This is a genomic window from Bhargavaea ginsengi, assembly GCF_900109165.1.
GTDB classification, from domain to species: domain Bacteria; phylum Bacillota; class Bacilli; order Bacillales_A; family Planococcaceae; genus Bhargavaea; species Bhargavaea ginsengi.
Genome location: NZ_FNZF01000005.1, coordinates 115,343 through 173,013, shown reverse-complemented (window position 1 = coordinate 173,013; position 57,671 = coordinate 115,343). Strand labels below are relative to the sequence as shown.

The window sequence follows — 57,671 nt, the reverse complement described above, 5'->3', positions numbered from 1 at the left end:
TCTTTTATTAAACTGTCCGCTTTATAGGGTTCGGTTCAGTTAACGCCGGAAGCTTTTTTTATTTTCAGAAGTGGTTTCGTCATTCACTCCTATAATCTCGTCATTCGACCGCCCGGTTTCGTCATTCAACAGGATAATCTCGTCATTCGACCGTCTCGCCTGGGCGAATGACGAAATTAAGGCCACGAATGACGAAATTGGAGCCCGGAATGACGAAATCAGGGCCATGAATGACGAAACCGGCCAAATCTCAATTTCCTTCCCCTGTCTAATAACAGCGTCCCCGGGTATAGGATGGAAGAACAGGAGGCGGTAGAATGGAAAACCTGCAAGGCAAAACAGCGATCGTGACAGGCGCGAGCAGTGGCATCGGAAAGGCCATAGCCCGGCGGCTCGCCAAAGAGGGGATGAATGTAGTCCTTGCGGCAAGGAGCACAGAAAAGCTGACGGACGTGGAAGAGGTGATCAACAGCAGCGGGAGCGGCGAGTCCATCGCAGTACCGACCGACATGGCGGACAAGACGAGTGTCGGAGAACTTGTCCGAAAGGCGCAAGAGGCATACGGTTCCGTCGATATCCTTGTCAACAATGCCGGGCAGATGCTCGCCGGAACGGTGCGCTCGGGAAAGACAGAGGAATGGGACAGCATGATCGATGTGAACATCAAGGGTGTGCTATATGGCGCAAACGCAGTTTTGCCGGGAATGATCAGCCGGGGAGCCGGCCACATTCTGAACATCGACTCCGTCTCGGGCCACGAAGTGACCAAGACAAGCACCGTCTATAGTGCGACGAAGTTCGCCGTACGGGCGGTTTCGATGGGTCTTGAGAAGGAACTGGCCCGCACCGGTGTCCGTGTGACCAATATTTCACCGGGGATGGTCGACACTCCGCTGATGGGCTCTAGAAGCGTCGACAGAAAAATTCTTGATCCGGAAAACATTGCGGATGCCATCGTCTACGCCCTCACCCAACCTGCCCATGTCAATGTAAACGAAATCACGATCAGGCCGGTCTGACCAGTATATCCGGTACCCGTATGGTTCTCTTTAAGCTGATGCCAAGCGGGTCCTTTCTTTTCATAGAAAAGAAGGTTCAGAATTATTGAACTGTTGGAAGACTTTACGTAAGATTGATGATAAAAGGAGGCGGCCTGAATGTCAGACCCTACAATTTTTGAAAACCTCAAGGTCGCGTTTGAAAATCACCTATATAACTTGGACAACCTGGAAAAAAGGATTCTGATTACGGGTCGTTCTGATGTTATGAATCTGGCCGATCTGTCCCGCACGCTCATCATCCGTTTTGTGCGCACGGACCGTCCGGATATTCTGGTCGAAGTGGAGCTGTCGGCATCCGCCAGGGATCTGGCAGGCGAGATACTGGAAGTTTCGGGAGAAGAGCCCGGTGTGACACTAAGTGTCCGGTTCTATAAACCGATCACGGACGCCGCTAAACAGTGCGAAAGCATCGGAGCCTTGCTTGCGGATCTGTGGGAGCGTGACATCCGGCTTACGCAGACTCTGAGCTTCGACTATCCCAAGGGGGATGCGGGATGGACGAACCGGGTGGAGGCTGTGTTCAATACCCGCCTGGATGAGGATCACATGGGGGCCATCGGCGGATTTGCCGAATCGGTGATCGAGGCGGCGGGAAGGATCGCCGCTATTTAGTGAGAGGGGAAGGAAGTGGGGATATGGCAGAAGCCATCAGACAACAGACATATACCATTTATCCGGTTATTCAGCCGGCGGACTATCCGACGCTGAAGACCATAAATTTCTTCCTTATCCGAAGGGAAGACGGGCTTGTCCTGATTGATGCGGGTGTGGATACAGATGACTGCATGGACAGGCTTCGGGACACTCTAAAACAGGCGGGCGCAGAAATCGGTGACCTGGATGCCATTCTCCTGACGCACCACCATGAGGACCATTCCGGGCTCGTGCCGAGAATCCTTGAGGAAAAAGATATCCCGGTCTATGCGCATCGTGACGCGGTTCCGAGGCTGAGGCTCGATAAGGAGTTCCTTGAAATGCGCCTTGCTTTTTTCCGGCGGCTCTACCGTGAGATGGGCGGCGGTGAGATGGGGACAGGGCGCTTCGCCCGTCTTGAGCAAACGATACGGGAAGCTCCGAAGTATGCACTTAAGGCTGAAATCGTTGAAATCGGAGAAGGGGATCGTGTTTTCGGTTTTGAGGTGATTGAGACGCCGGGCCACTCTCCTGACAGCATCACATTCCTGGATGCGGAGGGCCGGGCGGCATTTACGGGGGATGTGCTGATTGACGGCTCTTCCGTCAATGCCATCATCGACCCGGCAGCGAACGGAAGCCGGCTCCCGTCGGTCAGCCAGCAGCGCCGTTCTCTCGAAAGACTGGCCCGGCTGGATGCCGATGTCCTTTATACAGGACATCACGGTTCTATCCGCAATCACAGGGAACTTGTACGGGACCGCATTTCCAGAATGGACAAGAAGTGTGAGAAGCTGATCAGTCTCATCGGAAGCGGCATCTCGGTCCCTGCGCAAATCACAGAAGCCTATTACGGCAAGCTGTACAACACACAGTTCCCGCTTGTCATGTCTGAGATTATCGGGCATCTCGACTATCTCGAAGAACAGGGGAAAGTGGAGAAGGCGATGGAAGACGGAGTGTGGCACTATCGTCCTGCTTGACAAATATGGAAAAATCACTCTCATTTAGATTGGATGATTCTCATTCTTGAATTCGAGATTGAACTTCATTATTAAATAGGAGATGAGGTGAATAAGACTGTCCTCATAGGGGAAAATAAAAAATTGATACTCAAATCATTTGCAAGTCGGCTGCGGCTTGATTATACTTGATTTGAAGTTGTTTAGAATAATTCTATTTAGAAAGTGATTCTAAACAAACCAGCCCTTCCTACTTCAAAAACATTCTGAAAACAGGTAGTATAAGGGTATAGACGATCTCAAGGAGGTTTTCATGTTGGCGGAAGACAAAAAGATGAATGGTTCAAACGAGCAGGTCGATCGCGAGGCGCTGACGACTCGCCAAGGACATCCCGTAATCGACAACCAGAACATCAAAACACTCGGCAACCGCGGTCCTGCGATGATGGAGAACTATCACTTCATCGAGAAGATGTCGCACTTTGACCGGGAAGAGGTACCGGAGCGTGTCGTGCACGCACGCGGTACGGGTGCATTCGGTTACTTTGAGACATACGGCAAAGTCGGTGACGAGCCGGCCGAGAAGTACACACGCGCAAAGGTATTCCAGGATGCCGGCAAGAAGACACCGGTACTTGTCCGCTTCTCCACGGTTGCCGGATCGAAGGATGCTCCTGAAACTGACCGTGACCCGCGCGGCTTCGCGGTGAAGTTCTACACAGAAGACGGCAACTGGGACCTCGTCGGTAACAACCTGAAAATCTTCTTTATCCGTGACGCGATGAAATTCCCTGACATGATCCACGCCTTCAAGGCGGACCCTGCGTCGAACGTTCCGGACCCGCGCCGCATGTTCGACTTTGTCTCCCGTTCGCCTGAAGCGACACATATGATCACATTCCTGTTCTCCCCATGGGGCCGTCCTGCAACCTACCGCCACATGCAGGGATCGGGCGTCAACACATACAAGTGGGTCAACGACAAGGGCGAAGCGGTCCTCGTCAAATACCACTGGGAGCCGAAACAGGGCATCCGCAACCTGACGACAAAAGACGCAATGGAGATCCAGGGCAAGAACGTCGCCCACATGACTCAGGATCTCTACGAAGCGATCGAGCGCGGCGAGTATCCGGAGTGGGAACTCTATGTCCAAATCATGGAAGACGGCTATCATCCGGAACTCGATTTCGATCCGCTGGATGATACGAAACTGTGGCCGGAGGATAAGTTCCCTTGGCTGCCGGTCGGCAAGATGGTCCTCAATGAGAACCCGACGGACTTCCATTCACAGATTGAGCAGGCGGCATTCGGTACGGGAGTGCTCGTCGACGGAATGGACTTCTCCGACGACAAGATGCTCCAGGGCCGTACATTCTCCTACTCCGATACACAGCGCTACCGTGTTGGCGCGAACTACCTCCAGCTCCCGGTCAACGCGCCGAAAGCGAAAGTCCGCACGAACCAGCACCGCGGCCAGATGAGCATGCGCACACCGGAAGAAGCAGGCGGCAATCCGCACATCAACTACGAGCCGTCCATGGTCGGCGGCCTGCAGGAAGCGGACAAGTCCGAGCGCACGCCTCATAACCCTGAATACAGCGGCAAAGTCATGAGTGAGCAGATCGACCGTCCGAACAACTACGGACAGGCCGGCGAAACTTACCGCGCATTCGAAGAGTGGGAGCGCGAAGAACTCATCTCCAACCTGTCTGATGTGTTATCGATCTGTGACAAGCGCATCCAAGATGCAATGGTCCATCACTTCACACAGGCTGATGAAGATTACGGTCGCCGCGTGAAGGAAGGCATTGAGGCGAAGATGAAAGAAATTGAAGCAAAAGGCGATGATGACCGCCTTCCTGGCCAGGAAGCCGGCGTCAAGTCGAAATACGGTGAAGGCGGCACAAACGCCCAAAACGAAGCTGTTGACGAAGCGGTTGAAAAAGGCCGTGAAACAGACGGTTACTAATCACTAAAACTCCGGTCATCATAGGCTGTCCAACTTCTGATGACTCTGATAGGAACGATACATGCCAATCCGCATGCATCGTTCTTTTTTACCATTTTGAGTATTCCGTGTTGACTGACTTATCCGATATCTATATTATGGAGTCAACCTTACTAACTGAATAGGAGTTTTCCTTATCTAGAGACGGGGGAGGAATCTGGTCCTACGATCCCGCAGCAACCGTTACGATGTAACAAGGTGCTCATTCCAGCAAGCGTATGCTTGAAAGATGAGGGTGGAATAGATGAATTTTCCTCTTCCCCCTCCGGGAAGAGGTTTTTTGCTTGTCTGGGATGCACTTTGAGGCGTGCGGTATAAGAGCTAAGGCAACCCTGCAATCATTATTCCGACTTTTTATATGGAGATAGTTAGTCAAGGACCTGAAAGGGGAGACGATTCATGGGGAAGAAAAAGCAGATTCATCTGAATGGTTTTGTACAAAATTCACCGTCACCGCACTCGACCGGCCTTTGGAAGCATGAAAAAAATGAAGGGATCAACCATAACGGGCTGGATTTCTGGACAGAAACCGCAAAAGTATTGGAGCGGGGGAAATTCGATGCTGTCTTTATCGCGGATGTGCTTGGAACCTATTCGGTTTACGGCAGCAGCCATGAAGCGGCCGTCCGCCATGCTGTACAGTTGCCTGCGCACGACCCGTTATTGATCATCTCCGCCATGGCACAGGTGACAGAACATATCGGATTTGCACCGACTGTCTCTACGACTTATGCCCAGCCTTATGCATTGGCGCGCCAGCTCTCGACATTGGATCATGTGACAGAAGGCCGGCTCGGATGGAATGTAGTCACTTCCTATCTGGAAAGTGAAGCGGTCAATCTCGGGTTGTCCGGACGACTCCCGAAAAGTCAGCGCTACGACCGTGCGGACGAATTCCTCGAAGTGGTGTATAAGCTTTGGGAACACAGCTGGGAAGACGACGCAGTAGTTTATGACAAAGAAGGGGATACATTTGCAGACCCGTCAAAAGTCCATCCAATCCGGCACCATGGGGAATTCTTTGATGTTCCGGGTATCCATTTGACCGAGCCGTCTCCTCAGCGGACACCGGTTCTGTTCCAGGCAGGGGCCTCACCGCGGGGACGCGATTTTGCGGCCAAGCATGCGGAAGCAGTATTCACAAAGGGCCATTCCCTGCAGGCGCAGCAGGCCTATTCCGCTGATTTGCGTAAACGCGCCGCTGCACACGGCAGAAGTCCCGAAGACATCCGGATCTTCCCGATGATCCTTCCGATTGTAGGCTCCACGGAGGAAGAGGCGCTCTCCAAATACGAGGACCTGAAAAATCATGTGAGCTATGAAGGGACAGCGGCACTTCTTTCCGGACATACGGGAATCGATTTTTCGAAATATGATCCCGATCAGTACATCGAGGACATCGAAACGGATGCCGTGCAGGGAAATCTGGACATGTATACGAAAGACCCGAAAAAGAAATGGACTTTGCGGGAAGCCGTGCTCAACCATGGACTTGGCAACGGGACAGCGAAATTCATTGGGACCCCAGAGCAGATAGCGGACCATATCGAGGAATGGGCAACAGTAGGTGATGTGGACGGCTTCAATATCGCACAAAGTTATTCACTCGAGACATTCCGTGAGTTTGTGGATCATGTCGTTCCGGAGCTGCAGAAGCGGGGAATCTACCGGACTGAATATGAGGGAAAGACATTGCGGGAAAACCTATTCGGCACAGGCTCTGCGCGTCTGCCTGAAAGCCACCCGGCAAAACAACTTTCGTCATTGGTGAAGTAAAACGGAAAAGAAGGGAATGCCATGAACACTGTCACACTATTTACCTGGATCGGGTTTGCCGCTTTTCTGGCAATCATGCTCGTTCTTGGCTATATCGGCACAAAGAAAACAAAGAACATCCGGGACTTCGCAATAGGCGGGGGACGCCTGGGGCCCGTTGTGCTGGGTCTCTCTTTCGCTGCCACTTACCTCAGCGCTGCGACTTTCCTCGGTTATCCGGGCTGGTCACATGAGTGGGGGCTCACGAATCTCTGGCTCATGCTTGCGATGATTGGAGGGGGAGCTATAGGAGTTCTGATGGTCGCGAAGAAAATCCGTAAACTGAATGAAGAGCAGAAGTCTCTCTCATTGCCGGATTGGCTTGGGGACTATTATAATAGCGACCTTTTGCGTGTGGGAACCGGCCTCATTCTGCTTTTTAACATCTTTTATATTGCCGCCCAGTTTGTAGCCGGAGCAAGGATTTTTGAGTATTTATTGGGGATGGACTATCGTACCGGCCTGATCCTCATCACCGTCATCGTGGTGGTGTATGTTTTCGGCGGCGGAGCGTTTGCGGATATCTATACAGATGCCGTTCAAGTGATTCTGATGGCGATTGCAGGAATTGTGATCTTCATATCCGGAATTGTAATCTTCTGGAGGGACGGCATCGCGGCCACATTTTCCGGGATCACCGACAACCTGGCGGCACAGGATCCCAATCTCGTGACTGTTTTTAACCCTGATTCGGCTCACTTCTATTCGATCGGTGCAGTGATCGGCGCAATCTGCATCCAGTGGGCCTTTGCGTCCGCACCTCACTTATTCAATAAAGTTTTGGGCATCAAGAGCGAAAAAGACCTGGGTAAAATGATTCTGACCTATGTCATCGTGGCTTCGCTTAGCGTATTGGTTCTCTTTGGAGGACTCTATAGCAGGGTGGCGCTGGGATCCGGGGACGTCGTTGCGGATCTGGCTTTGATGGAATATGTGGCCTGGGCATTTCCTGCTGCTGTTGTTGCATTATTCGGTGTCGTGATTCTGGCTGCGGCCATGTCAACAACGGACGGGCTGTTCGTCTCGATTTCCACTGTTTTTGCCAATGACATTTTCCTGAAATTCCTGGTCAGAAAAGGCTATGTCAGAGTCGACGAAGAAAAGGCGGAGAAAATCGCGCTTCGGATCAGCAGGCTGACCGTTCCTGTTGTGGGAATCATCGCCCTTCTGATTGTGATGAAACCGCCTGCTTACATGGGAGATATTATGTGGATCGGCATTTCCGGAGTCGCAGCCGGAACATTGGGTCCCATTTTATATGCAGTGTATGGGAGAAAGAAGGCTTCCGCCAGAGCAGCAGAGGCATCAATGATCATCGGACTCCTTGCCTACCTGATCCTCTACTTCAGCGGCATCATCCCAAGCACGATGACGGCCGGTGCAGTGGCGACCGGGATCGGTATATTGACCATGTTTGTATTGGCAAATGTTCTGGAATCGAATAAGGAAGAAGTCCTGATTCCAGAGGCAGAACAGGGGAGCTAAGGGGGCTTGACCATGTTTGTGAATGAGATGCTGACTGTCTGGCTTTACGGATTTGTCGTTATTTATGCCATTGTCGGATTTGCATTGTGGAAGTGGTACTTCAGCAAATAGAGAAGTCGCGGTATTCATAAATGATTGAAGATTTCATGTTGACAGACGATATGGGGTCCGATATGCTTAGGATAATCTTACTAATTGAATAGACTTTGACCTTATCAAGAGCCGGGGGAGGAAACTGGTCCGCAGATCCCGCAGCAACCGTTACGTTGTAACAAGGTGCTCACTCCAGCAAGCGCAAGCTTGAAAGATGAGGAAGGCCGAATACATACTGCCTCTTCCTCATCGGGAAGGGGCTTTTTAAATGACTGGACTTTCTTCGGCTCTAACAAGACAAGCTATTCCGACTCAACCGATCAGTAAGAAAAAGACGAAAAGGGGAGTTTTGAGATGACTACTACTACTAAAACAGACAGCCTGTACAAAAAGGAATACTTCGGAAGAATTTTCGAACTGAAAAAATACGCGCCTGAAGCGTTTGAAACGTTCTTCAAGTTCAACGACCAGGCATTGGCCGAAGGAAAACTGTCCGTAAAATTGAAGGAACTGATCGCCGTGGCCGTTGCCCATATCACAGGCTGCCCTTACTGCATCGATCTGCATATCGGGAATGCCAAGAAAAACGACTCTTCCAAAGAGGAAGTCGCTGAAGCGATCTTTGTCGCGACTGCGCTCAAAGCCGGATCGGCACTTGCTCATGGGGTGAACGGATTGAACGCATACGACGGCAAAGGTGACGGGGAGTTTTACAAAGCGTCTTACTTTAACCGTCTGCCGGAGTTCGCAGAACTGGATGAAGAGGCATTCAAAACGTTCGTGAAGTTCGATGGCGCAGCTCTCAAGGCCGGAAAACTGAGCGTAAAGGAAAAGGAACTGATCGCTGTGGCTTCGGCACACACGACAGGATGCGCTTACTGCATCGATCTCCACACGAAAAACGCCAAGAAAGCCGGCGCCAGCCTGGAAGAGCTATCGGAAGCGATTTTCGTGGCGGTTGCGCTTAAGGCTGGTTCTGCAATCGCGCATAGCGTGAACGCTCTCAATGCATACGACAACTGATTCCTTGGATCTGAAAGACGGTTCCGTACCTTTTAAAGGTATGGAACCGTCTCTTTTTATTTCCGCGTCTAGTAAATAATAGCGGATTTACTTTTTGGAATAGTACGGATTCTGCGTTTTCTATTGCAAAAAATTAGCGTGACTGATTATACTTTAAAACAGTGCATCGCTAAAGAAGCGTTCATTTAACAATTACGAAAGCGATTCCATGAATTTCCGTGGGTTTTGTTTTCGCGATGGGTTGAGTCAGCAAGCAAGGGGTAAAGCATCAATAGATGAAAATGCGTTCAGCCATATTTGAAAACGCTATTACAAACGGTTTTTCGGACCGTGCAGGGCCTGTTGGGGGGATCCGACACTGATCGGGTGCAGGCCGGGTCCGGAAACCGTATAATTTTTTGCGAAAGGTGACAAAGTTATGATTGAGATCAACCAGATTTCTACACTGTTCCTGGCAGTGGCCCTCTACCTGTTGGGAATGGCCCTCGTCAACCGGATCGGCATTCTTGACCGGTTCCTGATTCCGGCACCTGTTGTCGGCGGCCTAATTTTCGCCATCCTCGCCTTTATTCTCCAAACGACGGGCGTCGTTGAAATTGCATTGGATACTTCCCTGCAGTCGCTCTTCATGGTCGCATTCTTTACGACGGTCGGGCTTGGAGCCAGCATGAAGCTTATTAAACTGGGCGGGAAGCTCCTGATCATCTATCTGATTTTCTGTGGAATCCTCATCTTCATGCAGAATGTCATCGGTGTCTCGCTATCCAAAGTGTTCGGCATTGATCCGCTCCTTGGAGTCATGAGCGGGGCGGTATCAATGAGCGGCGGCCACGGTGGCGCAGCTGCTTACGGGCAGACGATCCAAGAACTTGGCATTGATTCGGCTGTCACGATCGGGATGGCAGCAGCCACGCTCGGCCTGATTTCCGGGAGCCTGTCCGGTGGGCCGGTCGCCAGATTCCTCATCAGAAAGCACGATCTGAAACCAACTGAAGGAAAAGTTGAAGCGTTCGTTGAAGAGGCAGAAAAGCCGGTCACTGAACGTTCGTTCATGATTCAGATTGCGCTGATCACCCTATCGATGGCAGGCGGAACGTACATCGGGGAAATTTTCTCGGAGGCAACCGGCTTTGTCCTGCCGGCCTATATCGGCGCGATGTTCGTTGCCGTTATCGTCCGGAACCTGGTGGACCGTACGCTGCCTGGCACGGTCAATATGAAAGAGATCAACCTCATCGGCGAAATTTCCCTGGCGATCTTCCTGTCGATGGCTCTGATGAGCATTAAGATATGGGAAGTTGTCGGACTGGCACTTCCGCTGATCGGTATTGTACTTGTTCAGGTTGCTTTTGTAGCGCTGTTTGCCATCTTCGTAGTGTTCCGTTTCCTCGGCAAAGACTACGATGCAGCCGTCATGATTTCCGGTATGCTCGGCCACGGTCTCGGGGCTACGCCAAACGCAATGGCGAATATGGGCGCGACGGTCAACAAGTTTGGCCCATCCCGTACGGCGTTCCTTGTCGTACCGATCGTCGGCGGTTTCCTGCAGGATGTTCTGTTCGGTGCGCCGATCATCATCACGACGATCAATATGTTCGCGCCGTGATAAGATCTCTATAGATAAAAACGAAAGCCTTCCGTTCGTACAGACGAACCGGAAGGCTTTCGTTTTTCAATTGTTGTCTGCTTTCGTGTACTTTTTTACTGCCGGCATGATCTCGGTTGCGATCAGCTCGATGTTTTTCGCAATCTTGTCAAACGGCACCCCGCCAAAATCAATTTGCGCGATAAAGCGCTGATGGCCGAAAAGTTCGTACTGATAGAGGATTTTCTCAATGATCTGCTGCGGGCTTCCGATCATTAGGGCATCGCGGTGGCCGACGGCCTGCTCGAACTGCTGCTTCGGATAGCCGCCGCCGCGGATCGCCATGAAGCCATAGTGCAGGTGAGGGTAGTACTCGCGGAGTGCATCCTGGGTGGTTTCGGCGGTGTAGAAAAGGCTGGTCGTGCCGATCGGGAGCCGGTTTGGATCATGTCCGCTCCGCTGGGCCGCCTCCCGGTAGGCATCGACTGAAGCGGTGAAATTCATCGCCGGCCCGCCGAGTGTCGCCAGAATCATCGGGACGCCCGCATAGCCGGCCTTGATTGCACTCGCCGGGGGTCCTCCGACTGCGCGCCAGATCGGAAGCTGTCCGTCCTTTGGTTGCGGATAGATTTCTGCGTTCCTGAGGGGCGGGCGGAATTCACCTTCCCAGCTGATGGGATCCTCCGCCGCGTTCAGCTTTAGGAGAAGGTCCAGCTTTTCTTCGAACAGCGCTTCGTAGTCGTTCAGATCATAGCCGAGCAGGTCGAACGCGCCGGTCCTGGAACCGCGGCCCGCAACGATTTCTGCCCGTCCGCCGGAAATCAGATCGATTGTCGCGAAGTCTTCGAACGCACGTACCGGCTCCCAGACGCTCAGTACCGTTGAAGAGCTGGCAATTTTGATTTGCCTGGTCGCTTGTGCAATCGCGCCGAGGATGACGGTGTGCGCCTGTGTGGCAAAGTGCCGCTGGTGGCTTTCGCCGACAGAGAACACGTCCAGGCCGGCTTCGTCAGCCAGTTTGGCGGCGTCAATGATTTCACGGACACGCTGTTCCGCACTGATCTTCTCGCCGTTATGGGGGTTCATCATGTGGTCGCCAAGTGAATAGAGGCCGATCTCCATTCCCTTGGACCGGTCAATTCTAAATTGTTCCATAAGAGTGGCTCCTTTCCTGATTACTGCCAGACTAAATGAAAAGCGCACTGACGCACCAAATGGAGGCTCTTGTCCCCGACAAAGGAAGCCGGATATGTCTACAACAGGTGCATGGCCGCTTCCGCTTCATGCCATGGAACGGAATAACCTTTGCCCTTGGCGCAGAAGATTGAAGACGAGGAATAGTCGGGGTCGGCATCTTTGTCATAGCCGATCCGTTCCGTCACCTCTTCTGGGTTGTGGCATTCTTCGTAGCCGCCGGGGCGCAGGGAAATGGAGCCTTTGCCGCTGGTGAAGGAAGAGAATTCAGCAGGATAGCCCATGAATGTGGAGACGGGTACACGTGCGCTGATGCGTATGGCGTCTCCTTCCGTCTCGGGTTCTCCGAACTGTCCGTGCGCTTTCTGGATGTCGTTCAGCACACGTCCCATCAGTCCGGTCGCCACTTTGATCTTCACGTCGTATACGGGCTCCAGCAAGACATTGTCCGCCTTTTCCAGGCCCTGACGGAGGGCCCGGAGCGACGCTTCCCTGAAGTCCCCGCCGGATGTGTGCTCGTTATGCGCCCTGCCGGTGCTCAGTGCGATCTGCAAATCGGTCAGCGGGGATCCGGTGAGCAGGCCGCGATGCGGCTTTTCGGTCAGCACCTGGCCGACGAGGTTCTGGAAGCCGGGGGCGAGTTCGTTCGGGTGGCAGTTGCTCTTGAATGTTATGCCCGCACCCCGTTCGGACGGAGCGATATCCAGATGCACTTCCGCATAATGGCGGAGCGGTTCGAAGTGTCCGTAGCCGGTGACGGCTGTGCGAACCGTTTCCTTATAGAGGATCGACGGATCTCCGAATGTGACGAGCTGGCCGAACCGGTCAGACATGATTTCCTTCAGCACATCCAGCTGAATCAGGCCCATGACATGTACGCGGATCTCACTGGCATGTTCGTCCCAGGTGACGGAGAGAGAAGGGTCTTCTGTATCCAGTTGCATGAAATGGGCGAGCATATCCTTCGGATGAATGGAGTCACCAAAACGGACGGCAGCAGACAGGGAAGGGGTGAGTGAAAAGGCTGTCTGTCCTGTTTCCGCCCCGAGCGGCTCACCGGCCACGATGCCCGAAAGCCCCATGACCGCCACAAGTTCGCCAGGGCCGGCCGTGTCCTGGACAGTGTACTTGTGACCGCTGTATTTCCGGATCTGTGTGACTTTTTGGGGTTCACCCGCAATCCGGATTTCATCCCGGACCGATAGCCGTCCGCCGGTCAGTTTCAGGAAAGTGACGCGTTGTCCGCCTTCGTCATGGCGGATCTTGTAGACGCGGGCTGCAAAAGGGCCATCCGCATCAGGCAGTGTCCCGCCTGAAAGCCGGTCCAGCCATTCGAAAAATTCGGTGACGCCGATGTCTTTCAGTGCCGAGCCGCTGCCTGCTGGGTAAATCCGCCCTGAATCCGTCATGCGGCGCATGTCTCGGATCCACACTTCCTCATCAAAGCCTTCCTCGAGATAATGCTCCAGAAGTGTTTCATCCCGTTCCGCCATCCACTCGATGACATCAGGGGTCAGCCCGTCATCAAGGAGCACCACATTTTCCGACAGGGACTTCCGGATCTCGGTCAGGGCTGTTTCCCGGTCGGCGCCTTCCCGGTCTGTCTTGTTGATGAAGATGTATGTCGGGACGCGGTGCTTCCGGAGCAGGTCCCAGACCGTTTCGGTGTGGCCCTCCACGCCGTCGGCCGCGCTGACCACAAGAATCGCCGCATCCATCACCCGGATCGCCCGTTCCATCTCTGGTGAGAAGTCGACGTGTCCGGGGGTGTCGATCAGCGTGTATTCGGTCCCGTTGTGCCGGAACACGGCCTGGTCGGCAAACACAGTAATGCCCCGGTTTTTCTCGATGGCATGGCTGTCGAGAAAAGCATCCTTGTGGTCGACCCGCCCGCGGCTCCGGATCGCTTCCGTATGATAAAGCAATTGTTCGGAGAATGTTGTTTTTCCGGCATCCACATGAGCGAGGATCCCGATTGTCTTGAACATATCCATTCCTTCTTCCTGGCCGGATTCTGCTCAATAGTATAGCAGAATCGCCTCAGGCCTGTGGTCCGCCTTCCATGCGGATGCGGAATGCATCTCCGCCTTTGATGTGCCGGAGCACAGGCCTGTCGTCTTCGGTGATCCGGCCGATGACATTCACTTTTTCATCCTCAGGCAAGTCCCGCTTGGTAATCTGCAGTTCTCCCTGATAGCGGCCGTACAGGGAATTGTCGATGGTCACTGAGCCGAAGGGGCGCTCCGACGTATTGGCGGGGTCGACCGGCCGGTCTCCGGCATTGCCGTACAGCCGGGACTCCGCGGAGCGGATCACGTCACGCGCCGCATCCTGCCGGTTCGTATGGTCGGATCCGGGCAGCGCGGCCTGTGCATCGGGAAAAGCCGGCACGGCACTGAGGAGGAAGGTGCCACCGGCATGACAGCTGAACTGTTCAAGCGAGCGTTCACTCATTGATGGATCCCCGATATAGATATGGTCCACACATCCGCTGTCTAGAAGGTCGAGATAGGAGGAGAAGGAAGTGCGGTCCCTATGGTCTTCAAGTGTCGGAAGCCCCTTGTATAGAGGACCGCGGCGGTCGCCGTCTCCGGGAACGAAAGCCATGACTTTCAGGCCTTCGCTCTGCAGCCAGCGGTTCCGCTCGGTGAAATCATTCACTCCCAGACCGGTTTCGGGCCTCGGATAAAAATTATGCCACGCTTCAGCCGCAGAAAGCCGGAGGCCGCATTTCTTCAGTCTTTGGATGGTTTCCCCGGTGAGCGTACTGGCGTTTAGGGCGACCGTCATCCGGTGGGACAGGGCTGCTGTTTCTTCCTCGCTGATTCCATAATCCACACGGAGTCCGGTGACTCCCCAGTCAAGCAGGCGGTCGGCCGTCTTGAAGGTGAGTCCGAGATGCCCGAGTGAGGCCGGGGAGATGTCCGCAGTCAGCTCCATCTCGTTAGTTGCGGCGAGCGTGCCGAGCGCCCGCAGCCGGTCGGCGTATTGTCCCGGGTCATCCTCGGGGATATGAAGAGAGGTGAAGATGCCGCGGAAACCGGCGGCCCTCATCTTTCGGATATAGGCTTCCAATCTTTCGTCAGACGCCTGATTCAGGTATACAGAAATTCCAAGCATGGTCAGCTTCCTTTCTTAGATGGATACTAATGCAGAAAAGCAGGGGAGAAGCCCGCGGTACAACCAGCGGTTTTCTCCTCTGCTCAATTTCAGAAGCCTTCGTCCATTTCCTTCTTGAAGCCGAAGAAATACGTAAAGATGAATCCGGCTGTATAGGTGATGACGAGTCCGATGAAATACATCAGGTATTTGTTTTCCACAATCAGTGGAATGAGAGACAGGCCAGATACCCCGATACCGCTAGCTGCTGTATGCATGATTGCCTGGTAGGCACCGCCGACGGCAGCCCCCATGCAGGCGGTGATGAATGGCCGGCCGAGGGGGAGCGTCACCCCGTACAACAGCGGTTCCCCGATGCCGAGGAGGCCCGCCGGGAGGCCGCCCTTGATGACGTTCTTCAGGCGCTGGTTCCGGGATTTCACGAAGATGGCGATCGATGCGCCGACCTGTCCGGCCCCGGCCATTGCCAGGATCGGGAGGAGGGACGTCGCGCCCACGGAGTTGATCAGTTCCATATGGATTGGTGTCAGCCCATGGTGAAGCCCTACCATGACGAGCGGCAGGAAAAATCCTGCCAGGAGACCGCCGGCAACCGGGCCGCCGACTTCCAGTACGGCATGGATGCCGGTTGTGATGCCGTCAGACAAGACGCCCGCGGCCGGCATGACTGCAACGATCGTCAGGATTCCGACCGTCAGGACAGTGAGCAGTGGAGTGACAATGATGTCGACCGCATTCGGAATGAATCTTCTATAAAAGCGTTCAAACACGACCATCAGCCAGGCTGCAAACATGGCACCGAACAGCCCGCCGCGTCCCGGAAGCAAGTTTTCGCCGAACAGAACGATATCTGCCAAGCCCGGATGAATCGTGATGATTCCGGCAATGGCCCCAAGGACCGGAGTTCCCCCGAACTCTTTCGCGGTGTTCCAGCCGACGACGATTGCCAGGTAGCCGAAGATGCTTCCCCCGAGGAGAGTAAGGATCTGAATCCATGTCTCCGTTTCATCCACTCCGGCGTTCTTGGCAAATCCGGCGATTCCGTTGATGATCCCGGAAGCGACAAGACCCGGAATGAGCGGGATGAAGATGCTTCCGATCTTCCTCAGCAGATTTTTGACCGGTGTGTTGTTTTTCTTCTTGAGCTCGGACTTTTTCAGGCTCACGGCGTCATCTTCGTTGGCATCCACTGTTTCACCCATCCGCTTGCCGGTCATTTTTGTGATCTGGTCGGACACCTTGTTCACCGTGCCCGGGCCGACGACGATCTGAAGTGTTTCGTCCTCGATGACTCCCATGACCCCGTCCGTATTTTTCAGTGCCTGAATATCGGCTTTGCTTTCGTCTTTCAGGTCCAGACGGACACGGGTCATACAGTGGGTGAAGGAACGGATGTTGTCCCCGCCTCCGATATGGTCCAGAATCCCCCTTGCGAGCTTTTCTTCTTTTTTCATCATTTCCCCTCCAGATTATCTCTGAGTTTCCCTGATAAACCCCTTTGCTTCTTTCAAGTGCGCCTCTGCTTCTTCGAGAGAGCAGCCGAGGAGCAGCATGACGATGGCCGGCTTGACCTGTTCACCGGCTTTTTCGTAGGCCTCCTCTGCCGTTTCAAAGTCAACGCCGGCTGCTTCCATGATGATGTGCTTTGCGCGTTTGACCAGCTTCTCATTGGTAGGCTGCACATCGACCATGAGGTTGCCGTACACTTTTCCGATCCCCGTCATCGCAATGGTGGAAATCATGTTCAGCACCAGTTTCTGGGCGGTGCCGGCTTTTAGACGTGTCGAACCGGTGATGACTTCCGGCCCGGTCACGACTTCGATGGCCACATCGGCGACGCGCCCGATTTCAGAACCCTCGTTGTTGCTGAGGGAGACAGTTTTGGCACCCATTTCCTTTGCCCGGTTCAATACCCCGATGACATACGGCGTCCTTCCGCTGGCGGCGATTCCGACGACGACATCATCCGGTCCGGCAGAGAGATCGGCGATGTCTTTCGCACCTTGGTCCGCGTCATCTTCAGCACCTTCGATCGCGTTCGTGATCGCCTGTTCACCACCGGCAATCATTCCCCGGACCATGCCCGGATCGACGCCGAAAGTCGGCGGGCATTCGGACGCATCGAGAATGCCGAGCCGCCCGCTCGTACCGGCGCCGGCGTATATCAGCCGTCCGCCTTTCTGGAAGGCCTGAATCACAAGGCTGACAGCGTTTTCAATCGGATCGATCTGTTTCCGGATGGCTTCGGGAATCCCGGCATCCTCTTCAACCATGAGCAGCAGGCGTTCCCTGATCGGAAGCGTATCGATGTTCATGCTCTTCGGATTTCTTTTTTCGGTCGTGAGTTTTTCCAGCATGTCTTCACCTACTGTTATGAAATTATGTTTCATGAATTCATTCTATTAAAAAGAAATTAAATGTCAATATGAAGAATATTTTTTCATCATCTGTCGAAAAAAATTCCCGGCAGAAAGGGCCGATTGGCCTTTTCCTTGCCGGGATTATCTTCGGAGACGGATGACTTCGTTCCGTGCCTCATGGTATTGATCGATGACGGATTCACCTGTTGCGTGGAAAACACTAAGGTAGAGGGCGTCGATGATGGTCAGCTGGGTCATCCTGGACGGGATGCTGCCGATCCGGTGATCCTGTTCGACCACCGGTGTGCAGAGCCGGATATCCGCTTCCCTGTATAGCGGTGACTTGTCGAGGTTGGTGATCGCGATGATGGTCGCCCCTTTGGACTTAGCAAATCGCGCAAGCTCCAGCACATCTTTTGTTTTTCCGGAGTTGCTGATTGCGAAAAATACGGATCGCGCGTCCAGATACGGGATCGAGGACAGCATGAAGTGGAAGTCATGGTGGCTTTGGCATGCATAACCGAGTTTCGTGAACTTATAGTAAGCATCTGTTGCGGCTGTGGCCGAACCGCCCACACCGTAGAACAGGAGCCGGCCTGCGTCTTTAAGGATGCCGACTGCCTTTTCGAACTCTTTGCGGTCGAGGGAGGAGGGGATCGCTTCGATGGCCGACTTATTGACTTGGGTGACCTTTTGGAACAGGTCGTACGGCTCGTCCTGCTGATGGAGGATATCAAAATCCGTCAGGTTCATGCCGGTAAGCGTCAGGTCTTTCACCAATTCCAGCTTGAACGATTTAAAACTGCCGATGCCGATCGACTTGCAAAAGCGGACGACACTGGATTCGCTGACGCCACTGTTTTTGGAGAGGTCCCGGGTCGTCATGTTCGGAATCAGTTCCGGGTGCTGCAGGATGTATTCACCGATGGCGCGTTCGGCACCCGAGAGGCTCGGGAGACTTTGTTCGATGCGGTTAAGTAATGAACTCATGGACGGTACCTTCCTTGATTTGAGGTGGTCCGCCAGCCGCACGGGCGGGATGGCGTGAACTGCGTCCAGTATAACAGACAGCATGGACCACGCCTCTGTTAAAATAAATTGTGAAGCGGAGAAACTCAAAGGTTTACGTGCGAATCCAAGAGGTTTACGTGCGAATCCAAGAGGTTTGCGTGCGAAAAGAGGAGGTCTCCCCATGTTTGCGTACGAATCCAAGAAGTTTGCGTACGAATGCTGAAAAGGACTGATCCTCCTGACAAACCCCTTAAGATCAAGTAAAAAGGAGCAGACAAACAATGAATATCCCGATACTTTTTGAAGACAACCATCTCCTGTTTGTCGAGAAGCCGGTGAATATGCCCGTCCAGGAGGACCGGACAGGTGACAAGGACTTGCTGACGGCATTAAAGGAGATGATCAAAGACCGCGACAACAAGCCGGGAAATGTCTACCTCGGACTGGTTCACCGGCTGGACCGTCCGGTCGGAGGCGCGATCGTATTCGCGAAAACATCGAAGGCGGCATCCCGCCTGTCCGATGCGCTCCGCCGCCGTGACATGGACCGTGAATATGTGGCAGTCGTGCGCGGCATCCCCCCTGAGGAGAAGGGGCGACTGGAGCATCATCTCCTTAAAGACAAAAAAGAAAACAAGGTCAGCGTCGTGAAACCGGGCGTGAAGGATGCGAAAAAGGCGGTCCTGAACTATGAAGTCCTCGGCAGGAAAGGGGACCTGACGCTTGTCTCCGTCCGCCTGGAGACCGGACGGCCTCATCAGATCCGGGTTCAGCTATCGACGATCGGCTGCCCGCTATACGGTGATCAGAAATACGGCGCTTCCGTGAACCGCCCCGGCCAGCAGATCGCGCTTTGGGCACGGGCGCTCGCTTTCACGCATCCGGTAAAGAAGGAACCGATGTTCTTCACGAGCCATCCCCCGGATGTTGAGCCGTGGAGCCATTGGGAACTTTCCTGACTGTCACCCGTTTCGGAAATCTTAACTCTCAAAACATCAACCGCCAAAGTGGCGGAAACCGGTGATGTCCGGCTATGATAGGAGCAATCGGGTCCAAAGGGGAAAACTATCATGAAGAAAAACATCATGCTCACGACGGTGCTCATCAACTTGTTCATCGCCTTTATGGGCATTGGCTTGGTCATTCCGGTGCTTCCGGCGCTGATCAACGAATTGGGCCTGAGCGGGTCGGCTGCCGCGAACCTTGTCGCTGCATTTGCACTTACCCAGCTGATCGCATCACCGATAGCAGGTAAATGGACCGACAAATACGGCCGCAAGCGGATGATCGTGATCGGGCTCATTCTGTTCAGCTTGTCTGAATTGCTTTTCGGGCTTGCCCAATCCATCTCTCTGCTGTTTGCCTCACGGCTCCTCGGCGGCATCAGTGCGGCATTCATCATGCCGGCCGTCACTGCTTTCATCGCCGACATCACGACGATCGAAGAACGGCCGAAGGCTCTCGGTTACATGTCCGCTGCCATTTCGACCGGGTTTATCGTCGGACCAGGATTCGGCGGATTTCTGGCTGAAATCGGCACGCGTGTCCCGTTTTTCGCCGCATTCGGGTTAGCTTTTATCGCTGCGATATTTTCCATGGTGGCGCTGCGTGAACCGCAGCGGCAAAAGACAGACGTGGAGGAGATGGTGCCAGGCACCACCGGTTTCCGGAAAATCTTTTCACCGGTGTTTTTTATTGCGTTCGTGATCATCTTTATCCTGTCATTCGGGCTGGCGGCGTTCGAGTCGCTGTTCGCACTGTTTACGGATCATAAATATGGCTTTACGCCGAAGGACATCGCAATCATGGTCACAGGCGGAGGCGTCGTCGGAGCGGTGGCGCAGATTTTCCTGTTTGACCGGCTGAACAAATGGCTCGGCGAAATCAGGCTGATCCGGTGGTGTCTGATCGTCTCCGCAGTACTTGTTTACTGTGTGACTCTCGTGAACTCGTACTTCATGATTTTGCTCGTGACGATGACGGTGTTTGTCGGTTTCGACCTGGTGCGTCCGGCGGTTACGACTTATCTGTCGAAGGTGGCGGGCAATGAGCAGGGCTTTGCAGGCGGGATGAACTCGATGTTCACGAGCCTGGGAAATGTGTTCGGGCCGGTCATTGGCGGGATCCTGTTCGATATCCACCTGGATTATCCGTTTTACTTCGCCACTGCCACCCTGGCGGCGGGTGTGATCTTATCTTATTTCTGGAAGAAACCTAAACTGAATGTTGCAGGCCCGTCTTGAGCGGGTCTGTTTTTGTTTTAATCAGCAAAGATTGACAATATCAGAACTTAAAGATAATATTTAAGAAAGCGCTTTCATCTTTAGTCAGCTTGGCGAATAAAGTAGAACAAGGGGGGATCAATCATGAAGCTGGCCCGAAACATCATCATTGCCCTTATTGCCGGTGTCATCGTCGGTCTTGCGCTGAATCTGTTCGCTCCAAGTGTATTTGGTCCGGTAGATACGTACTTGTTCAGTCCGCTCGGTACCATCTTCCTGAATCTGATGAAGATGCTCGTCGTTCCGGTCGTGTTCGTAGCGATCGCGCTCGGTACCGCGGGTATCGGAGATCCGAAGAAACTGGGTCGGATCGGAGGAAAGACACTCGGGTTCTTTCTGATTACGACTGCCGTGGCGATTGTCATCGCATTGTCTCTGGCACTTGTTCTGAAGCCAGGAGCCGCGGGTGAATTCGACACGGCGGGCATCAGTTATGAGGCCCAGGAAGCACCACCTGTCATGGATACGCTTCTCGGCATCATCCCGACCAACCCGATAGCGGCGATGGCGGAGGGGAATATGCTCCAGCTTATCTTCTTCTCTGCGCTGGTCGGTTTCGGCATCGCCATGCTCGGCAAAAAGGTGGAGCGGGTCAGGGAAGTCCTTGAACAGGCCAATGACCTGATCATGTACCTCATCACCTTTATCATGAAGTTTGCTCCATACGGGGCATTCGGTCTGATTGCGTCTGCAGTCGGAAGCCAGGGCTTTGATGCGATCAGCGCGATGGGTATGTACATGGGGGTCGTTCTCGGGGCACTCCTGATTCATACCCTGGTCGTCTATGGCGGCGCGGTTTCCCTGCTCGGCAAGCGGAATCCGATCTGGTTCTTCAAGAACTTTATCCCTGCGCAGGTCGTGGCATTCAGTACGGCAAGTTCCGCCGCCACGCTGCCGGTTTCCATGAAGACGGCGCAGGAGCGGTTGAAGGTGCCTGAGTCGATCAGTTCCTTTACACAGTCTCTCGGCGCCACGATCAACATGGACGGTACGGCAATCATGCAGGGGGCGGCGGTCGTCTTCATCGCCCAGGCTTACGGCATCGACCTGTCGATGGGTGCGCTTCTGACAGTTGTTCTGACCGCGGTATTGGCGAGCATCGGCACTGCCGCGGTGCCGGGGGCCGGTCTCATCATGCTGGCCATGGTACTGACGTCTGTCGGCCTGCCGGTTGAGGGGATCGCGCTCGTCCTCGGTGTCGACCGCCTCCTCGATATGGTGCGGACTGCCGTTAATATCACCGGAGATGCAGCCTGCGCGGTTGTCGTCTCCCAATCGGAAGGCGTACTTGGCGAGCCGGATGCGGATGGCGTGCCGGCAGAAACAGAAGCTGTATGATTATAGAAAAAACCGCAGTTGCCTGATTCATAGGCCGCTGCGGTTTTCTTATGGAGTTTCCTGACGCTGGCGGTACAGCTCATCTACGGGGACAAACAGACCGACCGTGCCTTCTTCTTCATGATTCAGTGTCGCAAACACAATGCCGACAACGAGGCCGTCCTTGTCCAGCACGGGGCTGCCGCTGTTGCCGCGGTACACGGGTGCTTCCATCATGATGACGGGCTGTGCAAGGCCGTTCACGCGGATCGGACCGATTACGTTGCCTTTGTTTGCCACGCCCCGGAAGCTGAGCGGGTTGCCGATGAAGGTGACCGGGTCCCCTTCATCCAGTGTGTAGGAGTTTGCCAGCTCAAGAAAAGGAAGACCGGATTCGTCTTCGGCTTCGAGTACGGCCATGTCGGATTCCGGATAAGATTCCGTCACATCGGCCATGAACCGCCGGTCATCGGACAGGACGACCGATACGCGGTCGTACCCTTCGATCACGTGATGGTTCGTCAGGATGGTCCCGTCTGCCGATAGGATGAAGCCGGTACCGGAGCCGTCAGGCGTGACGACGGAGACGACCGATTCTTTCTGCGCCTGAACGGTCTCCTGCTCGGATAGCTGTGAGGAGGTGCGCAGGAAGTCGACCGCCGAAAGCGGGAACAGTTCCAGGACGAACGCAAACGTGCTGACGACCATCATGAGCGAAATGATCCAGATCATCGCCTTCGTGCCGAATGATGGCCCGCGGCGCGGCGGTTCCTCCGTCCGTTCCTTTAGCCATGCTTCCCGCTGGGCTTCGAGGACGAGCCGGCGGATCTCCTCGTCTTCCGGGTCTTCCGGTTCTTCTGAGTCGGGCTGTCGGTCAGCCGGCTCATTGTAGTCGTAAAAGTCGTCTTCGCCGAACTCCTCTTCATCGAGGACATCGCCTTCCGCGATGGCATCCCAGACGCCCCATTCGTCGGGTTCCCAGATGTCTTCTCCATCATCGAAATCTTCGTATTCTTGTCCTTCGTCGTAGACCCTGTCCCGTGCCTCTACTTCTCCGGAGAGGCGGGGGTCTTTCTTTTCTTCCGGCTCCTGTTCACCGCGCCGGCCATCCATTCGGTCCAATCCGTCCACACCCTCGTCTTTCAGTTAGCCTCATTATACAGGAGAGAGGGGGTGTTTGCTGAGCGTCCGAAACTGCCCGCAATGAAAAAAGACGGCTGCAAAAAGCAGCCGCCTGTCGTCAGGACAAGAACCTCAAAGATCTGAGAAGTCGGAGCAATGCACTCAAAACCACCGCCAGTGCCAGAATGACGACCAGCACGACCACGATGATCAGGAGTACTGTCCAGATGCCTGTTACCGCGGGGAGAGCCAGAAGGAACGGCACGAGGAAGAACAGCCCGAGCAGAACCACACCAGCCAGCACACCCGCCAGGTATACCCAGACGTTTGAGCAGTGGGATTTCGTTGTCATGATTTTCACCTCCTCATCAACCACAGTCTATTCCGGTAAGATGCCGGCATCGGGGCGATTGAAGGAGGAGAGGAGGGGCGAGGCGAATGAAATTGGGAGACTGGAATCTGATGGGGGAGGAGGAATGGGAGATGGGGCCTGATAGAGAAACAGAGAAAATCATTCGGGAATTTGGGGCATATTCCGACTGGCTGTTTGAGCTGAAATCTGTTGATCCGCATGTCTTGAAGAAACCGCTGGCGGAAGGGAAGTGGTCGGCAAGTGAGATCATTGCCCATATATTGAAGTGGGATGAGCATTTGTCCGACCGGGTAATTCCTGCAGTGCTTGAGGGAGAAGGGATGGCCTTTCCTGAATTCGGTCCTTTCAACAACAGAGCTGCGGCATACGCGGAAAAAGTCACTCCGGGCAGGCTGATCACGGAAGCAGGGGCTGCGCGGAATCAGCTTGTTTCCCGTCTGTTTGAACTGCCGGAATCAGTGCTTGTCAGGCCTGCAGCGTCAAACGGGGACAGCCATTGTCCGTATACGGGCTCGCCTTACACGCTGATTTATATCATTGGAGACTTTATCTATCACGATCAACATCATCGGCAGCAGATTGATGACTTCCTTGGAAATGCACAAAAACACCCCATCCGCTAAATCTGCGGACGGGGTGTCATTCGTAAAAATGGGTTCTTATCAAACCATGCCCTTTCCCTGATCCATAGAAAAATCCTCATGTGTATCTTTTTATGAGAGGAAGAAATGAATTGATTCCTAGATTCATTTTTTTGGTGAAGGCTCATCGTGACGCTGGCCCAGCGCCTGGTCTGCGAGTGCTCGGACTGCCATATCATCCGCCGGCGGGTTATGGAGGCCGGCGCGGACATTCCGGTAGTAGCGCTGGAGCGGATTGTTCCGCTGAAGGCTTTTCGCGCCCGCGACCCGCATCGCCTTGTCGACAATCGAGATGGCGGCGTTCGTGACGGTCGTCTTGGCGACCGGCACCTCGTGTCCAAGGAAAGGCCGTCGTACCGGATCGTCGTGCGCATCGGCCACGCTATACAGCACATGGCGCGCCTGAGACAGTTCCAAGTCCATCTCGCCGATCAGCTGGCGGACGTTCGGCAGCTGGCTGATCGGGCCCCTGATGCTGTTAGGGGCGTGCCTTCCGGCAAAGTCCACAGCATAGTCCCTTGCGGCCTGGGCGATACCGAGGTAGGCGGCCGGCATATGCAGAAGCCAGCCGTCAAAAGATGGCCCGCCCGGTTTTCGTACGGGCAGTTCGACGAGTGCCCCTTCGTCAACGCGGACCTGTTCGAGGACGAGGTCGTGACTGCCCGTGCCGCGCATGGAGACGACATCCCATGTTTCATCGATTGACAGTCCATCCAGATCCCGGTGGAGGAGGAAAAAGCCGACCTGTTCCTTATCTTCCACCCAGGCAGAGGTGAGGAAATAGGTGAGGGCGGGGGAGCCGGTCGTGAACGACTTCCGGCCGCTGATCACATAGGAATCCCCGTCGCGTACCGCAACCGTTCCCGGCTTTCCGCCTCGGGAAGGGCTGCCGGTTGCCGCCTCGCTTACCGCACGGTTGACCAGTGCGCCATCCTGCAGTTCTTTCGCGAAGAACTCCAGCATCTCCGGATCCCAGCTCCGCTGTTCGAAAATGCCGCCGGGAACGCCGAGGTTCCAGCCGACCGAGAGTGCAATGTTTTCATCGAAGCGGGCGATTGTTTCCTGATAGAGGACCATATCATGCACACCCGCTCCGGCGCCTCCAAATTCCTCAGGGACGGCCAGTGCCGTATAGCCGGACTCGGCCAGCTTCCGGATTTGCTCAGCAGGATACGTTCCGGCTTCATCGCGTTCCTGTGCATCCTTGGCAAACTCCCTGCCGAGCCCGGTCAGCTTGCCGACCCATTCTCTTTGCTGTTCTGTCCTGATGAATAACTCCATCGTTCGCCCTCCTGTTGAATACAGATATTACTTAAAGTGTACAGGACTAGTCGGGGATGAGTGAAATAAAACCTCCGGGCGCCGGAAGAATCCGGTGTCCGGAGGTAATCTGAATATAGGTCTATACCATCATGCGACTTAAGGTGCCTGAGAGCTTTCGGCTCCGGACGCTTTGGTCACGCCGCCGAAGGAACTGCTTTGCGGCTTTTTGCCGTCACTGCGATTGCACACAGGAAGGCCGCTGCCATCAGGGTGCCGTCCAATAGAAGCGGCACCCCCCAGTTCCCGGATGCGTCACGGAGAGCTCCCGAAACTACAGGAGAAAGGATTGCGCCGATTTCGGCAACGAGGTTCAGCATGCCGAACATGGAGCCGCGCTGAGCTTCCGGTGCATGTTCAGATGCAAGGGCGTGAGCCACCGGCTGGAGAGCAAAGAAGAAGAGCCCCGAACTGAACAGCAGCAAGGATAGGACAACCGGGTTGCTGTAACCCGCCATCACATAACCGGCAAAGGCAAATGTCAGGACAGCGACAATACCGGTCTGGAGTGCAAGCACATTCCGGCGGCCATTCGGCCGTGAAGCTGCCCGATCCGAGATCATGCCTCCCAGCGGGAATCCGATAATACCGGCCAGTCCGTTAAATGATGCGATCAGCGCAGCTGTGACCAGGGCGTTCCCGCCGAAGTCCCGGACGATTGACACCGCCCAGAACCCGTAGAACCAGAGATGCCACATGACGGGGATAAAGAACACATACATGAGGAGAAGATTCCGGTTTTTCAGGATCGGTCCGATTTCTTCCTTTCTTCGCCGGTAAACGTAAACAATCAGGATCGGGCAGAGTGCAGTCAGGAGAACGGCGATGCCGACATCGGATACCCCGAAATTGGTGGCAAGCAGGTAGATGCCCATCACAATTGCAAGGAACACCGCGCTGTAGCCGAAAAGGGGAGGAAGCGCTTTGCGATATTCCGCCTTGACGGCTGGGGAGTGTGGATCCAGGTTGTCGGGCAGCTGCTTCGGTTTGAGATAGATGGTAATCAGCACTGCTGATAATAGCGTGATGCCCCCGAGGACGAAAAACGGGACCCGCCATGCATGTTCGCCAAAGTGAGGTTCTGCCCAGCTGAGCAGAAGCGGGACCCCGAGTGTCGCAACGGTCAATCCTACCGAGACCCCGGTGAGTGCAACTCCCATTCCCAGCCCGATTTTGTTTGGCGGGGAGTGGAAGGAGATGTAGGAACGGTCATTGGAATAAAAGACTCCTTCCCCAAGCCCGAGCAGCACACGCAGGAGGATGAAGGTGATGAGCCCACCCGCGATGCCTGTGAGGAGTGTTGCGATACCGGCCCAGAAAATACTCAGTACGATGATGGCGCGGTAGCCGAACCGGTCACCAAGGTATCCGCCCGGGAACTGCATCAGCATGAATCCAGCAAAGAACAGGCTGCCGATCAGGCCGCCGATCGCATGAGGGTTGTCCACGCCGGCAAAAAAGGCGACCTCGTGCTCGATCATGTAGGTGATGAGCGGGCCGGTGGCCGTTCGGTCAATATACGAAACGAACCATCCGAGAAACAGCATGCTCCAGATGATATGGTATTGCTTCCAGCTTCCTAGCTTGATCATATCGGTCACACTCCATCCATTTAATGGGGTTGGAGCAAATGGCAAAAGCCCCGCAAAGCGCGGGGCTCCTCATTCCCATCGCTCTCATGTTCAGGCGAAATCCCGCCTCCGGAATTGGCACCTTGCCCGGAGTGGTTTCTCCGGACGGTTGCCGGGCTTCAACGGGCCGGTCCCTCAGCCGCTCTTCATAAGAGTGTCATCTATTGGTGATGATGCCTATGTTCGGCAAACGATCAGTTGTTGTCTTTGCCCCAGACATCTTCTGCGATTTTCACGACGTGGCGGATCTTCGCCCATTGTTCGTCTTCCGTCAGGTTATTGCCTTCTTCTGTAGAGGCAAATCCGCATTGCGGGCTGAGTGCCAGCTGTTCAAGCGGCAGATATTCGGAAGCTTCCCGGATTCGGGCCTTCACCGCTTCTTCGTTTTCCAGTTCAGGATGCTTCGAGGTGACCAGTCCAAGAACAACAGTGAGATCCGGGCGATTGACATGGCGAAGCGGTTCGAATCCTCCGGAACGCTCATCGTCAAACTCGAGGAACAGACCATCGACATCCAGGCCTCCAAAGATGATCTTGCCCGCATCCTCGTAGCTTCCGCTAGTGAAGAAGGTCGAACGGAAGTTGCCGCGGCAGATATGCATCGTTACCAGCAGGTCGTCCGGGCGATCCGCGATGGCCCCATTGATGGCATCGGCGAACTGATGGATCAGCTGATCAGGATCGGAACCTTCTTTACGGAGCTTGTCGCGTTCTTCTTCCGTGAAGAAAGATGTCCAGGCGGTGTCATCGATCTGCAAGTAGCGGCATCCGGCATCGTACAGGTCGCGGATCAGCGCGTGGTATGCCGGGATCACGTCACGGTAGAAATCTTCTTTCTTATCATAGAAATCCGTTTCCAGCGCTGCACGGCCAAAAACAAGGTTCGGGCTAGGGATTGTAAACTTCACGGTTGTATCATCACCGGCAATTTCCTTCAGTTTCTTGAAGTGGTCGATGAACGGATGGTAGCCGCTGTAGCCGATTTTCCCCGTGACTTTGATGCCGACGGGCCGCACCTCAACGCCTGTGAACTTGCGCGTGCCGTTTTCTCCTTCACGGAACTCAATGCCGTCAAGCCCCGCAAGAAAGTCAAGGTGCCACCAGCTTCGGCGGAATTCCCCGTCCGTGACGCCGCGGAGCCCGTTCGTCTTCTGGGCTTCGACGAGCCGGCGGATCTCTTCGTCTTCGATACGCGTCAGCTCATCTCGGGAAATCTCTCCCTGCTGGAACTTGACGCGGGCCTCCTTCAGAGCCTCGGGGCGTAGAAAGCTGCCGACGTGATCAGCGCGAAATGGTGCACGTGTTTTATTAACGGATGTAGTCATCATGATTCCTTCTTTCTGTGGTTGATAGTCTGTGATTCAGGGAAGCGATGTTCAGGCCTCAGGACCCCATACGTCCTTGGCGATCTTGGCAACATGCCGGACCTTCGCCCATTGCTCTTCCTCGGTGAGGATGTTTCCTTCCTCGGTAGATGCAAACCCGCACTGCGGGCTGAGGGCGAGCTGGCTGAGCGGCACAAAAGTGGCGGCCTCGCGGATTCTTGCCTTGATCTGTTCTTCGTCTTCGAGCTCAGGGAACTTTGAAGTGACGAGGCCGAGTACGATGGTCAGGTCCGGACGGTTGACGAAGCGGAGTGGTTCAAAACCTCCGGAGCGCTCGTCATCGAACTCGAGGAAGAGGCCATCGACGTTCAGTTTGCTGAAGATCACTTCGGACGCGCCTTCGTAGCTTCCGCTTGAAGCATAGGAAGAGCGGAAATTGCCCCGGCAGATATGCATCGTCACCAGCAGGTTATCCGGCCATCCTTCGATGGCTCCATTGATCGCCTCTGCAAACTTGTGGACAAGCTGATCCGGGTCGGAACCGAAGGCGCGTGCAAGGTCGCGGCTTTCTTCGGAGAAGAACAGCGACCATGCCGTGTCATCCAGCTGAAGGTAGCGGCATCCGGCATCATACAGATCTTTGATGAACGCGCGGTAAGCCGGAATAAGGTCTTTGTAGAAGTCCTCGCCGTTCTGATAAAGGTCGGTTTCGATTCCGCTGTGGAAAAAGAGCATGTTCGGGCTTGGAATCGTATATTTCACTTTGACGCCATCGCCGGTGATTTTCTGGAGCTTGCGGAAGTGGTCCAGGAATGGATGGTTTCCGGAATAGCCGATCTTGCCGGTCACCTTATAGCCGTGGGCTTTCGTTTTGACCCCGTTGAACGGAATGCCTTCGCCGGTTTCAGTGTACTCGATGCCGTCCAGGCCAAGAAGGAAGTCCATATGCCACCATGTCCGGCGGAACTCTCCGTCTGTGACGGCAGTCAGGCCATTTTCAAGCTGTGCTTTGACGAGCTTATTGATTTCTTCATCTTCCACAAGGGTCAGTTCCTCGCGGGTGATCGAGCCGTCCTTGAACTGTTCACGAACTTTTTTCAGGCGTTCTGGTCGGAGAAAGCTGCCGACATGGTCGGCTTTGAATGGGGTGCGGACGGTTTTTGTTTCTGGAAGGTTGGCAGTCATAGAGATTCCTCTTTTCTTTTGATTGTTTTTTATTCAGACGGACGGCTGTCCGGTTTTTGCAAGAGCGACCCTAAAGGCCTGCTTCAGGTCATCGATGAGATCTTCTGCGTCCTCGATGCCGACCGACAACCGTAGGAGGGTGTTATCGATACCGCGTCGCGTCCGCTCTTCAAGCGGGATATCCGCGTGGGTCTGTGTCGATGGGTAAGTGATAAAGCTTTCGACGCCTCCGAGGCTTTCCGCAAATACGACCAGCTGCAACTCTTCCAGCAGCGGAGCAACAATGTCGGGATCCGATGTGCGGAACGAAAGCATCCCGCCTTTGCCGGGGTAGAGCACCTGCGACACCGCAGGCTCCGATTTAAGATAGGCGGCAATTTTCCGCGCGTTCTCTCCGTGCTGTTTCATTCGGAGAGGGAGTGTCTTCAGACCCCGGATGACCAGCCACGAGTCGAACGGGGAGAGAACTGCGCCTCCGGCATTGTGTTGGGCGGCAAGTTGCTCGCAAATCGCTTTGCCTTTTGCCACGACGAGCCCGGCAAGCACATCATTGTGTCCTCCGATGTACTTGGTTGCGCTGTGGATGACGATGTCCGCACCAAGCGTGATCGGCTTTTGGAGAATCGGCGTGTAGAACGTGTTGTCGACAATCAGCAGGATGCTGTGCTTTTTCGCGATACTGGCGAATGCCCCGATATCGATCTCCTGCATAAGCGGATTGGTCGGGGATTCAATGAAGAGTGCTTTCGTCGTATCGGTGATCGTACGTTCGACCTCATCCGGATCGCTAAACGTCAAATAATCGACCGGGATGCCGTACTGCTTCCGGTAATGCTCCAGCAGCCGGTAGGTCCCGCCATACAGGTCTTCCGGCGCGAGAATGCCCTCGCCAGGACGAAAGAGGGAGAGAACCAGGCCGATCGCCGCCATGCCGGAACTGCAGGCAAATGCCGCGTCGCCCCCTTCCAGTTCCGCAAAGCCCTCTTCGAGAAGGTCACGGGTCGGGTTCTTTGTTCGGGAGTAATCATAGCCGGTCGACTGGCCAAGTCCCGGATGACCATAGGCGGTGGACAGATGAATCGGCGGGCTCACGGCGCCCGTGCGCGGGTCGGTCCGGTTTCCGAGCTGCGCCAGGAGAGTCGCTGTTTTTCTGGTGGACATGAGGCAGGCATCCTTTCTCTTATTGGGATGGGAGGGAATAAGAAAGAGCCCTCCAAATAAGAAGAGGGCTCTGTGGATGCACAGAAGAGTCTTCTTATCTTCCGGAACCTTTCGGAATCCGCTGGAAGTAGCACCTTTGCCTTAAGGCAGGTTGCTGAGACATCAAAGGGCCAGTCCCTCCGTCTCTCTGGATAAGAATTGCTGATTCAATTATTAGAAAAATCGGTTGCTCTCACTGTATCACCGTTCCGGTCAACCGGCAAGCCTTTTTTTAATAAATGAAGATTGAAAGAGTTTCCAGTGTCCCGGTGAGCAAGAAGAGGGATGAAACATGTCGAATCGTGTAACATAACTGTGGATAAGCTGGAAAACGCACTTCCGGCAATACAGATATTCTGAAGGAGTGTTTCATCCATGACCATTAAAGTCAAAGCGATCATCGGGAGCACCAGCTCCACTTCCTATAACCTGAAAGTCGTCGAAGCCATGCGCAGCCGCTATGCGGACCGCATGGAAATCACACCTGTCTTCATCAATGCCCTTGAACCGTTTTCGATAGATGCCGAAAACAATCCGTCTGAAGACGTTCTCGATTTCAAGAAAGACGTGGCTGATTCCGATGCGGTCCTCTTTGCCGTACCGGAATACAACTTCTCCATCCCCGGCCAGCTGAAAAACGCCATCGACTGGATGAGCCGCGGAGAACTTGTGCTTAACAATAAGCCGACATTCATCGTCGGTGCTTCGATGGGCGCGCTCGGCTCTGTCCGTGCCCAGCAGCATCTGCGTGAGATCCTGTCGAACCCGAACCTCGCTCCGGCAATCCTGCCGCAAAACGAAGTGTACATCGGCTCCGTCCACGAGAAAATCGACGAAGCAGGCAACCTCACCGACGAAGGGACCCTCGCGTTCCTCGACATCGTCGTCGACAACTTCATTAAGTTCTACGAGAAGGAAAAGGCAGCTGCAGCTGTTAACTGATCGTAACCGCCCGTCCGGCATTGCCGGATGGGCTTTTTTGTGGCGTTGATTGCATGCATGCGCTTGCGGGTAAACTCCATAAAGAGAGAATGAAAAGGAGAGATTGCCATGAACGATAAAAAGGATCGCGCAGACAAGGCGAGCGAGCAGGCACTCGGGCCGGACGACAAAAATGATTTCACCGGCATGCCGGAAAAACAGAGTCCTGATTTCGAACCGGACCAAAGTCCGGAGGGGCAGGTCGAGCAGGCTGAACAGAGCACAAAGCGGGACAAGGGAGGGGAATAACCCCATTCCGGATCCCGAAATAGGGGGTAAACTCCCATGGGCCGCACGGGCGATTGACGCCGTGCGGCTTTTTGAATGCGCAAAACGGGCGATAACACCGCAGGGCGCCGGTAGATTCGCCCGAGCTGATGCTTGGCCCCCGAATACATTGGTAGAGCAAGGTAAAAGACCTTGTGAGAAAAAAAGTGGAGGAGGTGAGAAAAATGAACCAAACAGAAATGCAAAACATCCTTAAGCAGGAAATGCCGAATGTCCTTCGCGGCCTTGATGCGGAAATCGCTGAAGCGAAGAATGCCGGAGACGTACAAAGCTTGAACAACCTTCAAGGGCTTCGGGCACAAATGACCCAGACGAATGGTTTCAACTTCAACCGTCTGGTCTTTGACTTTGCGACGCTCGAATTGCCGGCGAATTCTGTCAACACTGACCAAATTCCACCGTTTAAGCTGTTGAGGAACGATCCGTACCTGATCTGCTGCGGAGATTCGGTGGCCGGTGAGGCGCCTATGGCAGACGCAACATCAGTTTACGACCCTTGCGGATGCGGAGGTCCGGTGTTGATTGGTCCGCGCACGGTGGCCGGTTATATCAACTGGTACCTGAAAATCTGTCTGGACACGACTTTCGGGTTCTTCTGGGAGTCTTGCCCGGCTGATAATGAACTGCCGTTCACTGCGACCGGAACAACGTGCGTCATCCAAGAACTCTGTGAGGGCGGTTACGGCACAGACCTTTGTCCGACAGACTTCTGCGGTACAATTTCGTTCGCTATCCGCTGCAAAGGCTGTCCGATTGCAGAGGCGCTTGGACTTGCGGACAATAAGATTGTAGTCACGTACCTGATCGTCCACATTCTGCCAGATTGCGAAGACCCTTATGTCCCTGTTAATGGTGCACAGTAACATTGCTGATGCATGAGAGGAGCCTTCCCGAAAGCGGGGGCTCCTTTTTTGTATTAACAATCGACAGCGTCTCCCGGTAACCGTCACAACCCGCCCTTGATTGCTACCGGGTGTGGCAGGGTATATTCATGTTAATGTATAGTTAGTGTAAATTCTGAACTTGGAAGAAGGGATTCTTGTGTCGACGAATTATGCAGACGACAGTCTGATGCTCCATACAGACCTTTATCAGATCAACATGGCCGAGACGTACTGGGCGGATGGCGTCCATGAGCGGCGCGCGGTGTTCGATCTGTATTTCCGAAAGCTGCCGTTCGGCAACGGCTATGCGGTGTTTGCCGGGCTCGAGCGGGTATTGGAATACTTGAAGGGATTCCGCTTCTCGGAAAGCGATCTGGCTTATCTCCGTGACAATGCCGGCTACAAGGATGATTTCCTGTCGTATCTGGCCGATCTGCGGTTTACCGGGGATGTCTACTCGATGGTCGAGGGGGAGCTCGTCTTCGGCAACGAGCCGATCATCCGTGTTGAGGCGCCGCTGATCCAGGCCCAGCTGATCGAGACTGCGCTTCTCAATATCGTGAACTATCAGACGCTGATCGCGACGAAGGCCAGCCGAATCAAGCAGGTCGTGAAAAATGATGTCGTCATGGAGTTCGGCTCGCGCCGTGCCCAGGAGATGGACGCGGCAATCTGGGGTGCACGTGCCGCGGTGATCGGCGGGGTTGAGGCAACGAGCAATGTCCGGGCGGGCAAACTGTTCGGCATTCCTGTCGCCGGTACGCATGCCCACTCGATGGTGCAGGCGTACGAGAGCGAGTATGATGCATTCCACGCTTATGCGCGCCGTCACAAGGATTGCGTGTTCCTCGTTGATACGTACGACACGCTTAAGATCGGGGTCCCGACGGCCATCCGCGTGGCAAAAGAGCTCGGTGACAAGATCAACTTTATCGGTATCCGTCTCGACAGCGGCGACATCGCCTACCTGTCGAAGGAGTCCCGCCGCATGCTGGACGAGGCCGGATTCAAGGATGCGAAAATCATCGTCTCGAACGACCTCGATGAGTACACCATCATGAACCTGCAGCTCCAGGGGGCGAAGGTGGATCAGTGGGGGATCGGCACGAAGCTGATCACCGCCTATGACCAGCCTGCGCTCGGAGCAGTGTACAAGCTTGTCGCGATCGAAAACGAAGAAGGCGTCCTGGAAGACCGCATCAAGATTTCTTCCACTGCCGAAAAGGTGACGACGCCGGGCCTCAAGAAAGTCTACCGGATCATCGACCGTGAAAACGGCAAGGCGGAGGGCGATTACATCACGATGTGGGACGAGAAGCCGGAAGAGGAGTCCCGCCTCAAGATGTTCCACCCGGTCCATACGTTCATCTCGAAATTCGTAACGAATTTTGAAGCGGTGAATCTGCACCAGGAGGTTGTCCGTGAAGGGCATATTGTCTATGACCTCCCGGAACTACCGCAAATCACAGAGTTCGCCCACGGACAGCTTAACCTGCTTTGGGACGAGTACAAGCGCTCGCTCAATCCGGAGGAGTATCCGGTCGACCTAAGCCAGAAGTGCTGGGACAATAAAATGCGAAATATCCATGAGGTCCAGGACCGCATCCATGAGTTTGAGACAGACGGAGCGGAAAACTGACCCCTGTCTGAAAAGAAGGAGGAAGTGATTATGACACTGCAGGAAGAGATTATCCGGGAACTGAAAGTGAAGCCGGAAATCGATCCGCGCGAAGAAATCCGCGTGTCGGTCGATTTCATGAAGGACTATGCCCGCGCCCATCCGTTCCTGGAAGGGTTCGTGCTCGGCATCTCGGGCGGTCAGGATTCTACCCTCGCAGGGAAGCTGGCCCAGATGGCGGTGGACGAGCTGAATGAGGAGGAAAGCACGGATCGGTACAAGTTCCATGCGGTCCGTCTCCCGTACGGCAAGCAGTTCGACGAGAAAGACGTCGATGATGCGATGGCATTCATTTCGCCGTCCGAGTCTTATGAGGTCAACATCAAGCCGGCAGTCGATGCCAGCGCGGCGGCCTTGGCCGGAGCGGGCGTGCCCCTGACCGATTACGTAAAGGGCAACGAGAAAGCGCGCGAGCGGATGAAGGCCCAGTTCGCCATTGCCGCGATGAAGAAGTCGGTCGTCATCGGCACTGACCACGGGGCGGAGGCGATCACCGGCTTTTATACGAAGTTCGGCGACGGCGCAGCTGACATCGTGCCGCTTTTCCGGCTGAACAAGCGCCAGGGACGGGCCATGCTCAAGGAGCTCGGCTGTCCGGAGCATCTTTACAATAAGGTTCCGACCGCCGATCTTGAAGAGGACCGTCCGGCCATTCCTGATGAGGTCGCCCTTGGCCTGACGTACGATGACATCGACAATTACCTGGAAGGCAAAAAGATCTCTCCGGAAGCACAGGAGAAACTTGAAGCCTATTACACGAATTCCCGCCACAAGCGCCATCTGCCAATCACGGTATACGATGATTTCTGGAGAAACTGAATCTTGAGAGGAACCCGCCGGTCCGGATGCTGGCGGGTTTTTAATTGTGGGAAGACTTTCTCTCGACAGAGCAGTTTCGTCATTCGGGCTCTTAATCTCGTCATTCGCCCAGCCGGTTTCGTCATTGGGGCTCCCAGTCTCGTCATTCGACAGCTCAGTTTCGTCATTGACGCCCGCTATTCACGCCATTCGTCCCGGGCAGACCACTCATTTCAATGAATCCACCAGTCTAACCGCCCCCTCAGATTGACCCATGCCCTGCCTTCCTCTAAACTGAAATCAGTATAAATAATTTCCAGTAGACCGGCCGGGAAACCGGATAGAGACAGGGGGAACCCGATAGTGGAAGAACACCGAAAGCTGCTTAAAGTCATTGAAAATATCGAGGAAGTGATGATCGGAAAACGTGATGTGGCGGAGCTGAGCGTGGTCGCCCTTCTTGCCGGCGGGCACGTGCTGCTCGAGGACGTCCCCGGCGTCGGGAAAACGATGATGGTGCGTGCGTTGGCGCGGTCGGTCGGGGCAGAATTTAAGCGCATTCAGTTTACCCCGGATCTGCTGCCGTCCGATGTGATCGGCGTCTCGATCTACAGCCCGAAAGAGATGGAGTTTCAGTTCCGTCCCGGCCCGATCATGGGGAACATTGTTCTGGCCGATGAAATCAACCGGACGTCGCCGAAAACACAGTCTGCCCTTCTGGAAGGGATGGAAGAAGCTTCCGTTACGGTCGACGGCCGTACGCTTGCGCTCCCGGACCCGTTCTTTGTCATGGCGACACAGAACCCGGTCGAGCATGAAGGCACTTATCCGCTTCCGGAGGCGCAGCTTGACCGCTTCCTCCTGAAGGTGAAGATGGGTTATCCGGTCCGCGAAGACGAAGTGGAAGTGCTTCGCCGCGCGGAAAAGCAGCCGCCGATTGACCGGATCCAGCCTGTCATCACGCTGGATGAGCTGAGAGACATCCGCATCCGCGCGGCAGAAGTCTCGGTGGATGACACCGTGAAGGGCTATATCGTCGATCTGGCCGAAAGCACCCGGAAAAGCCCTGATATCCGTCTTGGTGTGAGCCCGCGGGGGTCGATCGCGCTTATGCGGGCCGCTCGCGCACTCGCGTTCCTGAAGGGCCGCGATTATGTACTGCCGGATGATGTCCAGCATCTCGCGCCGTATGTGTTCAGCCACCGGATGATTCTCCAGCCGGAAGTGCGCTATGAGGGAATTGATGCAGAGGAATTGGTGGAACGGATCGTCACGAGAACGAAGGTCCCTGTACGGAGAGCGGGCACACGATGAAGCCGTTTCTCCGCAAGGCGGGACCGATGCTCCGCCTCATCGGAATCCTCGCCGTTCTGGTCGGGGTGTTTGCCTATGCACAATTCCAGGGGGGCGTTGTCAGCTGGACGGTGTTTTATATGGTGTTGCCGTTTGGCCTGTACGGTATTTTCCTTTACTTTTATCCGCTGCGGGCAATTACTGCGGAGAGGGAAGTCGGGCGACGGGAGATTCCTTACGGGAGCCCGCTCAGGTCGACTGTCCGCTTCGGCCGGCGATTCATGTTTCCGCTTCTTTATGTGACTGTGAAAGAGATTCCGGGAAGCGCGGCACAGCTACCGATGCCGACCACTCTTTTTCTTTGGGGATTCCGCAGGAAAAAGGATTGGTCCTATGAGACCGGTCCGCTGATGCGCGGGGAACATGTGCTGGAAGGAATCGAGATCGAAGCATCCGACTTTTTCGGCTGGATGAGGAAACGTCATTTCATCCCGCTCCGCCAGACCGTCACCGTGCTTCCGAAGGTGACCGACATGCGGGAAGTTCCCTCCGCTGCCTCCGAAGAGCGTGGCAGCGCGGCGGCATCATTCGCTTCCGTGAAGGAGTCGTCCGTTGCCACGGGGATACGGGATTACCAGCCGGGGGACCGGCTTTCCCGGATCCACTGGCCGGCTTTTGCCCGGACTGGCGAGCTTCATTCGAAGGAACTGGAGGACCGCAGGGCGCAGGACCTTCTGCTCGTCCTGGACGGTTCGCCGTCCCCGCAATTCGAGGAGCAGGTCGGTTTCGCGGCGTCCATACTGAAAAAGGCGGTCGAATCCCGCTCGGCTTCCGGCTTCCTGAGCCTCGGGGAAGCGGGCGCGGCGATTCCCCGGGTGGAAGGGCCGGACAGCCTTAGGGCCGCGATGCTGCATCTGGCGCGGTTCAGGCCCTCTGCCTCCGGCGGGCATCTGCCTCCGGCGGACAGCCGATCGCTCGCGACGGTCCGTACGATGACGGTCATTACGGGTCCGCTTACGGAAGAATGGGTGACCGCGTTTCTCCGGGAAGCCCCGCAGGCATCCGGCGGTATCCTCTTTTCCGTTCTCGGGAAGGGCGAGCACCCGGGCCGCATGGGCATGGAAGCCGCACGTGCAGCCATTGCCGCCGGATTTGATGTCCGGTTTGTCACGGAGCGGGACTTTGCGGATCCGGAAAGGGGAGGTGCGCGCTGATGAACCAGAAAGCGGTTGACCGGATTTTCCTCGGCCTCATTTATGTTCTGGTGGTTCTCCTCGTCAGGGAGTGGCTTGTCCCGATCATCGAACTGACCGGGGCGGGCCACCTGGCACTCTTTGTAATCTTCGTCGGTCTTTGTTTTGCCTTCCCGCTTTTCGGTGTGCCCTGGTGGCTCTCCGGGCCGGTGAAGCTGATTTATGCAGGCTGGTTTATCGCCCATGCGCATATGGACGGACCTGCGACGCCTGTTACGTCGGTGTCGTTTGTCCTGGGTGACCTTCTGCAGAATGCCGGGCTCCTCGTCACGGGCGAGCTTGGCCGCATTACCGATCCGTTCCGGACAGTGCTGTTTCTCGCACTGCTGTGGATGGCGTCCTACCTGATCCAGTATTGGATCCACGTGAAGATGTCTGTCCTTATTTTCTACGGGATGACGGTGATCTTCATCACGGTCCTGGATACGTTCAGTCCATACAGTGCAGACGCGGCAATTCTCCGCGTCCTTGTGATCGGCTTCCTGCTGCTCGGGCTCACGTTCCTCGCAAAGCTTGCGGATGGGCAGGGTAAGCGGCCCGGCCTGCCGGCATTCCTGGTGATGACGATCCCGCTGCTCGTGCTGGTCACGGTGGCCGGCGCGGTGAGCCAGTTTCTTCCGAAGTCTGATCCCGCCTGGCCGGACCCGGTGCCGTTTATCAAGTCGTTTGCCGAAGGGGCGGGCGACGGTCTTGGCCGTGATGCCGGGAAGATTGGCTACGGTGAAGACGATTCGATGCTCGGCGGCCCGTTTATCGGAGACGACACAGTCGTGTTCGAGGCAACGGCCGACCGGGGCCAATACTGGAAGGTCGAGACGAAAGACACGTACACGTCGAGAGGATGGATCCATTCCTCGGAGGAGCAGGAACTGCTTCCGGTAGGCGGAAGCCGGCCGATCGACGAGCCGCTCCTTGCCGGGACGACCCGCGGCGAGGATACGGCGACTGTTTCGATGCAGCTTGATTTTGAATTCATCGTCAGGCCTTACGGGGCGATAGCACCTTCAGGACCTGAAGAGGCCGAGTTCCTCCAGGAAGCGGGTACGGGGAAGGTCGTCCCGTTCATAAACAATGCCCCCGCTGTGCTGGATGCCTACAGCGTTACTTACGATGAGCCGGCATACAGCCTGACCGCTCTCCGGGCCACGGCTCCGGATACGCTGCCGCAGGAGGAGTTCACACAATACCTGCAGCTTCCCGACGGTCTGCCCCAGCGCGTGCACGACCTGGCACTTGAAATCACGGGCAGGGAAGAGACGCTCTATGGTAAGGCCCGTGCGGTCGAGCAGTACTTCAGGCAGAACGGCTTTGTCTATGACCAGGCCAACGTCGCATCCCCGGGAACCGGCGAGGATTTCACCGACCACTTCCTGTTCGAGACGAAGCGCGGCTACTGTGACCACTTCTCGACGTCGATGGTCGTCCTTCTCCGCTCGGCCGGTGTGCCGGCCCGCTGGGTCAAGGGCTTCAACGAAGGCGAGGAGATCGGCCGCAGTGATGCCGGCCGGCAGTTTGAAGTGACGAACAACAATGCCCACTCCTGGGTTGAGGCGTACATGCCGGGTGTCGGCTGGATGCCGTTTGAGCCGACGATCGGCTTCGACGGCGCAGGCGGCATCGATTATGATCTTGATCTGGAGGAAATGACGGAAGAAGAAACACAGGAGATGGAACAGTCCGCTCAGCCGGAAGAAGCCGAAGAGGAAGAAACGCCGGCAGCAGCCAAAGGGGACGGCTTCTGGAAATCCCTCGGGGACCGGATCGCGGAAAACAGCCGCGTGATCTATATCGCGCTTGCCGTTCTCGCGGCGGCTGTACTTGCCGCTTTCCTCCTCAGGGACAAATGGCTTCCGAGAGTGATGGTGGCGCGCTTCAGGAAACGTGCGCTCGACCGCGGTGAATTCGAGCGGTCATATGCCCGGCTGCTCAAAAGACTGCGGAGCTACGGCCTTCCGAAAGAGGACGGCAAGACGCTTTCCACCTATGCCCGGGAAGTCGATGCCCACTTTGGCGGCGATGACATGAAGCGGCTGACCGAGGCGTACGAAGCGGTCCTTTATGGCGGCAGGGACGCCGTCGGTGAGGAGAGGGCAATCAGGGAAAGTTGGGAAAATTTAATCAACAGGACCATCAGTTGATTTTCGGGGCGGCAAGGGGTAAACTGACTAAAAATCGGATAGACCGGGTCGCCCTCATATAAGTCCGGAAATATGGTCCGGATGTCTCTACCAGGCCGCCGTAAATGGCCTGTCTATGAAGGCGGATGCTATACGTGCGTGCACGAGGCATCCGCTTTTTGGATGGAGATGAGAACGCGCGGAAGCTTTTTCTGCGCGTTTTTATTTTGACCCGGTCCGACAGGAAAAGGTGGAATACACGTGTCTGCAGAATCCCTCTTGCTGGAACAGGAAAAGATCGTCGTCCTCGATTTCGGCAGCCAGTACAACCAGCTCATTACCCGCCGCATCCGTGAGTTCGGCGTCTACTCCGAACTTCACCCGCACACCGTTACCGCAGAAGACATCAAAGGGATGAATGCTGCCGGCATCATCTTCTCCGGCGGCCCGAACTCGGTATACGGCGAAACGGCATTTACCGTCGACCCGGCCATCTTTGACCTCGGCATCCCGGTACTCGGCATCTGCTACGGCATGCAGCTTATGGCCCATCACTTTGGCGGCAACGTCGAAAGGTCATCCCGCCGCGAGTACGGCAAAGCGGAAATGAACGTCAAAGAAGGCGCAGCCCTGTTCGAGGACCAGCCATCCGACCAGGTTGTCTGGATGAGCCACGGCGACCACGTCACGGCGGTTCCTGAAAACTTCACGACAGTGGCGACAAGCCCGAGCTGCGCAATTGCGGCAATGGAAGACCCGTCCCGCGGCATGTACGCGGTCCAGTACCACCCGGAAGTCCGTCACTCCGTCAACGGCAATGACCTGCTCCGCCACTTCGTCTTCGGCATCTGCAAGGCGGAAGGCGGCTGGACGATCGGCAACTTCATTGAGCTTGAAATCGAAAAAATCCGCCAGGAAGTCGGCGACAAGCAGGTTCTCTGCGCGCTGAGCGGCGGGGTGGACTCCTCTGTCGTCGCGGCCCTTATCCACCGTGCGATCGGCGACCAGCTGACATGCATGTTCGTGGACCACGGCCTGCTCCGAAAGGGCGAGGCGGACAGCGTCATGGAGACGTTCGTCGGCAAGTTCGACATGAAAGTGATCAAGATCGATGCACAGGAACGCTTCCTTTCGAAGCTGGCCGGCGTATCGGATCCGGAGAAAAAGCGGAAAATCATCGGCAACGAGTTCATCTATGTGTTTGATGAGGAAGCTGCCAAGCTGACAGACATGGACTTCCTGGCGCAGGGCACGCTCTACACCGACATCATCGAGTCGGGCACCGCGACCGCCCAGACAATCAAGTCCCACCACAACGTCGGCGGCCTGCCGGAAGACATGACATTCAAACTTATCGAACCGCTGAACACGCTCTTCAAGGATGAAGTGCGGGCACTCGGTTCGGAACTCGGCCTTCCGGATGAAATCGTCTGGCGCCAGCCGTTCCCTGGACCGGGCCTCGGCATCCGGGTCTTGGGCGAAATCACGGAAGAAAAGCTTGAAATCGTTCGTGAATCCGACTTTATCCTTCGCGAGGAAATCGCGAAAGCCGGACTCGAGCGCGACATCTGGCAGTATTTCACCGTGCTCCCGGATATCCGCAGCGTCGGTGTCATGGGCGACGAGCGTACTTACGATTACGCGATCGGCATCCGAGCCGTCACATCGATTGACGGCATGACGTCCGACTGGGCACGCATCCCATGGGACGTGCTCGAGAAGATCAGCACGCGCCTCGTGAACGAAGTGGACCACATCAACCGCGTCCTCTACGACGTCACAAGCAAGCCACCTGCAACGATTGAATGGGAGTAACAAAAGCGGAGCGGGCCGATCAGCCCTGAATTATGACCCCGAGGGGCTGGCCCGTGCAGCTGGACGGAACAAAAGCCTATTGGCACTTAGTCCGTCTATAAGGAATAATCAAAAAACGAACATTACCCATTGGAAAACGGGTAATGTTCGTTTTTCTCTTGCATACCTATCATTATTCCGCTATACTCTCCTTATCATCAAATATAATTTACCCGTCGTATAATACCGGAGATAGGGTCCGGAAGTTTCTACCGAGCCGCCGTAAATGGCTCGACTACGATCGGGGGCGTGCTTATTTGTATTTTGCATTTGGCGCGCCTCCTTTCCGGTAGGGCATGCGACAAATTGTTGCATGTCCTTTTCCTGTTTTCGGTGGACGGACAAAAATGGAGGCACTCATGAAAAACTTTTTCAATTTCGATGAGCTTGGCACGAACTACCGCCGCGAGATCATCGGCGGCCTGACGACGTTCTTGTCTATGGCGTACATCCTCGTCGTCAACCCGCTCACGCTGTCACTCGAGTCCGTTCCGGATCTTCCGGCGGACATGCGGATGGATGCCGGAGCGGTGTTTGTCGCCACCGCGCTCGCGGCGGCCGTCGGTTCCCTCTTTATGGGGCTCATCGCCAAATATCCGATCGGCCTGGCACCGGGGATGGGCCTGAACGCGTTCTTCGCCTATACCGTCATCCTCACGTACGGAATTCCCTGGCAGACGGCGCTCACCGGTGTTCTGTTCTCCGGGATTATCTTCATCATCCTGTCACTGACGGGGTTGCGTGAGATGATCATCAATGCCATCCCGGCGCAGCTGAAGTTCGCGGTCGGGGCGGGGATCGGACTCTTTATCGCCTTTCTCGGTTTCCAGAACGCGGGCATCATCGCCAACAATGACGCGACACTCACCGGTATCGGTGACCTGTCGCAGCCTGCGACGCTGCTCGCCATCTTCGGTCTGATTCTCACAGTCGGCCTCATGGTGCTGAATGTAAAGGGCGCGATCTTCTTCGGAATGCTGATCACGGCAGTTGTCGGCATGATCTTCAAGGTCGTTCCCATTCCAGACGGCGTCATCGGCTCCATTCCTGATGTGAGCCCGACATTCGGCGCGGCATTCCAGCCGCTCATGAATGACCCGGCATCGCTCATGACGATCCAGTTCCTCGTCGTCGTGCTGACCTTCCTGTTCGTCGACTTCTTCGATACGGCGGGAACCCTGATCGCTGTCGCCCAGAAGGCCGGGCTCATGAAGGGTGACAAGCTGCCGCGTGCCGGCAAGGCGCTTCTTGCCGACTCGCTGGCGACTGTAACGGGCGCAATCTTCGGTACATCGACGACGACTTCCTATGTCGAGTCGACTGCCGGAGTTGCGGCCGGTGCAAGGACCGGGTTCGCCGCAGTTGTCACAGGCGTTCTGTTCCTGATCTCACTGCTCTTTTATCCGCTATTGTCGGTCATCACATCAGCCGTCACGGCACCTGCCCTCATCATCGTCGGTGTACTGATGGTGTCGGCACTCGGCCATATCGAGTGGAACCGGTTTGAAATCGCCGTACCGGCATTTCTCACGGTTATCATGATGCCGCTTGGCTACTCGATCGCAACAGGAATCGCCGTCGGGTTCATCTTCTACCCGATCACGATGATCCTGGCGGGCCGCCGCAAGGAGATCCACCCGATCATGTACGCACTGTTCCTCATATTTGTTGCGTATTTCGTCTTTGTGCAGGGTAGATGAAGAATAAGCCGCTCACTCGCCAGCCGGCGGGGAGCGGTTTTTTTAATCTGTGCCCTTGTCCATGCCGGACAGTTCCGATAAGATGAGTGGGCATTTGCATGAAGGGAAGGGATGATTCGATATGACGATGGTGCTGATCATCTTTGCGATCAACGTCGTTTATGTAACGTTTTATACGATCCGGCTCATACTGACGATGAAGGGATACCGCTATGCGGCTGCCGGGCTTAGCGTGATCGAGATGGTCATTTATGTGGTCGGACTCGGCCTGGTTCTGGATAACCTGAATGAAATAGAGAACCTGATCGCTTACGCATTAGGCTTTGGGCTTGGCGTCATCATCGGTTCCATTATCGAAGAAAAGCTGGCACTTGGCTATGTCATGGTCAATGTCATCACAGAAGACATTGAGCGCAAGATGGTCCGCGTGATCCGGGAAAACGGCTATGGAATCACCGACTGGGAAGCGAACGGCCGTGACGGTGCGCGCCACGCGATGCAGATCCTGACACCGAAGCGCTATGAACTGAAGCTGTACATGCTGATCAAAGAACTCGATCCGAAAGCATTCATCATCACGTATGAAGCCCGCAACATCCACGGCGGCTTCTGGGTGAAACAGGTACGGAAAGGAAAGCTGTTCAAATGAGCAAAAAGACGGTCTGGTTTGAAGTGGAAGAAGGCGAGACGATCGGGCAGTGCCTCGACCGCATGCAGAAAGAGGGCTATATGGCCGCAGGCCGTAAGGAAGAACCGGTCTTCGAGGAGCGGGATGGAGAACCCGTTCCCGTGCGGCAGCGTATCCGTTTTAAAGGCGTCAGAATTGAAGGATGACATGCAGGTCCCGGTGTTTTTGCACCGGGATTTTTTAATGTCGGGAAAATCCTGAAAGCACTATAGCGCTTTCATTTTAATAAGTGAACAAATACGAACAATAGATGAGATTGTAAAATTAATTGTTCGGTTATAGCGTTGACTTCATTAAAAACCACTGTTAAAATGAAACACGTTAAGAACATTCCCCATATATCCCGAGGAATCGGCCTCGGAGTCTCTACCCCGGCACCGGAATGCCGGGACTATGCGGGAAAGCGGATTACAGGACTCGGAACGGAAGGTGTGCGACGCATGGAAACCATCATGACGCAACCGTCTTATCTGAACATGTTCAGGTCCCGGATCGACTGCTTTCCTCCTATTAAATAGGAAGCGGTCTATTCGGGGCTTTTATTTTTGAGCGGCAACCTGCCGGAAGGAGCGATTGCAATGGACGTGAAAGTCGGCGTCATCATGGGAAGCAAAAGCGACTGGGAAACGATGAAAAAGGCATGCGACATTCTGGATGAACTGGAAGTCGGCTACGAAAAGCGGGTCGTCTCCGCGCACCGTACGCCGGATGAAATGTTCACCTATGCCGAACAGGCACAGGAGCGCGGTATCGGAGTGATTATCGCGGGAGCGGGGGGCGCTGCCCACCTGCCGGGGATGGTCGCTGCGAAAACGCTCGTGCCGGTCATCGGGGTGCCCGTCAAGTCGCGGGCACTGAGCGGCATGGACTCACTTTTGTCGATCGTCCAGATGCCGGGCGGCGTACCGGTCGCTACGATGGCGATCGGCGACTCCGGCGCAACGAACGCCGGCCTGTTTGCGGCACAGATGCTTGCGGTGCATGACGAAGCGCTCCGCGGACGCATTGAAGAGCGGCGCAGCAGGCTGGCTGAACAATCCATGGAAAGCACAGGTGATCTTGTATGACCACGATTCTTCCCGGACAGACGATCGGCATCATCGGCGGCGGACAGCTTGGCCGGATGATGGCCCTCTCCGCCAAGGAGGCGGGCTTCCGCATCGCGGTGCTCGATCCGGCGGAGGACTCTCCAACCGGACAGGTGGCCGACGTGAAAATCGTCGCACCGTATGACGATGAGGAAGCGCTCGACCGCCTGGCGGAAGTGAGCGATGTCATCACCTTTGAATTTGAGAATATCGACTATGAAGGCCTCAGGCGCCTGGCCGAGAAAGCATACGTGCCTCAGGGAGCGGAGATCATCCGTATCACCCAGGACCGGATCGCGGAAAAAGCGGCGATCCGCGAAGCGGGGGCACCGGTTGCGCCGTATGTGGAAGCACAGACTTTCGCGGAGCTGGAGGAACGCATCGGGGAGATCGGCTTCCCGTGTGTCGTGAAGACCGCAAGGGGCGGTTACGACGGCAAGGGGCAGGTCATCCTGAAGGAGGAATCTGAACTGGCCGGGGCGGAAGAGCTGTTCACCCATTCCGCATGCGTGGCCGAGAAGTTCATTCCGTTCAAGATGGAGATCTCGGTCATCATCCAGCGCGGCACGAACGGCGAATCCCGCTGCCTGCCGGTACAGGAGAATATCCACAAGAACCACATCCTGCACGAGACGATCGTCCCGGCACGTATCGCGGATGCTACGGCTGAGGCCGCCATCACAGCGGCCGGACAGATCGCGGACCATCTGGATCTGATCGGGACACTGGCTGTTGAAATGTTCGTCCTTGAAGACGGCGGCATCCTCATCAATGAACTTGCGCCTCGCCCGCACAACTCGGGTCACTACTCGATCGAGGCGTGCACGGTCTCGCAGTTTGGCCAGCACATCCGGGCCATCTGCGGTTGGCCGCTGCGCACGCCGGAACTTCACCGCCCGGCGGTCATGGTGAACCTGCTTGGCCAGCACGTCGCACCGGTACTCGATGCGATTCCGCAACAGCCGGACTGGTCCATTCATCTATACGGCAAGGCCGAGGCCAAGCACAACCGTAAGATGGGCCATGTGACCATCCTTTCAGAAGATAATGAAGAAACACTTCGCCGGATTGACCAAAGCGGAATCTGGAACTAATGGAGGCAAAACCTGAATGATCGAACGCTATACACGCCCCGAGATGGGCAATGTCTGGACAGAACAAAACAAGTACAATGCATGGCTGGAAGTCGAAATCCTCGCATGCGAGGCATGGGCTGAGCTTGGCGACATCCCGAAAGAAGACGTGAAGAAGCTTCGCGAGAATGCATCGTTTGATGTGGCGCGCATCGAAGAGATTGAGAACGAGACCCGCCACGACGTGGTCGCATTCACCCGCGCGGTATCCGAAACGCTCGGGGAAGAGCGCAAATGGGTGCACTACGGCCTGACGTCAACAGACGTTGTCGACACCGCGCTCTCGTACCGCATCAAGCAGGCAAACGAGATTATCCGGAAGGACCTGCACAACTTCATCGACATCCTCGCCGTCAAGGCAAAAGAGCATAAGTTCACCGTCATGATGGGCCGTACTCATGGCGTGCATGCGGAGCCGACGACGTTCGGCCTGAAGATGGCCCTCTGGTACGAAGAGATGAAACGCAACCTCGAGCGCTTCGAGGCGGCGGCAGCCGTGATCGAGACGGGCAAGATGTCCGGTGCGGTCGGTACATTCGCCAACATTCCGCCGTTCGTCGAGGAATACGTTTGCGAACACCTCGGCCTCGCAGCTGCGCCGGTCTCCACGCAGACCCTGCAGCGTGACCGCCATGCCCAGTACATCTCGGCACTTGCGCTCATCGCGACATCGATCGAGAAGTTTGCCGTTGAAATCCGCGGGCTCCAGAAGTCCGAAACGCGCGAAGTCGAGGAATTCTTCGCGAAGGGCCAGAAAGGCTCGTCGGCAATGCCGCACAAGCGCAACCCGATCGGCTCCGAGAACATGACCGGCCTGTCCCGCCTGATGCGAGGCTACATGGTCACCGCTTTTGAGAACGTAGCACTCTGGCATGAGCGCGACATCTCGCACTCAAGCGCAGAACGCGTCATCATCCCGGATGCAACGATCACGCTGAACTACATGCTGAACCGCTTCGGCAACATCGTGAAAAACCTTACCGTCTTCCCGGAAAACATGAAGCGCAACATGGACCGCACGCTCGGGCTCATCTACTCCCAGCGCGTCCTCCTGTCGCTCATCGACAAAGGCATGGCGCGCGAAGCGGCCTACGACACCGTCCAGCCGCTCGCGATGCAGGCCTGGGAAGAACAGGTCCCGTTCCGGGGACTCGTCGACTCTGACCCGGTCATCTCCGAAAAGCTGACCAAAGAAGAACTCGACGACGCCTTTGATTACAACCACCACCTCCAGCGCATCGACGACATCTTCGACCGCTGCGGGCTGAATGACTGATTTGATTTGGATGTAACAGCTTGAAACAGTGAATGAGCGAAGTTTGGATCTATTTGATTTAACCGGAAGGGTCTGAGCGTAGGGCCGAGACTCCTGCGGGAATAGCGTTAGCCGAAGACCCCGGATGTTGCGCAACGCTTCGCGATGCGCACAGACGCCAGTCTCCGTACTGGCGCCGGCTAAGGCAACGCCCGCGGAAAGCGAGGCCCGAAGCGAAGATCGTTCATGCACGATCAACCACCACACACTCACAATTGGGAGGCCAAACCAAAATGAAAAAAGCAAATGTGTACGTGACGCTCCGTGAAAGTGTAATCGACCCGCAGGGGACTGCAGCCATCAACGTCCTCCACGCAACAGGCCATGACAACGTAAAAGACGTCCGCATCGGCAAGTACATCGAACTGACGATCGAAGACACGGGGCAAGATCTCGACACAGCCGTGAGGGAAATGTGTGAAAAGCTATTCGTAAACGCAAACGTTGAAGACTACCGATACGAAGTGCTGGAGGTTGAAGAGGCATGAAATTCGCCGTCATCCAGTTTCCGGGAGCCAGCTGCGACCTCGACCTGTACCATGCCGTAACCGACGTCCTCGGTGAACAGGCGGAATATGTCCATCACCAGGAAACCGACCTGTCCGCCTATGATGCGATCCTCCTGCCGGGCGGCGCTTCCTACGGCGACGCAGTACGTGCGGGAGCACTTGCGCGCACAGCACCTGTCATGGAAGGAATCATCGGCGCAGCTAAAGACGGAAAGCCAGTCCTCGGCGTGGGCAACGGCTTTCAGGTTTTGACGGAAGCGGGCCTGCTGCCGGGCGCATTCCTCAAGAACCGGGACCAGAAGTTCGTCTGCCGCTCCGTAAAAGTTCAGGTCGTGAACAGCCGCACGATGTTCACGAGCGAGTACACCGAGGGCGAGGAACTCGACATCCCAATCGCCCACGGCGAAGGCAACTTCTACTGTGACGAAGAGACCTACAGCAAACTCAAAGAAAACAACCAGATCGTCTTCGTATACTCTGACGGCAACCCGAACGGCTCCGTGGGCGATATCGCGGGACTCATCAGCGAAAAGGGCAATGTCCTCGGCATGATGCCTCATCCCGAGCGGGCAGCAGAGTCCATCCTGGGCTCCGAAGACGGACTGAACGTATTCAAATCGATCGTGAAAGAGTGGAGGGAATCCCATGCCAACCAAGCTTGAGCCGACGGCGGAACAGATCCGCGATGAAAAGATCTATGCACAGATGGGCATGACGACGGAAGAATTCGAAATGGCGGTCAAACTTCTCGGACGCCTGCCGAACTACACGGAAACCGGCCTGTTCTCCAGCATGTGGTCGGAGCACTGCTCATACAAGAGCTCCAAGCCCGTCCTCCGCAAGTTCCCGACCGAAGGCCCTCAGGTTCTCATGGGGCCAGGGGAAGGCGCCGGCATCGTCGACATCGGCGACAACCAGGCCGTCGTCTTCAAGATGGAGTCGCACAACAGCCCGTCGGCGATCGAGCCGTACGAAGGCGCGGCGACAGGTGTAGGCGGCGTTCTCCGTGACGTCTTTTCAATGGGCGCACAGCCGATCGCGGCAGTGAATTCCCTCCGCTTCGGAGAACTCGACAATGACCGTGACCGCTGGCTGTTCGAAGAAGCTGTCGCGGGAATCGCCGGCTACGGCAACACCATCGGCATCCCGACGGTCGCAGGTGAAATCCAGTTCGATCCTTCGTACGCGGGCAAACCGCTCGTCAACGCGATGGCGATCGGCCTCCTCAACCACGAGGACATCCAGCGCGGCTTGGCTGCCGGCGTGGGCAACACCGTCATGTACGTCGGAGCGAAGACAGGACGCGACGGCATCCACGGCGCGACCTCTTCATCGGAAGAAATTTCGGATGACCCGGGCAAGGAACGCGCGCCGGTCCAGGCGGGCGATCCGTTCACGGAAAAGCTCCTGATGGATGCATGCCTTGAACTCGTCAAATCCGACGCACTTATCGGCATACAGGACATGGGAGCGGCCGGCCTGACGTCTTCTTCCGCCGAAATGGCGTCGAAGGCGGGCTTCGGGATCGAGATGAACCTTGACCTCGTCCCTCAGCGCGATGAAGACATGACGGCCTACGAAATGATGCTTTCCGAATCCCAGGAGCGCATGCTGATCGTTGTACAGAAAGGCCGTGAGCAGGAAGTCATTGACCTGTTCGCCAAATACGACCTTGAAGCGGTCTCGATCGGCCATGTCACGGACGACAAGATGCTGCGCCTGTTCCACAAGGGCGAAGTCGTCGCGGAAGTCTCTGCCGATGCACTGGCGGAGGATGCGCCGGTCTACAACAAGCCATCCCGCGAGCCGGGTTACTTCCGTGAGTTCCAGGAGATGGAGCAGCAGGAGCCGGAAGTGGACAACTACACGGAAACACTCGTCTCCCTCCTGAAACAGCCAACGATTGCGTCCAAGGAATGGGTGTACAGCCAGTTCGACCACCAGGCCCGTACCAACACAGTCGTTGCCCCGGGTTCGGATGCAGCCGTCGTGCGTGTCCGCGGTACAGAGAAGGGGCTCGCCATTACTGCCGACTGCAATTCCCGCTATATCTATCTTGATCCGGAAACAGGCGGCAAGATTGCTGTCGCAGAAGCGGCGCGGAACATCGTCTGCTCTGGCGGCAAGCCGCTCGCCATCACGGACTGCCTGAACTTCGGCAGCCCGGACAATCCGGAAATCTTCTGGCAGCTGGAAAAGTCCGCGGACGGCATCAGCGCTGCATGTCTCGCACTTGATGCACCAGTCATCAGCGGAAACGTCTCGCTCTACAACGAGCGCGGCGGCAAACCGGTCTATCCGACTCCGACAATCGGCATGGTCGGCCTCGTGGAAAACCTGAAGCATGCCACGACCCAAACGGCCAAGGCGGCAGGGGACCTCGTTTATCTGATCGGCGAGACAAAGACCGAATTTGGCGGCTCCGAGCTCCAGAAGATGCAGAACGCCGGCAAGATCTCGGGCAAGGCGCCTGCCATCGACCTTGATGTAGAAGCAGCCCGCCAGGAATCGCTTCTTACAGCGATCCGCGAAGGCGTCGTCAGCTCCGCGCATGATGTCGCGGAAGGCGGTGTTGCGGTCGCGCTTTCCGAGAAGCTGTTCGGTACGAAGTTCGGCGCAGATGTTTCCCTTGAAGGGTCTGCGGTCTCGGCACTTTTCAGTGAGACCCAATCCCGATTCCTCGTTACGGTCAAGCCGGAAAATGCGACGCGCTTTGAAGCTCTTGCAGGCGATGCAGTGAAGGTCGGCACCATCACGGAAAGCCCTCGTCTCGTGATTCGCGGGAAGGACGGCAGTTCATACATCGAAGAAGACGTTACAGCCTTGGAATCTGCCTGGAAAGGGGCCATCCCATGCTTGGTGAACTCAGCGGACTAAACGAAGAATGTGGTGTCTTCGGCATTTGGGGGCATGACAATGCTGCCCAGATGGCGTACTACGGCCTCCATGCCCTGCAGCACCGCGGGCAGGAAGCGGCAGGCATCTGCACGGTGCATGACGACCATCTGCTTGTCGAAAAAGGCGAAGGACTCGTCAATGACGTGTTCCACGGCGACCGGCTCAACAAGCTGCCGGGCCATGCAGCGATCGGGCATGTCCGCTACACGACGGACGGCGGCCGCGGCATTGAAAATGTCCAGCCCCTTGTTTTCCGTTCGACGACGGGCAGCCTGGCGATCGCCCACAACGGCAACGTCACGAATGCTTCCGAGCTGAAGCGCCACCTGGAGCGTCAGGGGAGCATCTTCCAGTCGACATCCGATACGGAAGTGCTTGCCCATCTCATCAAAAAGAACATCAGCTATCCTCAGAACGAACGGCTTAAGAAAGCACTTGCCCAGCTTCAGGGTGCTTTCGCCTTTGTCCTGCTGACCGAGGATGCGCTCTACGTGGCACAGGACCCGAACGGCATGCGTCCGTTGTCCCTCGGATGCATTGGCGGGGAAACATGGGTCGTCGCATCCGAGACGTCGGCGTTCGACCTGATCGGTGCGGAGACGGTGCGCTCGGTTGAGCCGGGCGAGCTTGTCATCATCGACGACAGCGGCATCCGGAGCGACCGGTTCGCGCCAAAGGCACAGCGGGCAATCTGCTCGATGGAATATATCTATTTCTCCCGTCCCGATTCTGACATCGACGGCATCAACATCCACATGGCCAGAAAGCGCCTCGGCAAGCGGCTGGCCCAGGAAGTTTCGATCGAGGCGGACGTCGTCACGGGCGTGCCGGACTCCAGCATCTCCGCTGCAATCGGATTTGCGGAGGAAAGCGGCATCCCGTACGAAATGGGACTGATCAAGAACCGTTATGTCGGCCGGACATTCATCCAGCCGTCCCAGGAACTGCGGGAGCGCGGCGTCAAGATGAAGCTGTCCCCGGTGAGGCAGGTCGTCGAGGGCAAGCGGGTCGTCATGGTCGACGACTCGATCGTCCGAGGCACCACCTCGAAAAGAATCGTCAAAATGTTGCGTGATGCAGGGGCGAAGGAAGTGCATGTCGCCATCAGTGCGCCACCGCTGATCGCACTTTGCTTCTACGGCGTCGATATCAGCACCGACTCCGAACTGATCGCGACAGGACGAACGCCGGAGGAAATCTGTGAACTGATCGGGGCGGACTCGCTCCAGTTCCTTTCGGCGGAAGGCCTGATCGAGGCGGTCGGACGGAACGATGAAGATCCGAACCGGGGCCACTGCCTCGGCTGCTTTACAGGGAATTACCCGACGAATATCTATGCGGGCACGAAACTGCCGCACGAGAAAGAACTCGTTTAAGAGGAGGCCACTGGCATGTCAAAAGCATATGAACAGGCCGGCGTGAACATCGAAGCCGGATATGAATCGGTCGAGCGCATGAAATCTCATGTTGCCCGCACACAGCGGAAGGGTGTCATGGGGGCATTCGGCGGATTTGGCGGGATGTTCGACCTGTCCGAGCTCGGCTACAGCCAGCCGGTCCTCGTCTCGGGGACAGACGGCGTCGGAACGAAGCTGAAGGTCGCCTTTATGGCGGACAAGCACGACACGATCGGCGTCGACTGCGTCGCGATGTGCGTAAACGATATTGTCGCACAGGGCGCAGAGCCGCTTTATTTCCTTGATTATGTCGCGCTCGGCAAGGCTGTTCCGGCACGGGTCGAGGCCATCGTCAAGGGTGTCGCCGACGGCTGCGTCCAGGCCGGAGCCGCATTGATCGGCGGGGAGACGGCAGAAATGCCGGGCCTATACGCCGAGGACGAATACGACCTCGCGGGATTCGCGGTCGGCGCAGCCGAGAAAAAGGATATTGTGACCGGTGAAAAGGTTGCCGAAGGCGACGTCCTCGTCGGCATCGCATCCAGCGGCATCCACTCGAACGGCTACTCGCTCGTGCGTAAAATCGTCTTTGAACAGTTGGGCGTCAAAGCGGACGAGCCGGTTCCGGGATACGAAAAACTCGGTAACTCGGCCGAAGCGCTGCTCACGCCGACTAAGATCTATGCAAAGCCGGTGCTGGAGATGGCCCGCAGCCTGGACGTTCACGGCATGGCGCATGTGACGGGCGGCGGCTTTTACGAGAACGTCCCGCGCATGCTGCCGGAAGGTCTTGCTGCTGAAATCGACCTCGGTTCCTGGGAAGTGCTCCCGGTGTTCCGCATGCTGAAGGAAAAGGGACAGCTTGCCGACCGCGATCTGTACTCCGTCTTCAACATGGGCGTCGGATTTATCGTCGCACTGCCAGAATCGGAAGCGGCTGAAGCCATCCGCATCGCGGAGTCCCACGGCGAGAAAGCATCGGTCATCGGCCGCGTCGTAACCGGTGAAGGCGTCCGGTTCAACGGCGAACATGACGGCACGCTTGCGGGAGGTCCGGAGGCATGAGCCGGAAACCGCGCATCGCCGTCTTCGCATCCGGAAGCGGCTCGAACTTCGAAGCGATTGCACAGGCGGCTGCAGCCGGTGAACTGGAAGCGGAAGTCGTGCTTCTCGTCACCGACAAGCCGCTTGCCAAAGTAATGGAAAGGGCGGAGCGTTTCCGCATTCCGTCCGTCGCCTTTAATCCGAAAGCCTACAAGGACAAGGCGGATTACGAGCGCACGGTCCTCGGAAGGCTCCAGGAAGAGGGTGTCGACTGGATCGCCCTGGCCGGATACATGCGCCTGATCGGCCCGACGCTGCTTGATGCCTACCCGAACCGCATCGTGAACATCCACCCGTCGCTCCTCCCGGCATTTCCGGGCAAGGACGCGATCGGCCAGGCGATGGACGCCGGCGTGGAAGTGACCGGGGTTACCGTCCACTACGTCGACGAGGGCATGGACACCGGCCCGGCGATCCTGCAGCGCGAAGTGCCAGTCGTCGCGGGAGACCGCGAAAAGACCGAAGCGGCGATCCATGCGGTGGAACACGACCTTTATAAGGAAGCGTTGCGGAAAGTGTTGGCGGAGAGCGCGGTCACGGAATAAGGGAGCGTGTCACGGGCGAAAGTGACGAATGAGCGTCTGAAAGTGACGAATCGCCCTGTGAACGTGACGAATGCAGCCCTGAAAGTGACGAACCGCCATCCGAAAGTGACGAACCGCTCCGCTTCTGAATCCAAACGATTTTACAACAGCCGCCGGCACCCAAACAGCCGGCGTTCTGATTTACATAAGGAGGCTCCAACCGTGAAAAAACGAGCACTGCTCAGCGTATCGGACAAATCCGGCGTCCTCGAGTTCGCAAAGGAACTTGAAGGGCTCGGCTATGAGATCCTGTCGACCGGCGGGACGATGAATCATCTGAAGGAAAACGGCGTTGCCGTCACCGCAGTCGGTGACGTGACCGGCTTCCCGGAAATCCTCGGGGGACGCGTCAAGACGCTCCATCCGTATATCCATGGCGGCCTGCTCGCCAAGCATGATGACCCGGCCCACCAGGCCGAACTGGAGGAGCACGGCATCCTTCCGATCGACATCGTCTGCGTGAACCTGTATCCGTTTAAGTCGACGATCTCGAAGCCGGACGTGACAGTCGAAGACGCCATCGAAAACATCGATATCGGCGGCCCGACGATGCTGCGCGCATCTGCGAAGAACCATGCGTATCTCACAGTGCTCGTCGACTCGGCGGATTATCCGGCGGTTCTCGAAGAGCTGAAGAATGACGGCGCGACCACACTTGAAACCCGCCGCCGCCTTGCTGCAAAAGTGTTCCGGCACACGGCAGCTTATGATGCACTCATTTCCGGCTACCTCACTGATCTCGCAGGAGAGGAATTCCCGGAAAGCGTCACAACGACGTACGAGCTCAAGCAACCGCTCCGCTATGGTGAGAACCCGCACCAGAAGGCAGCCTTCTACAGCCGACCGCTCGGCGGGGAGTTCTCGATCGCCCGCGCGGAGCAGCTTCACGGGAAGGAACTTTCCTACAACAACATCCAGGACGCCAATGCCGCAATCGGCATCGTCCGTGAATTCAGCGACCCGGCAGCCGTAGCGGTCAAGCACATGAACCCTTGCGGAGTCGGAACGGCGGCAACGCTCTCCGAGGCGTTCAAGGCAGCATACGATGCTGACCCTGTCTCGATCTTCGGCGGAATCATCGCCCTTAACCGCGAAGTCGATGCGGCAACGGCCGAGCAGCTGGCCGGCATCTTCCTTGAGATCATCATCGCGCCGGGTTACACCGACGAAGCGTTCGAGATCCTTACACAAAAGAAAAATATCCGCCTCCTGAAACTGGACGGAGCGGATGGCAAGCGCGACGAGTGGGCAACTGTCTCCGTCGAAGGCGGCCTCCTCAGGCAGAACCCGGACATCGCTTCTCTGGATGATGCGGAGATTAAAGTTGCGACGAAGCGCGAACCGACGGAAGAAGAATGGGAAGCGCTGAAACTTGGCTGGAAAGTCGTCAAGCACGTGAAGTCAAACGCCATCGTCGTATCGGACGCCAACCGCACACTCGGCGTCGGTGCAGGCCAGATGAACCGTGTCGGTGCGGCGAAGATCGCACTTGAGCAGGCAGGCGACCGCGCAAAAGGCGCAGGCCTCGCATCGGATGCCTTCTTCCCGATGGACGATACTGTCGAAGCGGCTGCCAAAGCCGGCATTACGGCGATCATCCAGCCGGGCGGTTCCAAGAAGGACGAAGACTCCATCAAGAAGGCCGACGAATACGGCATCGCGATGGTGTTCACCGGCATCCGCCATTTTAAGCACTGATCGCGCGGGTGAATGTTAGAAAAACTGTCTTGAACGTTAAGCAAACACCATCACCACCACCATCAAAGAAAACAACCTGCCGGATGAGCAGGTTGTTTTCATAAGGAGTGACCCCCCAATGGATGTACTCGTCATCGGAAGCGGCGGACGCGAGCACGCGCTTGTCCGCCAGTTCGCTAAATCCCCTTCAGTCGGCAAAGTCTATGTCGCACCGGGCAATGACGGCATGCGGGATAACGCTGAGGTCGTCCCCCTTGGCGTTATGGAATTCGAAAAACTTGCCGAGTTCGCTAAAGCAAAGGACATCGCTCTTACTTTCGTCGGACCGGAACAGCCGCTTGCCGGCGGTATTGTTGACCATTTCCGTCAGGCAGGTCTCCGCGTCTTCGGACCGGACAAAGCCGCTGCCCAGCTGGAGGGTTCCAAGGCGTTTGCCAAGGAACTCATGAAGAAATACAACATCCCGACCGCCAAGTACGAGACCTTCACCGATGCGGAAGAGGCCAAGGCTTACATCCGTGAACATGGCGCACCGATCGTTATCAAGGCGGACGGGCTTGCCGCTGGCAAAGGTGTCGTCGTCGCGATGACTCTCGATGAAGCGCTCGAAGCGGTTGACGATATGATCGGCGCAAGGAAGTTCGGCGATTCGTCCGCCCGTGTCGTCATCGAGGAATTTCTTGACGGGGAAGAGTTCAGCTACATGTCCTTTGTTCACGGCGGCAAAATCTTCCCGATGCCGATCTCACAGGATCATAAGCGCGCATTCGACAACGATGAAGGCCCGAACACGGGCGGAATGGGTGCGTATTCCCCCGTTCCTCATCTGCCGGATGAAGCAATCCGGCTCGCACATGAACAGATCGTTGAAGCGACTGTCCGTGCGATGGATTCGGAAGGCACGCCGTTCACCGGAATTTTGTATGCCGGCCTGATCCTGACCGAAGACGGCCCGAAGACGATCGAATTCAATGCCCGGTTCGGCGACCCGGAAACCCAGGTTGTCCTGCCGCAGCTGAAATCCGATCTTGCGGAATTCCTGGTCGGCCTGCTTGATGGCAATCCTGCAGAACCCGTATGGGAAGGAGGCGCCCGCCTTGGTGTCGTCATCGCCGCAGACGGATATCCGGGGGATGTCCAAAAGGGGAATATGCTGCCGGATCTCGAGCAGATCGAAGGGGAAGGTCTCGATGTCTTCCACGCAGGCACAAAAGCGAAAGGCGACCGTTTCGCAGGAAACGGCGGCCGTGTAATCCTCGTTTCCGCAGAAGGCGAAACGCTCCGGGAAGCAAGTGAAAAAGCATATGCCGCGCTCGACTCGATCGAATGGAACGGATTCTTCTACCGCTCCGACATCGGCAGACGCGCGATGCAATAACAAAGAAGCCGTCCCGTGCTGGGGCGGCCTTTGTATTTATGCGGAATTATTAATTTCTCCACTTACAACATTCTGAAAAATACGATAGAATAGGTCTAACGGGGGAGCAGAAAAAAGCAGACAGGGTCCAGGGCGTCAGATGGATTGCATCGGATCTTTTTTCTGATTCTGACTGGATTCACCGCTATTTTTGTAAGCGGATTCATCCTGGCCGGACGGGATGTTCTGTTCCGAGCCGGCTCCGTCAAAGCCGCCGTACGTGAATGCCTGGATTTTCTCGCCTTCAT

49 protein-coding genes and 7 riboswitches (1 of these 56 cut by a window edge) are annotated in these 57,671 nt (G+C 55.9%); of the genes, 35 read left to right on the top strand and 14 right to left on the bottom strand.

All coding sequences use genetic code 11. The features are described 5' to 3' along the window. Positions 1–317 precede the first annotated feature (317 nt). The 8 genes from BMX91_RS12965 (at position 318) to gltS (ending at position 10,686) form a co-directional block, all read left to right on the top strand. Positions 318–1,019, top strand: a complete 702-nt coding sequence (locus tag BMX91_RS12965) for an SDR family oxidoreductase (RefSeq protein ID WP_092055102.1) — start codon at positions 318–320, stop codon at positions 1,017–1,019. A gap of 138 nt (positions 1,020–1,157) precedes the next feature. Continuing rightward, a complete protein-coding gene (locus BMX91_RS12960; protein WP_092055100.1) occupies positions 1,158–1,673 on the top strand; it encodes a hypothetical protein in 516 nt (171 codons plus the stop codon). A gap of 23 nt (positions 1,674–1,696) precedes the next feature. Continuing rightward, on the top strand, positions 1,697–2,677 hold the full coding sequence (locus BMX91_RS12955) for an MBL fold metallo-hydrolase (RefSeq protein ID WP_092055097.1): 981 nt from the start codon (positions 1,697–1,699) through the stop codon (positions 2,675–2,677). Positions 2,678–2,972: 295 nt separating this feature from the next. Beyond that, positions 2,973–4,625, top strand: a complete 1,653-nt coding sequence (locus tag BMX91_RS12950; RefSeq protein WP_092055095.1) for a catalase — start codon at positions 2,973–2,975, stop codon at positions 4,623–4,625. 170 nt (positions 4,626–4,795) lie between these two features. Then, positions 4,796–4,900, top strand: a riboswitch (SAM riboswitch). A 163-nt stretch (positions 4,901–5,063) separates the two neighbouring features. Further along, entirely contained in the window at positions 5,064–6,440 is a 1,377-nt protein-coding gene (locus tag BMX91_RS12945; RefSeq protein ID WP_092055093.1) for an LLM class flavin-dependent oxidoreductase, read from the top strand. 21 nt (positions 6,441–6,461) lie between these two features. Then, positions 6,462–7,964: a sodium:solute symporter family protein gene (locus tag BMX91_RS12940; RefSeq protein ID WP_092055091.1), complete on the top strand. Its 1,503-nt coding sequence runs from the start codon at positions 6,462–6,464 to the stop codon at positions 7,962–7,964. Between the two features lie 209 nt (positions 7,965–8,173). Continuing rightward, positions 8,174–8,278: riboswitch (SAM riboswitch) on the top strand. A 133-nt stretch (positions 8,279–8,411) separates the two neighbouring features. Then, a complete protein-coding gene (locus BMX91_RS12935; protein ID WP_092055089.1) occupies positions 8,412–9,080 on the top strand; it encodes a carboxymuconolactone decarboxylase family protein in 669 nt (222 codons plus the stop codon). Positions 9,081–9,498: 418 nt separating this feature from the next. Then, entirely contained in the window at positions 9,499–10,686 is a 1,188-nt protein-coding gene (gene gltS / locus BMX91_RS12930) for a sodium/glutamate symporter (protein ID WP_092055087.1), read from the top strand. Positions 10,687–10,752: 66 nt separating this feature from the next. Here the strand turns inward: gltS and BMX91_RS12925 are convergent, their stop codons facing one another. The 6 genes from BMX91_RS12925 to BMX91_RS12900 all read right to left on the bottom strand — a co-directional run bounded on the left by BMX91_RS12925 (position 10,753) and on the right by BMX91_RS12900 (position 18,329). Beyond that, positions 10,753–11,820 (bottom strand): LLM class flavin-dependent oxidoreductase, encoded by a 1,068-nt coding sequence (locus tag BMX91_RS12925; RefSeq protein WP_092055085.1) that lies wholly within the window; start codon positions 11,818–11,820, stop codon positions 10,753–10,755. A gap of 98 nt (positions 11,821–11,918) precedes the next feature. Beyond that, entirely contained in the window at positions 11,919–13,847 is a 1,929-nt protein-coding gene (locus BMX91_RS12920) for a GTP-binding protein (protein ID WP_092055083.1), read from the bottom strand. Positions 13,848–13,899: 52 nt separating this feature from the next. Further along, positions 13,900–14,979 carry a DUF871 domain-containing protein gene (locus tag BMX91_RS12915; protein ID WP_092055081.1) on the bottom strand — a complete coding sequence of 360 codons (1,080 nt, stop codon included), beginning with the start codon at positions 14,977–14,979 and terminating at the stop codon, positions 13,900–13,902. An 89-nt stretch (positions 14,980–15,068) separates the two neighbouring features. Beyond that, complete coding sequence (locus BMX91_RS12910; RefSeq protein ID WP_092055079.1) at positions 15,069–16,433, bottom strand: PTS transporter subunit EIIC; 1,365 nt, start codon at positions 16,431–16,433, stop codon at positions 15,069–15,071. A gap of 15 nt (positions 16,434–16,448) precedes the next feature. Continuing rightward, positions 16,449–17,336 carry an N-acetylmuramic acid 6-phosphate etherase gene (murQ, locus tag BMX91_RS12905; RefSeq protein WP_092055077.1) on the bottom strand — a complete coding sequence of 296 codons (888 nt, stop codon included), beginning with the start codon at positions 17,334–17,336 and terminating at the stop codon, positions 16,449–16,451. A gap of 144 nt (positions 17,337–17,480) precedes the next feature. Beyond that, complete coding sequence (locus tag BMX91_RS12900; RefSeq protein WP_092055075.1) at positions 17,481–18,329, bottom strand: MurR/RpiR family transcriptional regulator; 849 nt, start codon at positions 18,327–18,329, stop codon at positions 17,481–17,483. Positions 18,330–18,631: 302 nt separating this feature from the next. Here BMX91_RS12900 and BMX91_RS12895 point away from each other — a divergent pair, with 302 nt between their 5' ends. The 3 genes from BMX91_RS12895 (at position 18,632) to BMX91_RS12885 (ending at position 21,970) form a co-directional block, all read left to right on the top strand. After that, entirely contained in the window at positions 18,632–19,309 is a 678-nt protein-coding gene (locus BMX91_RS12895; protein ID WP_092055073.1) for an RluA family pseudouridine synthase, read from the top strand. Positions 19,310–19,417: 108 nt separating this feature from the next. Continuing rightward, positions 19,418–20,593 carry a multidrug efflux MFS transporter NorA gene (gene norA, locus BMX91_RS12890; RefSeq protein ID WP_143059387.1) on the top strand — a complete coding sequence of 392 codons (1,176 nt, stop codon included), beginning with the start codon at positions 19,418–19,420 and terminating at the stop codon, positions 20,591–20,593. 123 nt (positions 20,594–20,716) lie between these two features. Further along, complete coding sequence (locus tag BMX91_RS12885) at positions 20,717–21,970, top strand: dicarboxylate/amino acid:cation symporter (protein WP_092055069.1); 1,254 nt, start codon at positions 20,717–20,719, stop codon at positions 21,968–21,970. 48 nt (positions 21,971–22,018) lie between these two features. Here the strand turns inward: BMX91_RS12885 and BMX91_RS12880 are convergent, their stop codons facing one another. Further along, entirely contained in the window at positions 22,019–23,062 is a 1,044-nt protein-coding gene (locus BMX91_RS12880; RefSeq protein ID WP_092055120.1) for a S1C family serine protease, read from the bottom strand. A 127-nt stretch (positions 23,063–23,189) separates the two neighbouring features. Beyond that, on the bottom strand, positions 23,190–23,423 hold the full coding sequence (locus BMX91_RS12875) for a hypothetical protein (protein WP_092055068.1): 234 nt from the start codon (positions 23,421–23,423) through the stop codon (positions 23,190–23,192). Between the two features lie 86 nt (positions 23,424–23,509). On the opposite strand from BMX91_RS12875, the gene BMX91_RS12870 reads away from it, so the two are divergent. Then, entirely contained in the window at positions 23,510–24,067 is a 558-nt protein-coding gene (locus BMX91_RS12870; RefSeq protein ID WP_092055066.1) for a DinB family protein, read from the top strand. Between the two features lie 123 nt (positions 24,068–24,190). On the opposite strand, the gene BMX91_RS12865 is transcribed toward BMX91_RS12870, so the two are convergent. The 5 genes from BMX91_RS12865 to BMX91_RS12845 all read right to left on the bottom strand — a co-directional run bounded on the left by BMX91_RS12865 (position 24,191) and on the right by BMX91_RS12845 (position 30,707). Then, positions 24,191–25,366, bottom strand: a complete 1,176-nt coding sequence (locus tag BMX91_RS12865) for an acyl-CoA dehydrogenase family protein (RefSeq protein ID WP_092055065.1) — start codon at positions 25,364–25,366, stop codon at positions 24,191–24,193. Between the two features lie 176 nt (positions 25,367–25,542). Beyond that, entirely contained in the window at positions 25,543–26,997 is a 1,455-nt protein-coding gene (locus tag BMX91_RS12860) for an MFS transporter (protein ID WP_092055063.1), read from the bottom strand. A gap of 81 nt (positions 26,998–27,078) precedes the next feature. Beyond that, positions 27,079–27,191, bottom strand: a riboswitch (SAM riboswitch). 39 nt (positions 27,192–27,230) lie between these two features. Then, positions 27,231–28,361 (bottom strand): 5-methyltetrahydropteroyltriglutamate--homocysteine S-methyltransferase, encoded by a 1,131-nt coding sequence (locus BMX91_RS12855; RefSeq protein ID WP_092055061.1) that lies wholly within the window; start codon positions 28,359–28,361, stop codon positions 27,231–27,233. Between the two features lie 51 nt (positions 28,362–28,412). Next, positions 28,413–29,546 carry a 5-methyltetrahydropteroyltriglutamate--homocysteine S-methyltransferase gene (locus BMX91_RS12850; RefSeq protein WP_092055058.1) on the bottom strand — a complete coding sequence of 378 codons (1,134 nt, stop codon included), beginning with the start codon at positions 29,544–29,546 and terminating at the stop codon, positions 28,413–28,415. Between the two features lie 33 nt (positions 29,547–29,579). Continuing rightward, complete coding sequence (locus BMX91_RS12845) at positions 29,580–30,707, bottom strand: methionine biosynthesis PLP-dependent protein (protein WP_092055055.1); 1,128 nt, start codon at positions 30,705–30,707, stop codon at positions 29,580–29,582. A 91-nt stretch (positions 30,708–30,798) separates the two neighbouring features. Further along, positions 30,799–30,905, bottom strand: a riboswitch (SAM riboswitch). Between the two features lie 216 nt (positions 30,906–31,121). On the opposite strand from BMX91_RS12845, the gene BMX91_RS12840 reads away from it, so the two are divergent. The 23 genes from BMX91_RS12840 to purD all read left to right on the top strand — a co-directional run bounded on the left by BMX91_RS12840 (position 31,122) and on the right by purD (position 57,384). Further along, positions 31,122–31,688 carry an NADPH-dependent FMN reductase gene (locus BMX91_RS12840; protein ID WP_092055053.1) on the top strand — a complete coding sequence of 189 codons (567 nt, stop codon included), beginning with the start codon at positions 31,122–31,124 and terminating at the stop codon, positions 31,686–31,688. A 108-nt stretch (positions 31,689–31,796) separates the two neighbouring features. Continuing rightward, positions 31,797–31,976 carry a hypothetical protein gene (locus BMX91_RS12835; RefSeq protein ID WP_092055051.1) on the top strand — a complete coding sequence of 60 codons (180 nt, stop codon included), beginning with the start codon at positions 31,797–31,799 and terminating at the stop codon, positions 31,974–31,976. 203 nt (positions 31,977–32,179) lie between these two features. Further along, positions 32,180–32,878 (top strand): hypothetical protein, encoded by a 699-nt coding sequence (locus BMX91_RS12830; RefSeq protein ID WP_092055048.1) that lies wholly within the window; start codon positions 32,180–32,182, stop codon positions 32,876–32,878. A gap of 178 nt (positions 32,879–33,056) precedes the next feature. Further along, the gene (locus tag BMX91_RS12825; protein WP_092055046.1) at positions 33,057–34,538 is read left to right on the top strand and encodes a nicotinate phosphoribosyltransferase; all 1,482 of its coding nucleotides are present in this window, start codon (positions 33,057–33,059) and stop codon (positions 34,536–34,538) included. Between the two features lie 30 nt (positions 34,539–34,568). Further along, positions 34,569–35,396, top strand: a complete 828-nt coding sequence (nadE, locus tag BMX91_RS12820) for an ammonia-dependent NAD(+) synthetase (RefSeq protein ID WP_092055044.1) — start codon at positions 34,569–34,571, stop codon at positions 35,394–35,396. A 393-nt stretch (positions 35,397–35,789) separates the two neighbouring features. Further along, positions 35,790–36,689: an AAA family ATPase gene (locus BMX91_RS12815; RefSeq protein ID WP_092055118.1), complete on the top strand. Its 900-nt coding sequence runs from the start codon at positions 35,790–35,792 to the stop codon at positions 36,687–36,689. Then, positions 36,686–37,882, top strand: coding sequence for a DUF58 domain-containing protein (locus tag BMX91_RS12810; RefSeq protein ID WP_092055042.1), 1,197 nt, complete (start codon positions 36,686–36,688; stop codon positions 37,880–37,882). The genes BMX91_RS12815 and BMX91_RS12810 overlap by 4 nt, the downstream gene beginning before the upstream one ends. Then, positions 37,882–40,059: a DUF4129 domain-containing transglutaminase family protein gene (locus BMX91_RS12805; protein WP_092055039.1), complete on the top strand. Its 2,178-nt coding sequence runs from the start codon at positions 37,882–37,884 to the stop codon at positions 40,057–40,059. Before BMX91_RS12810 ends, BMX91_RS12805 begins: the two co-directional genes overlap by 1 nt. Positions 40,060–40,093: 34 nt before the next feature. After that, positions 40,094–40,195: riboswitch (purine riboswitch) on the top strand. A gap of 104 nt (positions 40,196–40,299) precedes the next feature. Next, positions 40,300–41,853 (top strand): glutamine-hydrolyzing GMP synthase, encoded by a 1,554-nt coding sequence (gene guaA / locus BMX91_RS12800; RefSeq protein ID WP_092055038.1) that lies wholly within the window; start codon positions 40,300–40,302, stop codon positions 41,851–41,853. A 195-nt stretch (positions 41,854–42,048) separates the two neighbouring features. Beyond that, positions 42,049–42,150: riboswitch (purine riboswitch) on the top strand. A gap of 101 nt (positions 42,151–42,251) precedes the next feature. Further along, positions 42,252–43,592, top strand: a complete 1,341-nt coding sequence (locus BMX91_RS12795; protein ID WP_092055035.1) for an NCS2 family permease — start codon at positions 42,252–42,254, stop codon at positions 43,590–43,592. Between the two features lie 121 nt (positions 43,593–43,713). After that, positions 43,714–44,241 (top strand): DUF2179 domain-containing protein, encoded by a 528-nt coding sequence (locus BMX91_RS12790; protein ID WP_092055034.1) that lies wholly within the window; start codon positions 43,714–43,716, stop codon positions 44,239–44,241. Next, positions 44,238–44,426, top strand: coding sequence for an NETI motif-containing protein (locus tag BMX91_RS12785; protein ID WP_092055031.1), 189 nt, complete (start codon positions 44,238–44,240; stop codon positions 44,424–44,426). The genes BMX91_RS12790 and BMX91_RS12785 overlap by 4 nt, the downstream gene beginning before the upstream one ends. 168 nt (positions 44,427–44,594) lie before the next feature. Continuing rightward, a riboswitch (purine riboswitch) is annotated at positions 44,595–44,694 on the top strand. Positions 44,695–44,858: 164 nt separating this feature from the next. After that, positions 44,859–45,347 (top strand): 5-(carboxyamino)imidazole ribonucleotide mutase, encoded by a 489-nt coding sequence (gene purE / locus BMX91_RS12780; protein ID WP_092055115.1) that lies wholly within the window; start codon positions 44,859–44,861, stop codon positions 45,345–45,347. Continuing rightward, complete coding sequence (gene purK / locus BMX91_RS12775) at positions 45,344–46,462, top strand: 5-(carboxyamino)imidazole ribonucleotide synthase (RefSeq protein WP_092055028.1); 1,119 nt, start codon at positions 45,344–45,346, stop codon at positions 46,460–46,462. Before purE ends, purK begins: the two co-directional genes overlap by 4 nt. Before the next feature lie 16 nt (positions 46,463–46,478). Then, positions 46,479–47,777 (top strand): adenylosuccinate lyase, encoded by a 1,299-nt coding sequence (gene purB / locus BMX91_RS12770; protein ID WP_092055025.1) that lies wholly within the window; start codon positions 46,479–46,481, stop codon positions 47,775–47,777. Positions 47,778–48,049: 272 nt separating this feature from the next. Beyond that, positions 48,050–48,304 carry a phosphoribosylformylglycinamidine synthase subunit PurS gene (purS, locus tag BMX91_RS12765; protein WP_092055022.1) on the top strand — a complete coding sequence of 85 codons (255 nt, stop codon included), beginning with the start codon at positions 48,050–48,052 and terminating at the stop codon, positions 48,302–48,304. Beyond that, the gene (purQ, locus tag BMX91_RS12760; protein WP_092055021.1) at positions 48,301–48,987 is read left to right on the top strand and encodes a phosphoribosylformylglycinamidine synthase subunit PurQ; all 687 of its coding nucleotides are present in this window, start codon (positions 48,301–48,303) and stop codon (positions 48,985–48,987) included. Before purS ends, purQ begins: the two co-directional genes overlap by 4 nt. After that, positions 48,971–51,202, top strand: coding sequence for a phosphoribosylformylglycinamidine synthase subunit PurL (purL, locus tag BMX91_RS12755; RefSeq protein WP_092055017.1), 2,232 nt, complete (start codon positions 48,971–48,973; stop codon positions 51,200–51,202). Before purQ ends, purL begins: the two co-directional genes overlap by 17 nt. Further along, complete coding sequence (gene purF, locus BMX91_RS12750; protein ID WP_092055015.1) at positions 51,178–52,599, top strand: amidophosphoribosyltransferase; 1,422 nt, start codon at positions 51,178–51,180, stop codon at positions 52,597–52,599. Before purL ends, purF begins: the two co-directional genes overlap by 25 nt. A 15-nt stretch (positions 52,600–52,614) precedes the next feature. Beyond that, positions 52,615–53,685, top strand: a complete 1,071-nt coding sequence (gene purM, locus BMX91_RS12745) for a phosphoribosylformylglycinamidine cyclo-ligase (protein ID WP_092055013.1) — start codon at positions 52,615–52,617, stop codon at positions 53,683–53,685. Then, positions 53,682–54,269 (top strand): phosphoribosylglycinamide formyltransferase, encoded by a 588-nt coding sequence (gene purN / locus BMX91_RS12740; protein WP_092055011.1) that lies wholly within the window; start codon positions 53,682–53,684, stop codon positions 54,267–54,269. Before purM ends, purN begins: the two co-directional genes overlap by 4 nt. Positions 54,270–54,470: 201 nt before the next feature. Next, positions 54,471–56,006: a bifunctional phosphoribosylaminoimidazolecarboxamide formyltransferase/IMP cyclohydrolase gene (purH, locus tag BMX91_RS12735; protein ID WP_092055009.1), complete on the top strand. Its 1,536-nt coding sequence runs from the start codon at positions 54,471–54,473 to the stop codon at positions 56,004–56,006. 118 nt (positions 56,007–56,124) lie between these two features. After that, positions 56,125–57,384 (top strand): phosphoribosylamine--glycine ligase, encoded by a 1,260-nt coding sequence (gene purD / locus BMX91_RS12730; RefSeq protein ID WP_092055006.1) that lies wholly within the window; start codon positions 56,125–56,127, stop codon positions 57,382–57,384. A 135-nt stretch (positions 57,385–57,519) separates the two neighbouring features. On the opposite strand, the gene BMX91_RS12725 is transcribed toward purD, so the two are convergent. Then, positions 57,520–57,671: the end of a YgaP family membrane protein gene (locus BMX91_RS12725; RefSeq protein WP_092055005.1), read on the bottom strand. 298 nt of this gene lie beyond the right edge of the window; 152 of the gene's 450 nt are visible here — the last part of the coding sequence; its start codon lies beyond the right edge, outside the window; its stop codon occupies positions 57,520–57,522.

Bases quoted from the DNA above. Each gene is read 5' to 3' on its own strand.
- BMX91_RS12965 (WP_092055102.1), top strand. From the start codon at position 318: ATGGAAAACCTGCAAGGCAAAACAGCGATCGTGACAGGCGCGAGCAGT.
- BMX91_RS12960 (WP_092055100.1), top strand. From the start codon at position 1,158: ATGTCAGACCCTACAATTTTTGAAAACCTCAAGGTCGCGTTTGAAAAT.
- BMX91_RS12955 (WP_092055097.1), top strand. From the start codon at position 1,697: ATGGCAGAAGCCATCAGACAACAGACATATACCATTTATCCGGTTATT.
- BMX91_RS12945 (WP_092055093.1), top strand. From the start codon at position 5,064: ATGGGGAAGAAAAAGCAGATTCATCTGAATGGTTTTGTACAAAATTCA.
- BMX91_RS12940 (WP_092055091.1), top strand. From the start codon at position 6,462: ATGAACACTGTCACACTATTTACCTGGATCGGGTTTGCCGCTTTTCTG.
- BMX91_RS12935 (WP_092055089.1), top strand. From the start codon at position 8,412: ATGACTACTACTACTAAAACAGACAGCCTGTACAAAAAGGAATACTTC.
- gltS (WP_092055087.1), top strand. From the start codon at position 9,499: ATGATTGAGATCAACCAGATTTCTACACTGTTCCTGGCAGTGGCCCTC.
- BMX91_RS12925 (WP_092055085.1), bottom strand. From the start codon at position 11,820: ATGGAACAATTTAGAATTGACCGGTCCAAGGGAATGGAGATCGGCCTC.
- BMX91_RS12920 (WP_092055083.1), bottom strand. From the start codon at position 13,847: ATGTTCAAGACAATCGGGATCCTCGCTCATGTGGATGCCGGAAAAACA.
- BMX91_RS12915 (WP_092055081.1), bottom strand. From the start codon at position 14,979: ATGCTTGGAATTTCTGTATACCTGAATCAGGCGTCTGACGAAAGATTG.
- BMX91_RS12910 (WP_092055079.1), bottom strand. From the start codon at position 16,433: ATGAAAAAAGAAGAAAAGCTCGCAAGGGGGATTCTGGACCATATCGGA.
- murQ (WP_092055077.1), bottom strand. From the start codon at position 17,336: ATGCTGGAAAAACTCACGACCGAAAAAAGAAATCCGAAGAGCATGAAC.
- BMX91_RS12900 (WP_092055075.1), bottom strand. From the start codon at position 18,329: ATGAGTTCATTACTTAACCGCATCGAACAAAGTCTCCCGAGCCTCTCG.
- BMX91_RS12895 (WP_092055073.1), top strand. From the start codon at position 18,632: ATGAATATCCCGATACTTTTTGAAGACAACCATCTCCTGTTTGTCGAG.
- BMX91_RS12885 (WP_092055069.1), top strand. From the start codon at position 20,717: ATGAAGCTGGCCCGAAACATCATCATTGCCCTTATTGCCGGTGTCATC.
- BMX91_RS12880 (WP_092055120.1), bottom strand. From the start codon at position 23,062: ATGGATGGCCGGCGCGGTGAACAGGAGCCGGAAGAAAAGAAAGACCCC.
- BMX91_RS12875 (WP_092055068.1), bottom strand. From the start codon at position 23,423: ATGACAACGAAATCCCACTGCTCAAACGTCTGGGTATACCTGGCGGGT.
- BMX91_RS12870 (WP_092055066.1), top strand. From the start codon at position 23,510: ATGAAATTGGGAGACTGGAATCTGATGGGGGAGGAGGAATGGGAGATG.
- BMX91_RS12865 (WP_092055065.1), bottom strand. From the start codon at position 25,366: ATGGAGTTATTCATCAGGACAGAACAGCAAAGAGAATGGGTCGGCAAG.
- BMX91_RS12860 (WP_092055063.1), bottom strand. From the start codon at position 26,997: ATGATCAAGCTAGGAAGCTGGAAGCAATACCATATCATCTGGAGCATG.
- BMX91_RS12855 (WP_092055061.1), bottom strand. From the start codon at position 28,361: ATGACTACATCCGTTAATAAAACACGTGCACCATTTCGCGCTGATCAC.
- BMX91_RS12850 (WP_092055058.1), bottom strand. From the start codon at position 29,546: ATGACTGCCAACCTTCCAGAAACAAAAACCGTCCGCACCCCATTCAAA.
- BMX91_RS12845 (WP_092055055.1), bottom strand. From the start codon at position 30,707: ATGTCCACCAGAAAAACAGCGACTCTCCTGGCGCAGCTCGGAAACCGG.
- BMX91_RS12840 (WP_092055053.1), top strand. From the start codon at position 31,122: ATGACCATTAAAGTCAAAGCGATCATCGGGAGCACCAGCTCCACTTCC.
- BMX91_RS12835 (WP_092055051.1), top strand. From the start codon at position 31,797: ATGAACGATAAAAAGGATCGCGCAGACAAGGCGAGCGAGCAGGCACTC.
- BMX91_RS12830 (WP_092055048.1), top strand. From the start codon at position 32,180: ATGAACCAAACAGAAATGCAAAACATCCTTAAGCAGGAAATGCCGAAT.
- nadE (WP_092055044.1), top strand. From the start codon at position 34,569: ATGACACTGCAGGAAGAGATTATCCGGGAACTGAAAGTGAAGCCGGAA.
- BMX91_RS12815 (WP_092055118.1), top strand. From the start codon at position 35,790: ATGATCGGAAAACGTGATGTGGCGGAGCTGAGCGTGGTCGCCCTTCTT.
- BMX91_RS12810 (WP_092055042.1), top strand. From the start codon at position 36,686: ATGAAGCCGTTTCTCCGCAAGGCGGGACCGATGCTCCGCCTCATCGGA.
- BMX91_RS12805 (WP_092055039.1), top strand. From the start codon at position 37,882: ATGAACCAGAAAGCGGTTGACCGGATTTTCCTCGGCCTCATTTATGTT.
- BMX91_RS12795 (WP_092055035.1), top strand. From the start codon at position 42,252: ATGAAAAACTTTTTCAATTTCGATGAGCTTGGCACGAACTACCGCCGC.
- BMX91_RS12790 (WP_092055034.1), top strand. From the start codon at position 43,714: ATGACGATGGTGCTGATCATCTTTGCGATCAACGTCGTTTATGTAACG.
- BMX91_RS12785 (WP_092055031.1), top strand. From the start codon at position 44,238: ATGAGCAAAAAGACGGTCTGGTTTGAAGTGGAAGAAGGCGAGACGATC.
- purE (WP_092055115.1), top strand. From the start codon at position 44,859: ATGGACGTGAAAGTCGGCGTCATCATGGGAAGCAAAAGCGACTGGGAA.
- purK (WP_092055028.1), top strand. From the start codon at position 45,344: ATGACCACGATTCTTCCCGGACAGACGATCGGCATCATCGGCGGCGGA.
- purB (WP_092055025.1), top strand. From the start codon at position 46,479: ATGATCGAACGCTATACACGCCCCGAGATGGGCAATGTCTGGACAGAA.
- purS (WP_092055022.1), top strand. From the start codon at position 48,050: ATGAAAAAAGCAAATGTGTACGTGACGCTCCGTGAAAGTGTAATCGAC.
- purQ (WP_092055021.1), top strand. From the start codon at position 48,301: ATGAAATTCGCCGTCATCCAGTTTCCGGGAGCCAGCTGCGACCTCGAC.
- purL (WP_092055017.1), top strand. From the start codon at position 48,971: ATGCCAACCAAGCTTGAGCCGACGGCGGAACAGATCCGCGATGAAAAG.
- purF (WP_092055015.1), top strand. From the start codon at position 51,178: ATGCTTGGTGAACTCAGCGGACTAAACGAAGAATGTGGTGTCTTCGGC.
- purM (WP_092055013.1), top strand. From the start codon at position 52,615: ATGTCAAAAGCATATGAACAGGCCGGCGTGAACATCGAAGCCGGATAT.
- purN (WP_092055011.1), top strand. From the start codon at position 53,682: ATGAGCCGGAAACCGCGCATCGCCGTCTTCGCATCCGGAAGCGGCTCG.
- purD (WP_092055006.1), top strand. From the start codon at position 56,125: ATGGATGTACTCGTCATCGGAAGCGGCGGACGCGAGCACGCGCTTGTC.